Here is a 57,671-nt window from a genome sequence, read left to right as displayed (position 1 = left end):
GCATTTATGGGGTTGACAACAATTATTCACGCAGTTTTTACTACAATTCTTGGGATAACACTTCCTTTTGCTGTTTACACTGGTGCAACTAGTGCTTTATCATTTATACTAGGCCCTGCTGGAGTAGCTTTTGTTGCTGGAACTACAGTGTGGCAATTTACAAAAGGAAACAAAAAGCTTAAAAATGAGATGTTAGCTCAATTAGTATTTGATTCTATAAATGTTTTTGGGGGAAGTTTTGTTCCTAAAAATGAAGATTTGCCTAGCTACGAAACCAATCAGGAACTTTTAGAGGAAATAAGAAAAAGAGATGAAGAATATAAAAAGCTTGTAGAAGACAATAGTAGGTTACAAGGCAAAATCAGCAATTTAGAGTATGAGCACTCTAAGTTGCTTACGGATATACATAGGTATAAAAATATAATAAATAAAGAAGGTAATCGAAGAAGTGAATCAAGGAATAAGATATTAAAATTAAACTCAGAAAAAGAAGAGATAATTAAAAAATTAAAAGCATTAGAGATAGAGGTATTTAGACTAGAGAAGGAAGTTACCCTAGAAAATAAAGAAATAATAAATAACGAAATAGGGGAACTAAAAGTATTAAATGAAAAATATAAAAAAGAATTTATAAATTTAAACAATTCTATAGCATATCAAGAAGAAATTATAAAACAAGCATCAGAGGAAATTGATGATAAAACATTGAAGGTTAAAGAAACTGAATTGAGAAATATAGAGCTGAAAAAAGAAAATGAGGTGCTAAAAAATAGTATTGAGGATAAAGATAAAAAGATACAGAAAACAGAAGAAATAAGAAGAAAGGAAATAGAAGATAAGTGGAAGGTTTATTATCCAGATTTTGACATAACTAATATGGCTATAAGAGATTCTATTAAATTTTCAAAGAAGGAAGTATGGGAAATTGAGAGAGCACTTATGGAGTTACATTCACTTAAAGATTATAAGTCTGTAAGTAGAGGTAAGGTACCGTATAATGGCGGTGAATATGAACATATGGGATTTTCGCTTCCATGTGGATTTCCAACCAGAATATTATATAAAATTCTTTCTAATTCCAATAAGAAAGTAAGGATAGAGAAAATTTATAAGCACAACGAAAAGTTCCTTCAATAAGTATATAAAAAGGGATTGATTAAATGATAGTTGAAGGTATAAGGATAATTAGTGCCACCCACGTGGCAAGTGGCAAGTGATACTTTGATAAAGCATGGGTTTTATAGCCTATGCTTATTTTTTATTAAAATTATATTAATTAAATAAAAAGGATATACTTCAACGACCAAGAATATTCTAATGTATGAAACACTAATTTATGGAAAAAATATTGGTTATAACCAATGATATCAATAAAACAAGATAATTATTAATGTTAATGAAATCTAGGATAACTAGTATGAATTTTAGGAGAATCCCATGGATATTAATACACAACTAGTTTTAATAAAAAGCAGTAAGACAAAAGAATATGAAGACAAAACTGATGAGATAGCTGATTTACATTATGCATCAGATCAAGTAGCGATAACCTATCTTCATTCAAATAAAACCTATAATTATAATTCATTCAATGTACTTGTGTTAAAGAATCCAAAAACCATAAATTTAAATGATAAAATTTTGCTAATGGATGGATTTCCTATAAAAAATTCAGGCACAGTACTTGACTTTGGAGAATATATCAAAGTAATTAACGATAGCGGAAGGTCGGAGACTTATCATAAATCGAGAATAAGCTATGAAGGTTCTTGTCTTACTCAAAAGCAACCAAAGGCTATTTTTGAGTATCTAAAAAATCTATGCCCATACATAAGTGTTATGGACAATGGCAGATCTATATTGTTTGAGCAATATGAAAAACTAACTAAGATTAGTAATAGAAGTGTATTGTCAACATATTTATCAGGAAGCGAAATTAAGAAAAATAAGAATAAGGATATACCTATATTTCCATTTGGATTCAATTTAAGTCAAAAGAAGGCAGTTATAACCTCCTTAGAAAATTCCATTAGTATTATAGAAGGTCCTCCAGGGACAGGTAAGACACAAACTATATTAAATATTATTGCAAATGTTGTAGCTAAAGGAAAGACTATTGGTATTGTATCAAGTAATAATTCTGCAACATCTAATGTTCAAGAGAAGCTGGAGAAAAACGGTTATGGTTTTATTACAGCATTATTAGGTAATGCAGAAAATAAAACTAATTTTTTTGAGCATAAACAAACTGATGTGCCAGATATTAAGGATTGGAGCATAGAAAAGGAAGAAACGAAAATTTTGTATGAAGAACTTTCCCATATTTCTAATAAATTAGATGAGCTTATTGAAAAACAAAATAAAATAGCAAAGTTAAAAGAAGAACTTTCAAAACTGAGGATAGAACAGAGCTATTATGAAGCAAATTTTAAAGATGTATATATTTCCGTTTCTAAATTCTCTGTTTATAGAAGATGGTCAGGTAATTTCATACTAGATTTTATAGCTTATTTAGAAAGTTCAGAGGAAGCTTATAGAAAAAGCAAATTAAAGATAAAAGTTTATTTACTTCTTAAATATGGTATTTGGAAGTTTAAATTTTTTAATGAAAATAATATGGACATTATTTTTTCCTTAAAAAGAGATTATTATAAAATTGCTATTAAAGAAAGAGAACAGCAAATACAGGATTTAGAATTAAAGCTTGAAAGTAAAAACTATAAAGAGCTTATGGAAACATATGTTGACCTATCTGTAAAACTATTTAACAGTGAATTATATAGAAAATATTCAAAAAAGTATAGAAAAAGTTTTACAGCTAAAAGTTATAAGAGTAATTTTAAAAACTTCTTATTTGAATATCCTGTTATTTTAAGCACTACTCATTCCATAATCAGTAGTATTTCTGAAAACTATTTATTTGATTATATAGTTATTGATGAAGCTTCTCAGGTTGATTTAGTTACAGCTTCCCTGGCCCTAGCTTGCTGCAAAAATGTAGTTATAGTTGGGGATGTGAAGCAGCTGCCTCAAATTGTTGATTCTCAGCTTGAAAAGATAAGTAATGAAATGTTTTATTCTGACAATATAGCTGAATTTTATAATTATAGTAAATATAGTATAATATCATCTTTAATGAAGATATATAAGGATGATTTACCTAAGACCTTACTAAGTGAGCACTATAGATGTAATCCTAAAATAATTGGCTTTTGTAATGAAAAGTTTTACAATAATCAGCTTATAATTATGACTAAAGAAAATTCTGAGGAAAAGCCCTTAAAAATTTATAAAACTGCACCAGGCAATCATGCACGTAAAGATAAGTTTGATAGGGAAAAGGGTTGGTATAACATTAGGCAAATAGAGGTCATTAGGGATGAAATTATAAATGAAAATAAGGCAGCATATGGGGATGGCAGTGAAGTTGGGATTATATGCCCTTATAGAAAACAAGTTACTGAAACTGATAAATTCATTGGAGAATCACCAATAGAAGTTGATACAGTACATAAATTTCAAGGAAGAGAAAAGAATACAATAATATTTACTACTGTAGTTAATGATATTAATTCATTTGTAGATGATCCGAATTTAATTAATGTGGCTGTTTCCCGTGCTGTTAAGGAACTTATAGTGGTAACATCAAACAAACTATTCAAGCAGCATGGAACTAATATTGGAGATTTAATTAGATATATAGAATATAATTCATTAGAGGAAGCTATTATCAAAAGTCAGAAGGTATCTGTATTTGATTTACTGTACAGCGAGTACTCAGATAAGCTGCTTAAAGTGATGAATTCAAGTAAACATGTTTCTGAGTATAAGTCAGAAAATTTAATGTATAGTGTCATTGAGGAAGTATTGAATTATCAAGAATTTTCATCTTTTAAATGTGTTCTGCATGTACCACTGAAATCCATTGTAAGGGATTGCTCTAATTTAAATAGTGAAGAAAAGAACTTTGTGCAAAATCCTTGGACTCATGTGGATTTTTTAATTTTTAATAAGTTAGATAAGGAACCTGTTCTTGTTATTGAGGTGGATGGACATGAGTATCATAAAAATAATAAGAAGCAGTTAATAAGAGATTCAATGAAAGATAAGGTATTAGAGCAGATAAATTTGCCTTTGCTTAGAATTTCAACTAATGAAAGTGGTGAGAGGGAAAAATTAATAGAAATGCTTAACAAAGTTGTAAGGTTATCAGGTGAGGTAGTTGAAGGGGAATAATAAGTTGTTTGAAAATGCTAGTGAGACATCCTGCACAAGGTGGGAAGAATGAATTTGTTGAAGGTATAAGGATGATAAAGGAAAAATTAATCTAAATTAGTGCCACCCACGTGGCAAGTGGCAAGTTATACTGTGATAAAGCATGGGTTTTAATAGCCCATGCTTATTTTATGAAAAAGCCCTAAGTATAGATAACTGTCTCTTGTATTCAATCAGGTACCTAACAATTCGCAAAATCCTATTAACTTTATCCTCAAGTGGAATAAATTACACATAAATAGATGTTTATAAAGTCCCTATAAATGTCCTATTTTTTATGATAAAATAATTTATTGGGATGTGATATTTAGGAAATTGGAGGTAAAATTTTTTATAATTTAGGAGTGAGAATACATATACGATGTTACTAATGCATCAATAATAGTACAACAAAGATAAATAATTAATTAGGAGGGTTAAACTTGAACAAAAGACCTAGTTCAATATCCAAAAGTTTTAAGATAGCAATTATTTTATTTATAATTTTTACAGCATTAGTGCTGTTTTATCCACCAATAAGTCCAATAATCAATGGTGGTATTGTTATTGCTGCATTTTTTATAATTACCATCTTACTTGCTTTTTACAATGTATATGATTTATATAGAATGCTAAAGGACACCGATAAAGATATTAATGATGCTATTAGTTTTATAGATAAGGTTAATACCGTAGATATAGACAACAAGTTTCATGAAATCAAAGCTTTTTTTAACAACAATAGTTTAAAGGATACTTGGCAGCAATTTGATAAAACTATTAGAAGAATAGAAGACGATGGGGCATCCGATGGGGAAAAGAGGAAGAAACATTTTGCAACTACCGAAGCAGGATGTTTTTTTAATGAGGACATTATTATGTCTAAATTTAACAATAAGATTCATAATTATATACCTCAACTTCTTACAGCCATAGGTATCTTTGGAACATTCTTAGGACTAGTTCTAGGGCTTCAAACCTTACATATGACTGGAGATGTGCAAAAGACTAAGGATAGTATTCAACTGCTTATAAATGGTATAAAGATATCTTTTAAAACAAGTCTTTATGGTATCTTATATTCAATGATTATAACTTTTTATGAAAAATATTGTTTAGGGGATATGGAAAATAAGATAAATGTTTTAGCTTCTAAATTAGATGGATTATTTCCTAAAAATACTCAAGAGGATGGTATAAAGGAAATATATCTTCAATTGGAGAGACAAACCAGCTCACTTCAAAAACTATCCACTGATTTTGCAGAGCAGGTTGGTAAAAAGTTTGATGTATCACTACAAGAAAATCTAACTCCAACATTAATGAAACTAGGACAAGCAACTGAAAAGTTAGTTATGATGAGCCAAAATACCAATGAAAGTGCTATGCGTACATTATTTGATAGTGCTCATAATTTATTTGCCAATGCTGCAAATGAGGAAATGAATGGATTAAAGAATTCCTTAAAGGAAATTACAGATAAAAATGGAGAGATGTTTGATAAGTTTGCAAACTCCATAAAAATCATAGAAGAGCTAATGCAAAATCAAAAAAATATAATATCTCAAACAAACTTATCTGCAGGCAACGTGGAAAAGACTAATGTTAAGGTTGAAAATTTATCACAAGAATTATCAGATGTACTGTTTAAATTAAGCGATTTTTCTAAGACGCAGAATTATTCAAATGAAGACTCTAGAGTATTACTTAGAGAAATTAAAGAAAATATCAGCTATCAAAATGAAGCAAGCATTATGATATCAAATATATTAAAAGAAAACTTAAATACTATAGAGGTTCAACAGCAAATGTATGGTGATTTAAGGGAAACATCCTCAAACTTAAATAAATTTGGGGAGTATTTTACTCCTGTAATGGAGAACTTAACCCAAAACATGAGTAACTTTAAGGAAACATCTGAGTCAATAAATAATAAGTTCTTAAGTACCATTGATAAATTAGATAACTACTATGACACAATTAATAATTCCATATCAAATACCTTTGAAGTATTTGATAAATCAACTAATCAATTTAAAAATGATATTATGGAAAATTTAACAGATATAAATAAAAAGTATAGTGAAATAGCAACTAAATTAAATAACTTCAGTGAAAATAGTGTAGAGCTTACAGAAGGGCTTAAAAACTTTACAGAAACTCAAAAGATTTCTGAAGAGCTTTGGGCTCAATATAAGGGAAGCTTTGACAGCTTAAATGGAGAAATCAAAGAAGGAGTAAAGGATTATACAGCAGCCATAAGAGGAGGCTTAAATGATATATTTAAGCAGTATGATGACAGCATAAGTAATGTATTTGAAAAAATATACAGCTTAACACAAAATCTTAATGACAGTATAGAAGAACTAGGAGAAATTTATGATAATGCAATAAATAAAGGAGCATAGCAGCTATGTTTGGTAAAGTTATCAGGAGAAGAAAAAGACAAGATGAAGAAATAACTTATTGGTTATCATTTAGTGACCTTATGTCCAGCCTACTTATAGTATTTGTACTCCTATTTATTTATGTAGTTTTGGATTACAATCAAGCACTTGCTACAAAGGAAGCAAAGATTAAGGAACTATCCAGTGTTAGAAGTAAAATAATAACTAAGCTTGTAAAGGAACTGGGAAATGATATAGCAATAAATAAAAATACTGGTGCAATTAAATTAAAAAGTGAAGTCTTATTTGATAAAGATAAAAGTGAATTAAAGCCAGAGGGACAAAAGTTTTTAAGTGAGTTTGTGCCTAAATATTTAAAGGTATTACTTGGAGATCCTGAAATAAAAGGAAGTATATCCACTGTTATAATAGAAGGCCATACAGATGATGATGGAACTTACATTTATAATTTGGAATTAAGTCAAAGCAGGGCTTTAAGCGTAGTAAAATATATATCTCAAGACCCTATAAATATTAAGCACCAAAAGGATATAGAAAAATATTTTTCAGCCATAGGAAGAAGTAAATCAGACTTAATTGAAAAGGATGGAAAGGTACTACAAGCAGATAGTAGAAGAGTTGAATTTAAGTTTAGACTTAAGGATGAAGAAACCTTAAAATCCATCTTAAATGAAATTGATGAGGGAAAATAAAGGAGAAGGGTTTATGGCATACACATACAGCGTTCCGGATTTTTCTATATATAAACCTAAAAAATTAAATAATTTAGCTAAAAAACTAGACTCCATAGAAAATGCTGAAGTAGTTGTTACAGAAGATGGATTTCAAAAGTCTTTAAATAAACTAAAGGAAAATAAACCTTTGATAAGAAGGGATTATAAAGCCTTGCTGTATAGACTAGAAGAACTTGAAAGTAGCGGATTAATGACAGACTTTATTACTAAGACTCAGGAATACTTTCAAAGCCACAGTAGAATTTATTATCATCTAAAGGCACTAATTTTTAGCTATTATAATTTGTATAGATATAGGATTATATTTAACTTATTAAAGCTTGGATTTAGCGTAAATCAGCAATGGAGAGATGAAATTATCCCTTTAAAAAATCTAATAGAACAAAGTAAGGACTCCATGGAATTATTTAATAACATAAATAAGGAGTTTTACAGCTGTGTTACTTTAGAAGAAGTGGCAGAAAAGATAAATTTATATATGATGAAAGAAGATAGCTCCATGGTTAAAGCAATTTTAACTAATAAGGTGTTAACTGAAATAGAAAAGGGAGAATTAAACTTAAGATCAGAAGAACTTCGTAAAATAACAGAGTATTATCTCCCACAAAAAAATCAAAAAACTGTGTTTGAAAAGCTCCTTTTAACTCAAGATGATAAAAACTTAGAAAATATGCCTCCAAATATAGAAGCATGGTTTAGGTACATAGGAGAATGTATAGGAGACCCCTATGGAGCGGGAAGAGCAAAATGGAAAGGTATAGATGAGGAAGCCATTAGAATATTTCAAAGGTGGAGAGCAGCAAAGCAAATAGGAGTGTTCTTTACTGAAATAATAGGAGATCCTAGAAGATTAATATTTTGGAAAAAATATATTAAGCACTTTTATAGAGTTGAATATTTTGAGGAATATGAAAAAGCACTACTGATGGAAACTAAAAATCATATATTTGTTGAATTTGCTGGAATAGGCGCAATGTATATGTATGATAGAGAGGTTTTAAGTATAGATAAGGTTGAACAGGTAGCAGAGGAATATAAGAGAAGATACAGAAGAAGCAGTGCTAAAAGTTACGTAATATCTCAACTACTTAAGGTAGAACAAAAGGCACAGTCAAGAATGATTCATGGAAGTGATTGGGAACATAAATTTCAAAGAGAATTTGAATATTTTAATTACCATATAGGGGATTGATATAAATGGGACTTAAAGATTTATTAAAAAGAATATTAAACTCTAATAGTGCAACCCATAGAAGCTTTAATCCTGATTATTCTCAGGATGATGTTGTGAAAATTTATCTAATGGAAAATGGAAAAAATGTACTAATAGATTATGAAAGTAGTGAAGACATATTTATTTTGGTAAGCTCTACTAACTTAAATATATCAGAGGACAAAAATTATTTATATATATCCTATGATAATTTATATGAACTTTATTATGATGAAAATAATAAATTTTCAAATGACTACACCTATTTGAATTTACCTTCATTATACAGTGGATATATACAGCTTGATAACAAAGGAAACTTTAATGAAAGTGAAATTGTAAAGTACACCTTTGGATTTAAGGATGGAAGAGATTATGATATCCAAAGACTGAAAAATAACATTTTAATAGTAAATGGAGAATATCAAATCCTTCCTAAAGACATGTATGACTTTTTAAAAAAGTTAATTGAATACAATATAAACACAGAAAAAAATAGCAAAATAGAAGAACAATTAAGCTTTTTAGTTCCAATAAAACAATATGCCAGTAAGGCCAATATAATACTAAATAAAAGGCTGGAAGAGGAAGAAGAGCCTATTGTCATAGATAAAATAAAGCTGGATTTTAAAAAGGAAAAGGATTCCCTTGAAATACTGCCAGTTATTGAAGGCAAGGATGAAAAGTTTAACAGCGAGTTTGTGAGAAAGTTTGATGAAAGCAGAGAAGTTAAAAACTTTTACAATGTATCAGATAACGGAAAAGCCAGAAAGGTAGTATTTAAAAATAAAACTGCTGCAGAAAAGGTAAAAAGGGATAGAGTGCTTACAGGAGAAAGATTAAATAAATTTTTAAGGGGAGAAAGTGATTTATTAAATGATGAGGACAGTTTTGACTTATCCTCTTATGGTCCAAGAGTTATTGGTCTTGGGTATTTAACCTATAGAGCAAATACCAGCGCCAGAGCAGAAAGTGATAACAGCTGGTTTGATACAGATGAAGGGGCTCAATTTCCTATACTAAATGCAAATGAAGATACTGTAGTTCTAAAACCTGAGCATAGGGAAGTTTTTCAAAGAAAATTAAATGAACTAGAGGAAAATAACCTGCAGTTAATTGAAGTTGAAATAAAAGGGAATGAGGAAGCTCATAAAATCATAATGAGTAAGGATGAAATTCTAAGTGAAATAGAAAAGATTAATGGAGCTATTGTAGATGTAAATCAACTTAAATCCATTACAAAGCTTCAGGAAATTAAAGAAAAAATGTTTCATAATCCTGATGATAAATACATTGAATATAAGGGAAAGTATATAAAGAATTATGGAGCAGAAAATATAGATAAAATAATTGAAAGAGTTAGAGGAGAAAAGGGCAGTAAGAGTAAGAGTAGTAAGGAAAAAGAACTGCTTGTAAAAGAAAACCTAAATTCATTAGAATATACAGAAGAAATAAAAGAGGAAGTAAGATACAATTTAGAAATTCCTAAAAGTTTAAAGGTAAGTTTATTTCCTCATCAAAAGGAAGGTTTTTATAAGCTGCAAAACCTATATAGAACTTCAAAGATAAATGGATTTTTATTAGCAGATGACATGGGTCTTGGGAAAACTCTTCAAATACTATCACTATTAGCATGGATAAAAGAAAAGGAAGGGGTAAGTCCTTCACTTATAGTAGCTCCAACAATACTTATAGATAATTGGGACAACTCTGATGCTTTAAATAAGGGGGAAATTCAAAAGTTCTTTGGAGATAATAGCTTTACCACCTTTAAAATAAGAGGAGCCATAGGAGATAGGGAATTAGAAAAAGTAAAAAATACAGATATAACATTAATATCCTATGAATCATTGAGAATTAATCATAAGCTTCTTGGAAAAGTTCACTGGAAAGTTATAATATGTGACGAAGCACAAAAGATAAAAAATGCCACCACTAGGGTAAGTGTGGCATTAAAAGCACAAAATGCAGATTTTAAAATTGCCTGTAGTGCAACTCCTATAGAAAATACTACCTTAGATTTGTGGAATATAATGGACTTTGCTATTCCGGGATTATTAGGTTCCAGAAGGGATTTTAGCAGCACTTATGTAAGCAAAATAAACAAGCTTAAAAGTGATGAGCTAGATACTAGAAAAGAACTAAATAATGATTTGGTAAGAAAAATAGAAAATAATTTTATAAGAAGAAGTAAAGAAGATGCATTAGAAGGGCTGCCAAATAAGATTGTAAAGGTTATAAATGTTCCAGCCAATAGGGTGGAAAAGCAGTTTATAGAGCAAATAAATAAAATGCGACATAGTAACAATGAAAGTGTACTTCCTCTTGTTCAAAGAATGTTAGCACTATGCAGTCATATTCATTTAGTTACAAAGGAAGATATAAATAGTTTATTTAAACCTGAGGAAATGGACGACGTTATAAATAGTTCATCTAAACTAAGCAGCTTAAAGGGAATTTTAGATGAAATTAAGGCTAAACAGGAGAAGGTAATAATATTTACCATATTTAAAAAGATGCAGCAAATACTAATTGCAGCAATGAAGCATTGGTATGGAATAAATGCTTCTGTAGTAAATGGTGAAATACAGCAGGATAAAAGAAAAGACATACTTGATAAATTTAGAAAGAGTCAAGGGTTTGATGTGATTGTATTATCTCCAGAGGTAGCGGGGGTTGGAATAACCCTAACTGAGGCAAATCATGTAATACACTACACAAGGCTTTGGAATCCTGCTAAAGAAGCTCAAGCAACGGACAGAGCTTATAGAATAGGACAAAAGAAGGATGTATATGTTTATTATCCTATTTTAACTCTTGGGGAGCATTCAAAATCTACATTTAACTCAGAGCAGGAATACATTAATTATTATGAAACGTTAAGTGCAAAGGGAAAAACTCCAGAGGAGAAGTTAAATAGATTACTGGTTAGAAAAAAGAGCATGCTTAATAACTTTTTCCTAGCAGCTGGGGAAAGTAATGTGGATGTGGTTAATGAATGGGATGAGGAAGAATCAAAGGACAGCCGAGCTATAACCTTATATGATGTGATGAATACACTAAGTCCAGATGAATTTGAAGCATTGTGCAGCCTTATATATAGAAAAAAAGGTTACAGAACATTTTTAACTGTAAAATCTGGAGATAAGGGAGTAGATGTGGTAGTTGAAAAGGATAATAAATACACCCTTATACAATGTAAAATGTTAAGTTCTAAGAATATGCCAAGGGCTGCTTTAGACGAAGTATACAGCGGCTCCAATGTATATGCTGCTCACTTAAATATAGATATAGAGAAGAAAGTTGTAATTTCCACAGCAGAATCCATCTCAAAAGATACAAAAGAATTTGGAACCATAAATGGTGTGGAAATTATATTAAAAAATCAAATAGCACAGTTACTAGAAGAAGTAGATATTTATTATAGTGAAATATACCTTGAAAACGGAAAAAGATATTCATTGGAGAAGTTGAAATTAGAGGTGTAGAATGGGGAAAAATGAGCATGGGCTTTATGGAGGCCATGCTTATTTTTTTATGCAAAATTACTATATAAATTACATAATATTATCATATATTCTTTTGGAATATAAAACGATGTAATTAGAGAGGAAGACATAACACCTTGACTTATGTTATAATTTTTGTAGGTAAATTGTATATAATTTTTAAAGGATGGTCTAGATTAGCATGAGTATAGAAAAGTCTAATGAATACAAGTCGTTAATAAGTGGTATAAAAATTCAGATAAAGAATTCAAGACAAAAAGCATTATTAGCTGTAAATAAGGAATTATTAATATTATATTGGAACATAGGCAGCGTAATATTAAATTATCAAGATAAAGAAGGCTGGGGAGCAAAAGTAATTGATAATATAGCAAAAGAAATAAAAGATGAGTTCCCAGATCAAAAAGGCTTTTCAACTAGAAATTTAAAATATATGAGAAAATTTGCAGAGGAATATAAGGATATTCAATTTGTGCAACAAGTGGTTGCACAAATTCCATGGTCACATAATGTAGTGCTAATGGATAGAGTAAAAGATATAGATAAAAGAATTTGGTACATTAATAAGACAATAGAAAATGGATGGAGTAGAAACACTTTGGTACATCAAATTGAAAGCAATCTATTCCAGAGGCAGAATAGTGAGATAAAAACAACAAATTTTATGGAAAAGTTAGAGGCACCTAATAATAAGCTTGCGGTAGAAACTTTAAAAGACCCATATATATTTGATTTTATTACAATGACAGAAGATATGAATGAAAGAGATATAGAAAATCAATTAGTAAAAAAGGTTACTAAACTACTGTTAGAGTTAGGATCGGGGTTTGCATTTATAGGAAATCAATATAAATTGCAAGTAGGCAATGATGATTATTATTTAGATTTATTATTTTATAATCTAAAATTAAGATGTTATGTTGTAATAGAATTAAAGACTGGTAAATTTAAGCCAGAGTATGCAGGAAAGTTGAATTTCTATCTTTCAGCTGTAGATGATATATTAAAAACTGAAATGGATAATCCATCAATAGGTATAATATTATGCAAGGAAAAAAATAGACTTGTAGCAGAGTATTCACTTAAAGATATAACAAAGCCAATAGGTGTAAGCGAATATAAATTATTAGAAAAAATACCAGAGGAATTAAAAGGAACATTACCAACAATAGAAGAAATAGAAGATACTTTAGAATAAATATATTTTATGAAAAGATAAAAGAATCCCAGTATGGAAAAAGAGTATATTATAAAACAGCTAGTAAAATCAAATGAGATTTGCTAGCTATTTTTTATGTAAAATTACCATATAAACTACATAGCATTAGAATATATATGTGAAATTTGAGGTGAGATGATTCACCAAATAGACAAGTTATATATTACCTTATATGCTAAGAAGAAAGCTAATTATAGTTTTCTTAATGAAGAGTAATTATTATAAATGTACTTAATCTTTTGAAGTAATTTATGCTATAATCATATAAAGATTAAATATAAAATGGAGTTAATATAAATAAAATTTTATTTATAAGCCTGTATGCAAAAGAGGGAGAAATAGTGGAAAATAATAAATTGATTAGAACCTTAGATGCAATAAGCTATGAAACAAAGTTAGGTAAGAATTTAAAAAATACACTTAGAAAAGTAGATAAAGAAGTTTTAATGGAAGAACTTAATGATTATAGGGTATTTTTAAAGAAGAGAAGAAGATTATTAGATGATTATACCTATAGAATTAAATCGTTACAATCTATAAAACTTAAATATGACAGATATTATCCAAGTAAAGAAATAGGTTCATGTTTTAATGATATTTTAGGAATTAGAGTTATAGTTTCAAATTATAATATAGATTTAAATGATGATAATATAAAACATGTAGATATGACAAATGGTAAGAAAAATGATGATGGATATAGAGGATACCATATTTATTACAAGAAAAGTAATTATCATTATCCAATAGAAGTACAGTTTTTTACTGAAAGAGATTATATATTTAATATGTGGCTTCATAAATATGTATATAAATATAAGGATAATACTATAGGAATAAAATTAAAAGAATTATACGATAATGGTGTTATAAATAATGAAGAAGATTTTAAGGAGGCACTAGAAAAATGTATTATATATTAGTTAAAAATTTCAATTCAGTAGGATCATTAGTTTATGGCTCAAATGATTCTAAAGAGGTAGATATGATAGATGATTTGTTAAATTACAAATTACAAGGCAGGGATAAACAGGTTGTATTATTATCTAATTTAGAAATGTGGAAGGAGTATGAACCTTTCAATATAGTAAATAGTGTTGGAGAGTTTATTGATAAAGCTATTTTGAATTAAAATTTATTAGGTGCCACCCACATGGCAAGTGGCAAGATGTATCCATTTTCACAGCTTGACAAAGCTTATATATAATGGAGACGGAACCATGACAGTCTATATATATGAGTAAGAAGTGAGAGCAATCTCGCTTCTTTTTTAGTTGTAAAGATATTATTATCATTTTAATTTTTAAAGGCAATTTAATAATATGATGCCTTGCATTCGGTTCATAACATAAATAGTTATTAACCATGCTAAAGATGATGAATATAGAAACTTTATCCATAATATGGTAAAATGAAAATATAGTTTTGGAATTGATGGGATTAATATGATTAATATTTAACAAGTTAATTTTATATTATACATTATTATATCGATTTTTTATTTGAAAGTCTGTGGAATTTATGTAAGTGCACAACGGGAGGTAATGTGATGCTGCATGAAAGAAGATCTAAGATAATACAAATGATTTCAACGGATAGAATGGTAAAGGTAAGCGAGCTTTGTGAATTGTTCAATGTATCCATAGAGACAATACGCCGTGATTTAGAGTACCTAGAGAAAAACGGGTACTTAAGCAGGGTTTATGGCGGAGCAATTATTAAATCTGCATATGGATTGGAGCCGGAATATTCCTCTAGAGAAGTGAAGCATTTACCTGAAAAAACGGCCATAGGAGAAAGGGCAGCTGAGCTTATTAAAGATGGGGACACCATTGCCATAGATGTTGGGACAACCACCCTGGAATTTGCAAAGGCATTAAGTGAAAAGAAGGGAATAACAGTTTTGACAAATGCAATACCTGTTGCCATAGCTTTATCAGATAACAAGGATATACGAGTTATTATGCTTGGGGGTGATGTCAGAGGAGGGGAATGTTCCACCTCAGGGTTTCTAGCTGAAAAATCCATGGATATGTTTAATGTGGATAAAGCCATAATTGGTATTGGCGGTATTACAGCAGATGAAGGGATTACAGATTATCATATAGAAGAAGCTAATTTGCGCAGGCACATTATTGATAGAGCAGAAAATGTTATAGGTTTAGCGGATTTCAGTAAGTTTGGCGTAATTGCAATGAATAGAATATGCAGCGTTGAAAAGATAACTACAATAGTTACAGATAATAAGGCATCCCAAAAGATAATATCAGATATAAGAAATAAAGGTGTGAATATTATAGTTGCAGATATAAAAGATAATAAGTAATTTAATTTAGAGCAGAGAAATCTGCTCTTTTATAATCAAGTGATTCTTAGATTCAGGTGGGGTTTGCTTATGGGGAATACCTATATCCATCGGATAAATGTGGACTTTTGTGGATTTCAAAGAATTAGTACAAGCTGGCCAATAATCCACAGGAATATACATTGTTAAAAATATGAAAATCTAGCTAAATGAAAATGTTTTCTAACATTAATAATAGAAATTTAAAATAAAAAACATATAAAATTCTAGTAATATTATCAAATCCACATAAATACAATATAGATATAAATACATAATAAGTAATCATAAATACACATTTCAAACAATAATTATTTTAGGAGGGATATTTATGACCTTTGACAAGATGATCATGTGGGTCATGGCTGTTGGACTTCTTCTAGGGGCTTTAGACAAAATTATTGGTAATAAGTTTGGCTTAGGAGAAAAATTCGACGAAGGTTTCAGCGCTATGGGTCCATTGGCTTTAGGGATGGTAGGTATTGTGTGCCTCACTCCTGTTATCTCTAAGGTTTTAGGACCAGTTATCATTCCTATATTTACAGCTATGGGAGCTGACCCTGCAATGTTTGGTGCAATACTAGCAAACGATATGGGAGGATATCCACTTGCTATGGAACTTGCACAAAGTGAACAAGCAGGTCTTTTATCAGGACTTATTGTTGCATCAATGCTTGGATGTACTTTAGTTTTTTCAATTCCTGTTGGCCTTGGACTTATTGAAGAAGAAGACCAACCATTCTTTGCAAAAGGCTTACTAATAGGCTTAATAGCTATTCCTTTCGGCACAATTATAGGCGGATTTATAGCAAAATTTGATACAATGCTTATCTTAAAAAACAGTGTTCCCGTTATTATTTTTTCAGTAATACTAGCACTGGGATTAAAGTTTATTCCAAATAAAATGATTAAAGGATCTATGGTTTTTGGTCAATTCATTACAGTTGTTATTTATATTGGACTAGCAGCTGCAGCCTTTGAATTTATAACAGGGGTTATAATAATTCCTGGTATGGCACCAATTATGGATGGTATGTCAATAATAGCAAGCATTGGTATAGTTCTTCTTGGTACATTCCCTATACTTTCAATTTTAGTTAAGGTTCTTGATAAGCCTCTTAATAATATAGGAAGAAAAATTGGTTTAGATGCAACAAGTGCAGCAGGTCTTGTTTTTACACTAGCCAATTCAATACCAGTATATAAAATGATGAAGGACATGAATCACCGCGGAAAAATAGTAAATACAGCATGGCTTGTACCTGCTACAGCAGCCCTTGGAGATCATTTAGGTTTTGCTGCAGGAGTTAGACCAGATATGATTACACCAATGGTTCTTGGAAAACTTTCAGCAGGTGTTATAGCTGTAGCAATAGCAATTATAATGAGCAAAAACATCTCATCTGAAATAGAACAAAGCGCACAAATTAAAAAACGTAATGAAAGCAAAAATAAAACTGTTGAAGCCTAATTTATGGGGGAGGGTAATTAAATGGGGAAGTATTATTTAGGTCTTGATCAAGGAACAACAGGGACTACGGCATTATTGTTTGATGAAAATTGGGATATTGCTGGGAAGGGATATAAAGAGCATACACAATATTATCCAAATCCCGGATGGGTTGAACACGATCCTATGGAAATTTGGAACAAGATATTAGAATCCATTGAGATGGCAGCAAATAGTGCAAATATATCTGTTTCTGATATTAAATGTATGGGACTTGATAATCAAGGGGAAACAGTGATGCTTTGGGATAAATATTCAGGTCAGCCTGTGTATAATGCAATTGTTTGGCAGGACAGAAGAACAGCTAGAATGGCAGATGATCTTTCTAAAAACTATGGTGGCATGATTAGAGAAAAAACAGGCCTTGTGGTAGATGCTTATTTTAGTGCAACAAAAATTAAATGGATTATAGATAATGTTGAAGGTGTAAAAGATAAAATAGCTGAAGGAAAGGTTATAGCTGGAACTTTAGATACTTGGATGATTTGGAAGCTTACTCATGGAAAGGTTCACGTAACGGATTACTCCACAGCTTCAAGAACAATGCTTTTAAATATACACACAGGAGAGTGGGATGATGAAATATTAAAGGCAATTGGTATTCCAAAGAGTATATTGCCTGAAATTCATGATAGCTCAGAATTATATGGTTATACAGATCCCCTAGATTTCTTTGGCGCAAAGATTCCTATATCCGGCTCCGTTGTGGATCAGCAGGCAGCTTTATTTGGTCAGGCTTGCTTTGAACCTGGAACAGTAAAGACAACCTATGGAACAGGGTGCTTTATGCTTATGAATACAGGAGATAAGCCAGTATACTCTAAAAATGGATTATTAACCACCGTTGGCTGGAGAATAAACGGGAAAAACATTACCTTTGCTCTTGATGGAGGTATCTACATTGCTGGTGCAGCAGTTCAGTGGTTAAGGGACGGAATTAAAATTATTGGAAAGGCCAGCGAAACTGAAGAAATGGCTAAGAGCGTTGAAAATACTGGGGGAGTGTATTTTGTTCCAGCCTTTGCAGGACTTGCAGCACCTCATTGGGATCAGTATGCAAGGGGAACCATTGTAGGAATTACTGGAGGAACCACAAGAGAGCACATTGCTCGTGCAACCCTTGAAAGCATTGCTTATCAAGTAAAGGATAACCTTGATGTTATGGTAAAGGATTCAGGTATTCCAATTGAAGTTATGAGAGTGGATGGGGGAGCAGTTGCTAATGACTTTTTAATGCAGTTCCAGGCAGATATATTAGGTATTCCTGTAGATGTTCCTGTGATTACTGAAACCACAGCCCTTGGAGCAGCGTATCTTGCGGCCTATGGAATTGGTGAATTCCATGATCTTAAGGAGCTTTCTAGCAACTGGAAACTATACAAGAGATATGAGCCTAAGATGAGTGCTGAAAAGAGAGAAGAACTATTGCATCACTGGCACAAAGCCGTTGAGAGAGCAAAGAGCTGGGAAGAAAATTAAAAGATAATATACATTTGGTCAGGATTTACCTGGCCAAATGCCTAAATATAGAAGGGAGATTTGACTATGTTAAAAGCAGATGTGGTTATTATAGGAGCTGGTGCTGTTGGATGTGCCACTGCAAGAGAGCTTTCAAAATATAAACTTGATATTATTGTAGTTGATAAAAATGAAGATATTGGAGGAGATGCTTCAAAATCTAACAGTGCTATCATACATACAGGTTATGATGCGACTCCTGGAACACTTGAGTCGGAGCTGGTGGTTGCAGCTAACCCAATGTATGATGAAATTACTAGGGATTTAGATGTACCATTTAAGCGCATAGGGGCTATTTTACCTGCCATTACCGATGAGCAGCTTGAAAAATTACCAGCTATAAAAGAAAAAGCCTTTAAAAATAGAGTTTATGATGTGGAGTATCTTTCACCAGAGCAGCTTTTAGAAATGGAGCCAAATTTAAATCCTGAGGTTAAGGGAGGACTTTATATTCCCCGTGAAAGCATTATCGACCCATTTATATATGTAACTGCCTTAGCTGAAAATGCCAATGCCAATAGAGTAAGTTTTCTTTTAAATACAAAGGTGACAGGAATTAATACAGAAAACGGTAAAATAAAATCCGTTGAAACCACAGGAGAAACCATTGAAACTACTTATGTAATTAATGCTGCAGCTCTATATTGTGATGAAATTGCAGCTATGGTTGGAAAGGCTGATTATAAAGTAGTAGCTCGCAGAGGACAGTTTTATATTTTGGACAAGAACACATCCTGTAAAGTTAATAAAATTGTACTTCCTATTCCTACAAAAATTACAAAGGGAAAGCTTATGTGTCCAACCATTCATGGAAATATGCTTGTAGGGCCAACAGCAGAGGATTTAGATAATAAGGTTGATAAGTCTGTAACTGTAGAGGGACTTGACAGCATTTTTGAAGATGTAAAGAGACTTGTACCTAATGTAAATATAAAAGACACCATTACTCAATACAGCGGTCTCCGTCCAAATAGAAATCCTGAAGGACTTCATGTTGATATGTATGATGATCTTGAGGGCTATGTAAATCTTTCAGGAGTACGTTCAACAGGATTAACACTATCTATTGCCATAGCAAAATATGTTGCACAAATGATGATTTCTCACGGTATGAATGCTGAGTTTAAGAAGGATTTTATATCTAAGAGAAAGGGAATCAAGCGCTTTCATGAACTTTCCTTAGAAGAGCAGGAAAAGGCAATAGCTGAAAATCCTCTTTATGGAAATATAATATGTAGGTGTGAAACCATAACAGAAGGGGAAATTGTTGATGCAATAAATAGGCCCTTAGGAGCAAAGAGCATGGATGCAGTAAAGCGCCGTGTTCGTGCTGGAATGGGACGCTGTCAGGGAGGATTTTGCGGACCTAAGGCTTTAGAAATCATTGCTCGCGAACTTGGAATTACCCCTGAAGAGGTGAATAAAAATAATGAAGGTTCATACATGGTTGTAGGTAAAACTAGATAGGAAGAGGGGATATAAATGTTTGAGATAAATTGTGATGTGGCAATTATAGGCGGTGGCCCTGCTGGACTTTCTGCTGCGGTTGCTGCTAAAAAAGAAGGAGCAGAAAAGGTAGTTATTATTGAACGTGATTCTAATATAGGCGGTATACTTCAGCAGTGCATTCACCCTGGATTTGGGCTGACTTATTTTAAGGAAGAGCTCACAGGTCCTGAATATGCAGGAAGATTTGGTGAAGAGGCTTTAAGTCTTGGGGTTGAGGTTTTGTTAAATTCAATGGTGCTTGAGGTTTTGCCAGAAGAAAATGCAGTAATATGTGTAAGTTCTAAAAATGGCATGACTAAGATTATTGCAAAAAGCATTGTTTTATCCATGGGATGCCGTGAAAGAACAAGGGCAAATATAATGATACCAGGCACAAGGCCTTCAGGTATTTATACTGCAGGGGCTGCGCAAAGGCTTGTTAACAGACAAAATGAAATGGTGGGAAGAAAAATTGTTATATTAGGCTCTGGAGATATAGGCATGATTATGGCAAGACGTATGACCTTAGAGGGAGCAGAGGTTGCAGCGGTTATAGAAATCATGGATTTCTTAGCAGGACTCACAAGAAATAAGGTTCAATGTCTTGATGATTTTAATATTCCACTTAAACTTTCTCACACAATAACTAGAATTGTTGGCAATGAACGTGTAGAAGGAGTTTATGTTGCAGAAGTTGATAAGGATAAAAAGCCAATTAAGGAAACAGAAGAATTTATTCAGTGTGATACATTACTTTTATCTGTAGGATTAATACCAGAAAATGAATTAACAAGAAAAGCTGAAATACAAATGAACTCTATTACAAATGGACCAGCTGTAAATCAATATATGCAGACCTCGGTAGATTCAATATTTGCTTGCGGAAATGTGGTTCATGTAAATGACCTGGTGGACAATGTAAGTGTTGAAAGTATTAAAGCTGGTACCTATGCAGCAAAGTATGCTCTGGGAACACTTCCTAAGACCACTAAAGTAGTTCAAGCAGTAACAGGAAACAACATTCGTTACTTATGTCCTCAAAGCATTAATGTTTCAGAAGAAGATGAAAAGGTTAAGCTTTACTTCCGAGTACTTGCTCCAGATACAAAGGTGAAAATTAGAGCAACATCAAATGAAAAGGTCATTGCAGAGAAAAAAGCAATAAGAATTAACCCAGGGGAAATGGAAAGTATAGAAGTCAGTACATCAAAGATTTCTGGTGATGAAGTTACTGTAGAAATCATAAAGGAGGTGTAGCAGCATGGTAAAGGAAGTTATTTGTACAATTTGCCCTATAGGCTGTCATATTACCGTTAAGGGAGAAGGAGATAACATTGAATCCATAGAGGGATATAGCTGTAATCGCGGTATAGAATATGCAAAAGCAGAATTTAGCCACCCAGTACGTATTTTAACAACAACTGTAAAACTAGACAGTGAAACCTCTCCACTCCTTGCAGTTCGATCTAATAAGCCAGTCCCTAAAGAATTACTTATTGATTGCATGGAAGAAATCAAAAAGGTTAAGGTTACCCCGCCTGTAAAAAGATATGATGTAATTATTGAAAACATCTGCGGCTGCGGGGTGGATATTGTTGCTACAGGGTGTACTGATTAGGGGTCAGGTACCTGGGTAAAAATGGAATGAGAAATGGAGTCATTCACGTGGCAAGTGGTAAGCGTACTTTAATAAAGCATGGCTTTTAGAGGCTATGCTTATTTTTTATTGCAAATTAGGTCAATTAGTATATGGAACTAAAAACTTTTAAATTTTTATTTGATAGTATATAATCATTACAAATATATTATGATTTTGGAGGAGTTAATATGGAAGTTGAGAAAAATACATTATATGATATGTTTTTAAATTATTCATATAGCGACTTGAAAAACTTATTTAAGAAAGCAAAGACCAAAGAGGAACGAGATTTCTACATGACTTTATCTAACATGGTATTGCAAAGAGAACAAGAAAAAGTAATAGGTAAACAATAATGCTTACTTATACCATATTTGTAGGGGTTAATGGTGCTGGTAAGACATCAATATATAAATCAATATATTATAATGATAATAAACATGAAAAGAGAATAAATACTGATGAGATGGTAGCAATAATAGGATCATGCCCCAGGAAATATAAACTCAGCTAATGGAGAAGATAAGCAAAACAAAAGTAATAGTGATAAAAAAGCAGAAAATCAACCTGTACAAGCAGTAGATAATAAAAATGCTGATATCAAAGAAGTTAAAGAAAAAGTTATTAAACTTACAGATGCAGATCATAAAAAGCTTAATATATTCTTTGGTAATTTTTGTGAAACCTATGTAAAAGCCTTTGGTAAAGGAAAAATTTCAGATAGTAAATTGATACACTTGCTGTGCCTTCATGATATTAGATTGTAGCAACCAGAGAATGTCCGTTGCATTGACATTCTCCGGAATAGGGTCTGACCCCATAGCACGAACTGGAAGTTACTGCTTGCTAAAGAAAAAACGTTATTCGTTGGTGATGCAAATTATGAGGATTTCTATAATAACAATGGCAATTATGATAAAGATAAGTTAGATATATAAAGGGTAGCGTAATAGAAAATAACTGTTAAAATATCAATAGATTGTGGCTTTAAAGCCAGGAAAGGAAAGCTTATGGAGGAAAATATAAAATCAATCTGGAATGATTTTAGAGCTGAATTGTTATATTTTATTAAAACAAAAGTGAAGGATGAATATGCTGCAGAGGATATACTTCAAGAGGTTTTCATAAAGGTTTATAAAAGTATTGAGCAATTAGAAGATCCAACTAAGCTTAAATCATGGCTTTACACAACTACTAATAATACTATAATTGATTATTATAGAAGAAAGCAAAACATACCAGAACTAGATGAAATAGAAGATATACCGATAATTGAAGATAATGCTAAAAATATGAATGAAGAAATTGCAGAGTGTATTAAGTCTATGTTACATGAACTACCTGACAAGTATAAACAATCTTTAAAATTATATGAATATAATAGAATGAAACATAAAGATATATCTGAAAAATTAAATTTATCATTGTCAGGATCAAAAACAAGAGTTCAAAGGGCTAGAAATCAATTAAAGGAAATGTTGATGGAGTGTTGTGAATTTGAACTTGATGCTTATGGAAATATTATAGATTATAAAAGAAAGAAATAATTTAATATAGATAACACCAAAAACTACAACAAAAAAAGTTGTAGTTTTTTTGCGACCAATCTACATTCTGCTCGTCTTTATATATGAGAAAAATAATTTATAAGTTTTGGAGGGATATTTATGTTTAATAATAAAGAAGAAGTAAGAGGTCATATACGTAAAAGGTATGCTGGTGTTGCTAAGAATGCTTCAAAAGGTTGTGGCTGTGGTTCTGGTTGTTGTGGAGGTAATGAAAATACTTTAGATTATAATCCAAATTATATTGAGGAAGTTTCTAATAAAATTGGCTACACAAAAGGTGATGTTAACAGTGTTCCCGAAGAAAGTAATATGGGTTTAGGATGTGGGAATCCTATTGCTATTGCAGGACTTAAGGAAGGAGAAGGAGTTCTTGACCTTGGAAGCGGAGGAGGTTTTGATTGCTTTCTTGCAAGGAGACAGGTAGGAGAAAGTGGATATGTAATTGGAGTAGACATGACACCAGAAATGATTCAGCTATCAAGAAAAAATGCAGAAAAAAGTAAATATACTAATGTAGAGTTTAGGCTAGGTGAAATTGAATATCTACCTGTTAGGGACAAGTCAATTGATGTTATTATATCAAATTGTGTAATCAATTTGTCTTTAGATAAAGAGCAGGTATTTAGAGAAGCTTATAGGGTTCTAAAATCTGGTGGAAGGCTATCGATATCAGATGTTATTGCAACAGCAGAGCTTCCAGAAAGTATGAAACAGGATTTAGCTATGTTATGTGGTTGTATTTCAGGTGCAGAATATAGTGAAAATATAAAAAACATCCTAGAAAAGGTAGGGTTTAAGGATATAAAAATGACACCTAAAGATAATAGCAAGGAAATAATAAAATCCTGGGCGCCAAACACCGATGTTCAAGACTATGTGGCTTCTTTTATAATTGAAGCAAAGAAAGAATAGAAATGAAAACATTGTAGTAAGTGATACTTTGATAAAGCATGGGTTTTATAGCTCATGCTTATTTTTTTATGTAGCAAGTGGGCTGCAAGCATCCCATAATACTTGCAGCAGAGTTTCATCATAAATTTACTTTTATACATCCTTTTATAGACAGAAATGGTAGATGTGGAAGACTTCTTATGAATTTAATTCTTAAAGAAAATTATTAAGCTAATGATATAAAGCTGTGCCTACCATAGTATGAAAAGGAAATAACACAACAATTTAAAGAAAAGCTTAAATAAAATATATTGTGGAATGGTGCCTGACCCCGTGGCAGGAACTGTAAGTTACTGCTTGCTAACAGAACCAAGGTAACGAAAGGATTGGAATTCCTATCCTTTTATAAATAGTAACACTTTCTATATATCCCATATATTATAAAGTGTATCAATTTTATTTATTGGAGTTAGGAGAATGAATAATGAATCATATCAAAAGCAGATGATGAAAAACAGGCAACTAATATACTATACAACACTAGTAGATCCTTATGTTGTAGATGTATTAAAAACAATTATAGGCCAATCAGTAGTTATTGAAACAGTTAGAGGAAATCTGCAAGGTATACTATCAGATGTAAAGCCTGATCATGTTGTTGTAAAATCCTATGATAATGACACAATATTTTTTGTTCGAATTCAGCAAATTGTTCATGTAATGCCAACACATTAGTAGAACAATATAACAAGGGTGAAGTATCAATACTTCACTCTTGTTATATCAAGACAAAGAATCGTATACTATATAAGAGATGAAGTAGAAGATTTTATATCAAGTTACATAGTAAAAGATCAGGGTACATTAAACAGTGACAAGCTAGAAGATTTTATTAAACAATGCAGTATTCATATATGTTTCAACAGATAACACTGAAGATGCTTTTAGACTTTTCACAATACTAAATGATAGAGGCGTACCATTAACAGCTTCAGATATATTAAAATCCATAAATATAGGAGCTTTGAAAGAAGAAAAAGAGATAAAAAAATATTCAAAAACTTGGGAAGAACTAGAGAGTAAATATGGACAGTACTTTGAAAGATTTCTTGAATTTATAAGGGCTATTTTAGTTAAAAGGAAAGCAAGAGCAAATCTTTTAGATGAATATGAAGCTAATATATATAATAGCGGAAAATTGGAGAAGGGAAAGGAAACCCTAGCTCTTATTATGCAGTATGACAGCATATATGACGATATTATAGAGCTGCAGGATGCTAATTTAAGTAATGAATATAAAAATCTTATAACTATAATGAAACTAGGTCTTCCATCAGAAGATTGGATACCTTCACTGCTTTTTTACTATAGTAAATTTAAGGATAAAAATCTTATAGAGTTTTTAAGAAAGCTAGAATATAAATTTGCAGGGGATTGGATATGTAAATATAATTCTACTAAAAGGCTTGAGGCTATGAATAGAATTACAAAAGCTATTGAACAAACAGATGAAGAGCATTTAGATGAATTTTTACAAAATGAGGATTTATTTGCTATAGATACAAACCTTTTTAGATATAACATTGAAGGAGAAGTATACAAAACTAGGTTTGCTAAATACTTATTATTAAAGCTGGAATATTTAATGGGAGATAATACTGTTCACTTATCTGGATACAAAAGAATTAGTGTAGAACATGTGCTTCCTCAAAATCCAAGTGATAACAGCCAGTGGATAAAAGATTTTTCCAAGGAAGAAAGAGAAAAGTGGACTCATAGAATTGCTAATTTAGTTTTAATAAGCCAAATCAAAAACAGTAAGCTTAGCAACTTAGATTTTATAGATAAAAAGACTAAGTATTTAAAACAAAGGGTGGATGTTTTCCATGCCAATAAAATATTTTTACAACAAAATGATGCATGGACACCTGATATTTTAGAAGAAAGACAAAAGGAATTGGTGGATACTTTGATAGAAAATTAGGTGCCACTCACATGACAAGTGGCAAGTGATATTTCAATGAAGCATGGCTTTTAGAGTCCATGCTTCATTCTTTTGTAAGTTCACTGCATAAATTGCATAATATTGACACATTTAACCATAATTTGTGGTAAAATGTAATGGGTGGTATAACTTTAGCTCAAATTTATATTATTAAGAGTAACAGAAAGGTGACATAGAAGAAAACTATGATAGTCATGGAATGCTTAGTATTGACCATTTCATTCTATGGAGCTTTGTGCTGCACGATGAGATGTGGAACCTTGTACCTACTTTTAAGAATATAAATAGTTCTAAAAGTGATAAGTTACTTAAATATGACACATACATCAATGACTTTTGTGACATACAGTATAAAGCAGTAGGATATCTTGCTCAAAAGGGTAAAGAAAGAGATTTAGAATGTTACATTGATGTTTTAAAAATAGGGAATTTTCATGAATATTTGAAGTATAAACCTAAAAAGGATTTTAATGAGAAACTAAAGCAATGTATTTCACCACTATACCAAATTGCAGAAAATCAGGGGTTTGAGGTGGTGGAGAGAGGTTTTTTAGAAGGAAAGGTATAAAGTACTATTCTATATTTATAATGCAGAACTAGAGGAAGTAATTTGAAGAAAACGTAAGATAAAGGGAAAGTTATTAAGAACCAAAGATTTTGGGACTATAAAGGTTGAGAAGCATGGGGAAGAGATATTAAGGATTTTAAGGAGAGAGGTATAAATAGTTAGGAGAAAGCTGGCTCAAGTTTTTTAATATAGTTATAAATGAGGCACCAGCAATATCAAAACGATTGTAATGAGTTTGATATACAAGGAAGTTGTAAGTAGATAGGGGGGAAGATGGTGTATATAATTGGAAATTAATTAGCCAATCGAGCCTGCATTCTTATTAGATTAACAATGAAATAATAATTATGATTGTATTGTAAAAAGTAAGGTGTGAATTTTACACGGTAATGGAGTATATCTATTAGAGGAATGGTTATGGCTGTAAGTTTTTCATTAAAAAATAATATACTAATTACACATGCATAGTAAACACAAGAGGGAGAAGCATTATTATAATGCTCACTTGTAAAATACAAATGATAGAAAGGATGGTTAGCCGGATTGACAAAAATAAAGCAGGAGCAAAAGGGGTCTATAGGGTCTACTAATATACAAATTGCAAATCTTATAATTAAAAATAGTTCAGGTGATAGTCATATAGATGAAATTTGCATAGATATAGATACAAATGAACTTATTAAATTACAAACTGAAGAGCAGAGAAAAACAAGTAAAGATTCTACACATGGTCTTAATCACAGTGTTTATGAAAGTTTAAAAGGAGTTTTACGAAAGTATTATCTTAATAATTATAAAAAGATAGATAGGACGATGGGAGGATCAATTAATACTGAAAATCTTTCTTTTAATTTAATCGATAGAAAGGCTCCTGAAAAAGAAAAATCAACTAAATATGAGATTGTTAACTCTATACTTTTAAAAGATATATTACAATTATCAAAAGGAAAGGCACTTATTCTAGGAGATCCAGGTATAGGAAAAACTACTTTATGCAAATTTATTTTACAACAGTGGAGTGTTGGAGATTTATGGGAAAGTAGTATTGTAATATATTTGCAATTGAAAGAGTGGAATGAAAAAAGTGAAGATTTTAAAACGTTAGGTGACTTTATATTAGAGAAGTATAGTAAATTTAAAGAAAAAGAGCTGGACTATTTGTTAAGTAGTGACAATGTTATATTTATATTTGATGGCTTAAATGAAATTCTTTCTAAGAATAAAAAGAATTTTTTTGACAAATTATCTATGGAAAACTTACATAATTGTATTTTTACATCTCAATCATATGATTATGATGAATTAATTAAAAAAGATTATGAAATTTTTGAGAATATAGGATTAAAAAAGGAGAATATAAAACAGTATTTAGAAGATTATTTTAACTATAAAGAACCTTTTGCTAATAATATTAGTAATGATATTATGAATATTAATGTAGATTTAACCAAAAATCCTATGCTATTGGATATGATTTGTTTTTTGAAAGGGAAAGATGAATATACTAAAACCGAAACAATAACAGAAATATATGAAGGGTTATTAGAAAAGTATATTGAAATCTATATAGAAGATGAAAAAGAATTTGATCTACCTGATTCCGGTAAATTTATAAGTATAATATCAGAATTATCATACAAATCATTAATTAGTTCACGAAGTTATATAACAGGTAGGGAATTTAGCGAATTTTTAAATGAGTCTAAAATGGAGTATTCAAAGAAAAAAAACTTTTTTAACGATAAATTTTTAAATGTAGGATTTTTTCGTGCAAAATATCCTAATAGACAATGGCGGGAAAACAAATATGAGTTTTTTCACTCTACATTTCAAGAGTTTCTTACAGCAAAGCATATAGTTTCAAAATTTGATGAAACTAGTTTGATAAAATTTTTAGATGAGTATAAATATGAAAAGCGGTTCGAACAAGTTTTTAGATTTTTATTTGGGATATTATCAATAAATAGTGAAGATAGAAAATTAAATATTTTGTTTGATAATCTATTAAATAATGGAGTAGATATTATAGGTTTCGAATATTTATTACTGATCTTGAAATGTTTACATGATGTTGAACAGGAAAAAATTAATTGTATTGGGACTATTTCTAGCATCCTTAAGCGATGGATTAATTTTTTATTAAAAGATATGACAATTGATAGTTTAAGATTTGCAAATCATTTCCGAAAAATTGCAAACCTAGTTAAATCATCAAAGCAAGCATCTAAGCTAATTATTAATGCTCTGAATGAATATAGTAATGATGAATCGAAATTGATCCAGTTTATTTCAATTGAAATTTTATATTTATTGGGTGAAAAGGACAATGGTATAAATTTGATTGCAGTAGAGGTGATAGAAGACTATAAGGAAGATATTAATTTCAAATGTTATGTATTAGAAACGATAGGAAGATTGAAAATATTCGATTCTAATATAAAATGTATGTTTGAAAATTTGATTGAAGAAGATTGTTTTGAAGTAATTTTAGTTGATATTCTTGAATCGTTAATAAGATTAGGAGAAGTATACGATGAAGCTAATGAAATTGCAATAGAAATATTGTTTAGCGATATAGATTGGGTTAGAGAAGAAGCAATTAAGGCTTTATTTGAAGAAGAGATACAAAATACTAATTTGAAAAGACTGGTAGTAGATTATATAGATGATAGCGGCGATGAAGATGATTTAGATACCCAAACTGCTATTGAAATATTATTAAAAATAGGCATAAATAATGAAGAAGCTGAAATTTTAAATGAAAAGCTTACAAATCTTATGAATAATACCTCTAGTATAATATTAAAACATAAAGTTTTAAAAGCGATATCAGAATTTAATTTAGAACAGTGCGATGATGAAAAATTTTACAGAGACATTCTTATTTCGATAACAGGAATTTTAGATTTAGTTGCTAGTTATAGTAACAACACTGATATAGAAGAGGATATAGTTGTTGGAGAAGGTATAAGTGCCCTAGAAACCTTTAGAAAAATTAGAAATGAGGATGGTAATTATTCGGATTTCTATAGTTTTTTAATAAAGTACATTCCTTACTATTCTATAAAGAAACAAATTATTTGCGACATGATTGATTTAAATTATATTAACGATGTAATAATTGAAGAAATTAAAAATAGCTTAATTGAAAGTGATTTAGATGCAGAAGAGTTTGGTGCATATAGTGCAGCTAAACTATTTCAATATGGAAACTTTAATAGAGAAATTGCAGATGCAATAGCTAGTTTATGGATAAAATTAGACAAAGATAATAGTAATAAAGATCACTTAAAAGATCAAATTGTTAAATATATATATAAGTGTATATTATCGAATGAAGAATTTTATAATTATATTAAAGAATACGAAAAAATCAATCCAGAGTTATTAATAACTGAGTCTATGGTGGCATTTATTTATACAAATATTGAAATGCTGAGTAGCGATTTTTTTTCAGCATATACAATAAATGTATTACATGAAGCAGGAGTAAATGATTTAGATTTAGTAAAAAAACTTAATCAATATTATTTGAAAAACTACAATAAGAAACAAATTAAATCTGTTGCATCTTATGTTAAAGTTGCAACAGAAGAATTAATTAAAGTTTATTTAAGTAATCCAAGTAATAAATTATTACAACTGATATTTTATAAAGCTTTGGAGAACTCAACAGTTATATATCAAGGTGAAGATAATTTATTACATATCCTTGAATTTGGAGATGAAAGTGTAGTGGAAGTAGGCGAAAATGAAAAAAATACGATAATAGAGATGTTCAATAATTTCAGAGAAATATGATTGAATTTATGAAGTACATAAAATTAGCCACATAATTTCTATATATTAAATTTAATTGTAAACTGAGATATCAATATTATAAGTATGATTCTATGGAAGTTAAAGTACAGGTTTCATATAAAATGGACATGTCAGATTGATGATGTTAAGATATATAAATTTTTTTATAAGTAAAATTATATTTGAGAGGGGTAGCAAGTAATGAATATAGATTGGGTTTTAGAAAATAAAGAATGGATTTTTAGTGGTATAGGAGTATTAATCATCTCAGGAGTAATTAGCATATGTAAATATCTCACTAATAAAAATAAAATTAATCCCAATATAGAAATTAAGCAAAAACAAAAAGGGGGGAAGCATTCACACAATATTCAAATAGGTCAGATAAACAAAGGAAAGGATGAATAGGAATAGTGGCATATATAGAACAAGAACAAAAATGGCCTTTAGGATCTACTTATATACAAATTGAAAATGCTACATTTTCAATTTGATTAGGTATAGCGATGTGAAGGCAAGAAGAAGTGAGCCTTGGAAATAGTAAAATTGAATTTAATAAAATTATAGCAAGAATGATAGTTGGGGCTTGGTATCCAACTTTACAATATAAACTAAGCTTTGGCATGTTTGATAACTTGAAAAAGCCAATAAATTATATTGCTTTAAAATATGCATTTAACCCAAATTGTGATGAGGGTAAACTTCTAGGGCTCTTATGTGAAAATGAGGATAAAGAACTTAAGAAAATGATGAAGGATTTAACTGTTAATGTTCCATATAGATTACTTTCACCGTTTTTTTCAGAGGAGCTTAGAGGAAAAAAAGATGATTTGAAAGAAAAACTAATTACTGAGTTATCCTTAACCAGTGATAGCTGTCTTTATAAAATTGTTAAAGGTGATACAGATAAGATTGTTTTAAATGAAGGATGGGCTGACTATCTTAAGGAAAACTATAGAGTAGTAAAATCATGGATTTATTATAAACTTGTATGTTTTTTACAAAAGAGAAATCCTAATGTTTCTGCTATAGCTTTTAAGTTAGAAGCACCTAAAACTAGAAACCTTACAAAGGCTACAAAGCTTTGGAAAGAAATCATTATTTCAAAGGGAATCAATGATATTTACACCGGCAAAGATTTTATTGAAGAAAACTATAAAAACCATGGAGTACTTAGTATTGATCATTTCATTCCATGGAGTTTTGTGTTGCACGATGAGATGTGGAACCTTGTACCTACTTTTAAGAATGTAAACAGTTCTAAAAGTGATAAGCTGCTTAAATATGATACATATATCAATGACTTTTGTGATATACAGTATAAAGCAGTAACATATCTTGCTCAAAAAGGTAAAGAAAGAGATTTAGAAGGTTACATTGATGTCTTAAAAATAGAAAATTTTCATGAGTATTTAAAGTATAAACCTAAAGAAGATTTTAATGAGAAATTAAAGCAATGTATTTCGCCATTATATCAAATTGCAGAAAATCAGGGGTTTGAGGTGGTGGAGAGGGTTTTTTAGATATTCATTAATACTGTAACATCATAGGAAATATAAAGGTTAAAAAATATGAGCAAAGGTATATGAGGATTTCCAAGGGAGATATGTAAATAGAAAAGAGGAGAATTGTTTATAATGATAGATGTATTGGCACAATAGTGAGATTTGTATGGAGTTTACTTATGTAAAGTTAAGAACATAGAGAAAGATAATGTCTAAAATGGGAAGTTGGTAGAAAGAAAATCTGACTATGATTTCCAATTAATGAGTAGTAATAATAGTAGATATAGTTAGTAAAAATTTGATGGAGAAGGAAAGTGAATTATGATTATTCGCTTGAAGGAGGTAAGATGGAGAATTTTAAACTATTTAGAGTATTGATTAAGAATAGAGAACGAGACATTTACAACGTACATTTTTGTGAAGATGACACGTATTCTAATAATGAGGTACCTTTTACTACAGTACTAATAGGTGCAAACGGTACCGGAAAGAGCTTTTTATTAGCTGAAGTGTCAGAACTATTTCGTCAAATACATCAAAAAATATTTAATAATCGTATTTTAAAATTAAAATATAAATTTTACGAAGTTGAATACAGTATAGGAAAACATAAGGTTATCATAACTATTTCAGATAATAAGATTATTAATATAAAATATAACTTAAAAGATATTAATATAAAAGATATTGATAAAAACGAACTTATTTTACCAATATCCAATTTAGCAGTATCTTACCTGTTAAATGATAAATTCTATTTTGCAAATAAAAAGGATTTAGTTGATACTGATGAAAATTATAAATATTTAGGAATTAGACAGGCCTCAAATGTAGCCTTTACAAGTTCAATAAGCAATCAAGTGCAGAATTGTTTAATAGAGTTAATGTTAAAAGCAAATAATGGAGATCATCTAAAAAAAATTTTTAATTTTTTAACATTTGATTTAAAATTTAACCTACAGATAGTAGCTAAAAGAAAAACATTATTTAACAAGAATAATCTTGAAAAGGCTATTCAAAATGAAATTGATAAATCAAACAATAGGCGTTCTATTAGAAAAGATTTTCGAGATGATGCAATAGCTAAAATCACTACAGATGATATTAAAGAAATAAAAGAAATGATTGTTGGAGCGGAACTGGATAATATTAAGTATAAAAATATAATTAATTATTATTTTGATTTACAAAAAAAATCCGCATATGATGTTCTTGAAAGTCAATATAATTGTATAAAGAAAATGATCGACTTACGTTTGATTAATATCAATTTAGTATTTTATAAAAAAGATATTAAGTTTAATTTTGATGATGCTAGTTCGGGGGAAAAGCAAATACTATTTACATTTTTAAATATGTTAAATAATATTCAGCATGGATCACTGATATTAATAGATGAACCTGAAATAAGTTTACATCCTAATTGGCAAATGACATACATATCGTGTTTAAAAAGTATATTTCAAGAATACAATGATTGTCATTTTCTTATAGCCACACACTCTCATTATATTATATCAGATCTGAAATCAGAATCATCATCTGTTGTAGTTTTAAAAAGAGAATTGGATGGTAATGATATTAATTCTAAATTACTTAAAGAGGATACTTATGCATGGTCAGCCGAAAATATTTTATATAATGTATTTCAATTACGTACTACAAGAAATTACTATTTTGAAGTTGATTTAAGAAATTTAGTTACACTAGTAGAAAATAAATCAAATAATTTAGAGGAAATAAAAAAGTTATATGATAAATTATTAAAATATACATGTGGAAAAGAAGATCCATTAAGCATTATTTTGCATTCTGTGGAGGCATACATTGAGAATATTGAAGATATTAAAAAATAATATAATTTTATCCCAGGATATGATCGAATATATTGATAGCTTAAAACCATATACCGGTGAAAGCTGGAAGATTAATACAAATAATATGAAGGCATTTAAAAAGATATTAAGAGATGAAATGGATAAGGGGCAGGATGGAAGATGTGCTTACTGTGGGTCTAAATATGGCGTGACTAGTGACAATAATATTGAACATATTGCACCAAAAGCAACAAAATTATATCCTCAATTTGGATTTACACCTATGAATTTGGTCTTATCTTGTACCTTATGCAATAACAGAAGCCATAAAGGGGAAATTGATACAATATCTAAATATGATGATGACTATAATAAGTGCACATTTATCATTGTGCACCCATACTTTGATGATCCGAAAGAGCATTTTGATAATACCATTACAAATGATAATGGAATTATTTTTGTTGGTAAAAGTAGACAGGGATTAAAGAGTATTGAAATATTTGGACTTAATGATGAACCTAAATCCACTGAACGTGCAAAGGATATTATTGGTGATTATCAGAGAGCGACAATGACTAACGATAAAATGAAACTTTTAATTGAAGAAGCATTGGTTTATAAGGGCAGCAACACAGCTTGTTAGTAATCTTCTAATTATTTACATTATTCGTATACCCATTAGGCTAATAATTGGAAATAACAAAATAAAAGCGAGGGAAATGATGTAATGAATAGTAATGTTAATGAGATACCTAAAACAATTGGTTATATTAATCATTGTTTTGTTGATATATTAAAAGGTTTTCGCATTATCATCAGTTATTCAGACTATACTGGTCCAAGCTCAGTGTCACATGTGCAAAAATCTTATGCTTTGGGAAAAAAAGATGTAGAATACAAATATCATATAAGCATTAAGAAAGTAAAAGATAAAGATAGTCATTTCTTTTTATATGAATTTAACTATTTCAATTATCAAACATTTCACTCTTATAATAATATGTTTACTATTAAAAATGAAGGAATAACTCACAAAATAGATCATATTTCATTAGAGGCATTAGTGCATGTTAATGGAAAACGAAAAAGTTGGTTAGATCAACATATTTATTAGATTGATGAATATACAATTATGATAGGCACAAGTTGTTAGAAACTACCTATTATTTATAAAATGGACATGTTGTGTATACAATAGGAAGTCAGAAGTATAGCAATAATTTGGAATGCACTAATTTCCATAAGCGAAATTAGCAATTCATAAGCTAAAAATTCTTATGTAATAATATTATAAAATCAAGTTTAATTAAGAATAGGATGAAATGCTTCTACATGTATTAAGATGATATTTTTAAGATTATGAACTATTGAATCCTAAAGTAAGTTACTTTGGAGCAAATTGACCGAATTAAGATTAATAATGTACATTACATGGGTTAACGCTTTTACCTATAATATAAAAATAGAGTTTAACATAAAAAATGTAATAATTGATATATGGAGGAGAGAAGTCTATGAATCAAATTATAGACAAGGTAATAGATTTAGGAATAGGTACTATGAGTAATATTATTGGAGGAATAGTATTGGCGGCAATCGGAGTATCGGTTGTTGCAAAAAATAAACGTAAATCAAACATAAAAATAAGTGGCTCTAAGGTTAAGGGGGATATTGTTCAGGGAGATAAGAAAAAAGGTTATCTTGATGATAAAAGACAATCTGATGATAAAAGAGCTTCAAATATGTCTATCATAGACACAGAAGTTGAAGGAGATATTGTTCAAGGTGACAAGGAGATTTGATAACATGTTGAAAGATTCAATCAAAATAAAGGATTCGGAAGTATCAGGAGATGTAATTAATGGAGATAAAATAACATATGGAATTGATGAAGATAAGATTAGGGAAATTATAGGGAGCCAATTTACTTTGCAGCGAACTTTATCTATGATTCATGAAGATGAACTTATAAGTATAGCAAAGGACTTACTAAATTCATCAATTCCCCCCTCACTTTTATCTTTGTTTCCAGAGGCAAATGAGTACACGGTTAACGCTATAACATTTTTGCAGACGGAGACAAGGCATGTAACTGAATTTGCGAAAGATAAGAATGCCAATACATTGAAATTCAATGAAATTGTCGAGGCGGAGGGTAATGCTCACTTGATAGTAGCATCTGGTGGAACAGGTAAAACGCATGCCCTATGGAATTTTGGTAATGAACTTATAAAAACTTCTAAATTATTTCCAATTTTTATTTCCTTAAGCGACTTTGCAACTACTAATGAAGTAGTCAATTTCATCGAGAAGAAAATATCAACAAATGACCTTAGATCCATTACTAAAAATCCATCAGTTATTTTTTTACTTGATGGTTGGTCCCAATTTCCAAAGAATGTACCAAGTGCAGATGACTCAGAACGACGTAAACTACTAAGTCTTTTAGGTGATAGGAAAATAATTGCAACTGCAAGATACACAAATCAATATGATCATCGTTTTAAAATATGGACTTTAGAGGGATTATCAGAGGTGACTATATCATCCGCCATTTCGGTTGCTTGTCCTGATTCGCCGGAAATCCCTATTGAATTAAAAGATTTATTAAAATTACCATTAGCACTTATTTTATATTTACTTATGGGAGGTAAAGTATCCACAAGAGGAGAGCTTATCAGTGCTTTTCATAATCAGTTGACTGGGTATTTGAAAGATTGTGAGACTTTAAATGATATTCTTAGCATAGCAGTTGCACGATTAACATTATTTACTGATAGTAGAAAATATTCTGATTTCTATGCTGAAATAAAGGATATAGAGAGAAATCGTAATGTGAAGGGGGTTAAGTTGTTCATAGAACAGCTTGGTACATTGGGCAATCGTCAAGATAAGATACAGCCCATACATGATCTCTATTGGGACTGGCTTGTTGGGTGTGGGGTATTTAATGATTGGTCAGAATTATCCATATATGTAGCACAATTTTTAAATTCAAGAGAATTTGTAAAACTTGCACTCGAAAGTGGTAGGCGGCTGTGTGTTGAAGATGTAAAATCTCTTTTAGATATTGACATTATATTTGTTGCAATATTCATTCCGTATCTGAGGTTAAAAACAATGGGAGAAAAACAGACTTTTAATCGTTTTGTGAGCAAAATTGATGAGTTATTAAGTAGCGAGCACTCTATACAGCAATATAGAGGAGTAATTGGCGCTATCACTAGTAAAAACAGAGATTTATTAAAAAAGGCATTGAAAGCAATATCAAATTTAAGTGAGCAAGGTTATTACCTTCATGGTTTAGAAACAATATTTGATGTGGAATTGTTATGGGAGAATAGGGAGATAGTAAGTGCTTGGCTAGAAAATTCTAAAGGAAAGCACTATTTGTTAGATTCAATACAAAATTCGAGGCAAAATAAGTGGGTAGATTGGCTTAGTGATCAATTACAGAAAGGCAAACTGACACGGGGTGAAGCTGTACAGGCAGCTTTAGGGTGTACAGACAATTTACCTATATGGATTGAACGTATTTTGCCAGATCTAATAAAAGTTGACCTAGGTGCTTATTACTTAAGATCTGCTGCCAAACGTGGAGATAATTTTCCTTTAGCAAGCTGGGTTGCCGAGCATTACAGTGAATATGTTAGTACAATTACCAATTCAATTTGGTGTGATCTTAATAGTATTCTTATTAATTGCGGTAACGATGCTCTATTTGATTTGATTAGTGATGAAATACCTTCCTTAGCACCTCATTTGCAGGAGGTGTTATTGTTTGTGCTTATAGAAACAGGAGATGAAAGGATAGGCAGGTTACAATCAATGCTGTTCAGAGGTGATTTAAAACAACGATATCATAAACTTTATGAAAAAGTATATACTGTAGTTTCTGATGCGCAAGCAAGAGAATGGGCTGAATCGAAAAATGATAAGCTTTCAGAATATGGATGGTCTGTGTTAGCAAAAAGGCATCAAAACGCAATACTTACTGAGCTTATATCAAACTTACCAAACAGTTTTTCTAATATGCATATTATTCCTACACTAAAAGCAATGAAGCACTTGAATTCTCCTCCTGAAAGTTTAATAAACGAATTGTGGAAAAGATTAATGGGAAATGTTCAACCTATGGTAATGGATGATATTCTCAATATATTATCAAAAATTATGCCGAATGGGATTCCCAGTGTGATTGGTGAGTTGCGACGTAACCCACGTTTACTTCCTTCATATCATGTAGCACAATTTATCAAGTATTTAAAAGAATGGCAGGAAAAAACTGGACTAAGGATTAGAACTTCATCCAAATATGGAGAAACGGAGTTTTCTGAGTTTCTTGTATTAGAAAATATTGCTCAAAATATAGATGATTATTTTGTTGTAAGAATGTGTAAGTTAGAGAGTAGCAATCTTGTTTTAGATTATATAACCGGTTTTTGGGAAAAAAGTAAATTAAATGTACTTAAGATTATTAGGAACATATCCGAATATAAATGTTATCATGAAGGAATTGTATTGATACTATTTTCTTTACCCGATGGTGAAGGGATAAAGGATATTATTAATCTCTTTCGAAATGCCTTATATACTTTTCCGGAAGCAATGCTGTTTCAAATTCTTAAGGCAATTACAGAACTCAACGACCAGAGTGAATTATTTAGATTACTTATCCATTATATTTCATTAAATCCATCTACGCAGCATATAAATTTTCATACGCAGCTTCTTTCTATGGTAATATCATTGCCAGATAAGGAAGTATATATATATGGTTATCTGTCAAAAATTTTAGCAATATATCCTGATGAAATATTACATAGTAAATTGCAATCTTATCTAGATGAATGCAATTATAATGCAATCTCGATAATTCGTTATATAGAGAGTTATACAAAAAAGCTTTTAATTAATGAACGTGGTCAGTGGATACATAATCAATATTAATAGACTTATCATAAATACAACTTAACATTATCCAGCTACTTATTAGGCTAATAATGGGTAGTCTATGTATATAAAATGTACATTATAATTTTGAAAGTGTCGTCAATGTAGTAGATAAATTATGGAGGCATAGGCGCTTTAAGTATACTATTTATGCCAGATGATTATGTTTTTGATACATAAGTTTTATATTACACTCTTTTGATTATTGTATGTTATTCAAGTTTTTTTGGGAAAAACAACATGGTATAATGGAAGGTAATAAAGGAAATTTGTGACCTATTAACGAACTATTAGAGAAACATCTAGCAAAATAACAAATGTAAAAGGAAAGAAAGATAAAATGAATAAACGATATGTAAGAGAATTTGATCCAATATTTGATGTTCTAGAAGAAAAAGCAAGAAATCATGAGCTTGTAGATAAACAAACTGTTAGAGTGCTTAATTTTGAAGTTATTAAGCGTAGAGAAAAGAGATTTAAAGAAAAAAGAAAATGTATTATTAATGGTTGTAGCAAAGAAAGTATAAAAAAGTCGCATTCTATTCAGAAATCCAAATCTTTAAAATTAATTTCTGAAGAAAATCATCTTCTACAACCATTATTTAAAGAAACGGGCGATAAGGTTGAAATGCATATGGATAGGGTGGGGATTAAAGATGCATCAACCTTTCCGGGCTACTGTTCAGATCATGAAAAACGGTTCGAAGAGTTTGAAATTACTGGAAAAATTTCGACAATATATCATGGTCAACTTCAGTCATATAGAACTATTTGTAGATAAATTGTTTTTAATACAGATGAATTAGATGCAGAAAGGTATAGATTAAGTAGGTATATGTTGATTCGTGATATAGAAGCTTTAGATTTTATTAATAATGAAAGTTCATTTAATAAAAAAATGAAATCTGTTAAGCTCACATACGAGGATAATTTTATTTTTACACAAAACAAGAAAATTAAACAGATCGAAGAAAATTTAAAAGTATTAAAGAAATACCAAAATTGTTTGTTCAGTTTGATTTTTGAAAAAAATCAAACTAATAATATTTATACAAACGGCATATCAATCAATGTACGATTACCTTTAGCTCTATGTGGATATGCCAGTGTAGGTGTTGAAGAAAAAGGAATTAGAAGAGTAGTTTATTGTATATTAAATGTTATTCCATCGGAGAATTCGACATCAATAGTAATTGTAGGATTAAAAGAAGATATAGCAATACTAGAGCCATATTGGAAGTATTATACTCAAAATAATATTAGTATATTGAACATGATAGAATCATTTATGATTCATGGAACTGATCATTGGTTTATAACACCATCTGTTTGGAATAGAGTTTCTTTAGAAAAGCAGAAAATTATACTCAATGATATTCTTGCTACTAATAAGTCATTTTTAGAACAGTTCGATTTATCAATTTTTGATGATATTAGACATGACTTTATTAAGCAACTTGAAATACAGCAAAAATTATGTTTTCAAAAGAGCATTGAAGATTTGATTATACATGAAAAAAAGAAGTTTTCAGTCGAGAATTATAAACCTACTAGAAGTGCAGAGGAAGGATTAATAGAAGTAATCAACAGAAAATAGTTAGTTGTATTTCTACGTGTTGCTAGTTATATCTATTGACTATAGTGTCTGATATTTAGGTAACCATAGTTATTAGTAAAACTATTTTATTTATCAAGATGTGGTATCGGGTACTGGGATCAAGAAAATCTAATATAACTTCTCACTATTAATATTATATAAAGAAAGCTAATTCCATTAATCAAAATATAAAACCAAATAATTATATAATAAGATAAGGTGCAACAGCATAGTATTAACATAATAGTCCGACTAAGGGCGGTTTCTAACTTTCATCACAAACCCACATGAATAGTTGTTAACCGTCCATTGTTAACAATATCCAAAAATGTTAAAATAGTTATAAAAATGACCTTCGGAAAAGGGTGATATATATGGCAATTAAAGAGGATTACATTAAGCTTGGAAGCGCTGCTGAGGATTTATTTATAGAAGTGTTTTGTGAAACCTTTGGGCCTGAAAAGGCAAACAGTATAGTAATTCAGCATCCCTTTGTAGATATATACGGTAAAAACAGATTTATAGATTTTGCACTGCTATGTGATGGAAAAAAGGTAGCAGTTGAAATAGATGGGGAAACCTATCACAATCCAAACAAGGTTTCCAATGAAAAGTACTATGATGATTTACTTAAGCAAAATAGCTTAATATATGAAAATTGGAAGGTTTATAGATGGACATATGGGCAGCTTAAAGATCATAAGGAAAGGGTTAAAGATCAGCTTTTAACTTTCTTAGGAGAGCTTCCTACTTTTAAAGAAATAGAAGACTTTCTTCCTAAACAAAAGGGTAAGATTTTAGAACTTAAAGAACATCAAAAACAAGCTTTAGATAATTTAAAGGCTATGAGAGAAAATGGAGAATCCATAGCCTTACTTTATCATGCAACGGGTACGGGTAAAACTGTTACTGCAGTGGAGGATGCCAAGGGGGTTAATAAAAGAACTTTTTTTATAGCTCACACCGATGAACTTATAAATCAAGCGGAAAATACATTTAAGAGTTTGTGGAATGACAAAAGCTGTGGAGTGTTTAAAGGTGATAGAAAGGAAAAGGATGCCTTTATATTATGTGCAACGATTCAAAGCATGAATGCAAACTTAAAGGATTTTAGTCCTGAGGATTTTAAATACATAATAATTGATGAAGCACATCATGGAGCAGCGGAAACTTATAAAAAGTTACTTAGTTATTTTAAGCCTGAATTTACGTTAGGACTGACTGCAACTCCTGAAAGAGCTGATGGGGAAAGTATATTAGAATTATTTAAAAATGTAGCCCATAAATTGGATTTAAAAACAGCTGTGGAGCTTGGAGAACTTGTGCCTATAAGATGCATTAGAGTTAAAACCAATGTGGATTTGCAGAGTGTTAGGATAAATGGAATTAAGTATAATTCAAGTGATTTAGAAAGCAAGCTTTATGTGCCAGATAGAAATAATTTAATAGTAGATACTTATTTAGAATACGTTAAAAATAAGAAAATCGTGGTATTTTCTACACTGCTAAAACATGCAGAAGAAATAGCGGACATATTTAATCCTAAGTATGTATATGATATTTGGATATACGAGAATAAGTACACAAAAGGAAAAACAAACTACAGACCGTCAAAGAATAACATTGGAGCAATACGCAACAGTTAATAATTTTAAGTTTCATGAATTGATCGAGGAAAGAATATCTGGAAATATTCAAGCAGATCATAGGACACAATATAATAACTTAAAATCTAAACTTAGACAAGATGATATATTAATCATTACTGATATTGATGGACTTGGCAGAAGTGCTGACGACGTAATCATTGAATTTAAGAAGTTAAAGGCTGGCGGTATTAGAGTTATTGCGTTAGATACTCCATATCTAAATGAATGGGAGAAAATCCAAGATAGCAGCATATAAAATATGATAGCTGATATATTTTCACTCTAAAGGCCCACATGGCCCAACAGGAACGTGAAAAGACGATTGAACGTATTTAATCAAGGGGTGGCAGTCGCTAGAGCAAAGGGAAAGCAATTAGGAAGATCAAAAGCTGAATTACCCAAGGACTTTATTAGAGGGTACAAGAAGTTTAAAGAGGGCGCTTATGGCGATATGTCTGCTTCAGCATTCGCTAAGATGTTGGGTATTGTTAGGAATACATTATACAAATATATTAAATTACATGAAGAGGCTTAAATCACCTCTTCTTTTTATTATGTTAAAAGCTCAATATTTATATTAAGTAAAATAATAAAAATAACTTTAATTGTAGAAATATGGTATAATTTCCTTATGATTTATGCAGACAGAAAAATATTATTTATAGGAGGCACAATTGATATTAAAATATTTATATGTTAAGAATTATAAAAAGTTTAAAGATATAGAAATAAAGTTCTATGATTATAATGATAGAAAAAATAATAAATTGATGGATAGAATATATGAAAATATAAATTTAACAGTATTTGTTGGTGAAAATGGTGCTGGAAAAACTACAATTTTAAGTTTTATAACTCATGTGTTTAAAAATTTGCAAAGATTTCATAATAGAATACCAAGTGATTTTAAAATAATATATTCTACTGAAAAAGAACAATGTGAAGATATAATTATTGAGAAAATAGAGCAAGAAATATTTTTCTCTATTAATGGAAGAAAGAAGTTACTGTTAGAGTTCGATGGAAAAACAAAAACTTACATAGGAGAAAAGAGTGAAAGAACTATAACTTATGATGATATTCAAAATAAACTACCTACAAATATTATAGTGTCATATTTTGATGTTGATTATCCCAATGATTATAATTGGAATTATATAGGGCATAAGTTGTTGAAAGTTAAGTCTATTGATAAACTTTATACAAGTACAGGCTTTGGTATGGATATATCTAAAGGTATAATAGAATTTTTTATAAAATATTTTTATAAAAATGATGATTTGAAAAATTTTTTTATTTCTTTAGGATTTAAGTTTTTAGAATATTTGTATGTATATAGAAATTTTGATTTTAATGAAAATGAAAAATATGAAATTTTTGAAGAGTTTTATGAAGAAGAAGGGTTTAATAATTGGGAAGAATTCTTAAGAAATACGAGTTTCCATAATGAATATGATTTTATAGATTATGTTATGAGTGAAAACTTTTGGAGTGATTATTGTGATAATACAATTATAATAGATGATGAAAGTGATATAAGTTTTTCGTATAATGAGAAGCTTAATTTTAAGAAATTCATTGAAGGAAGTTTTTTCAATGTAAGTTTATTGTATAGGCTTGTTTCAAAGAAAAAAATTTTTATTAATGAATTTTTTATTGAAAAAGATAATGAGATACTATCTCTTTATAAAATGAGTACAGGTGAAAAGATATTTCTATGTAGGTTATTTTATTTATTATCAACAATGCAAGATGGTTCATTAATAATATTGGAAGAACCAGAAATCCACCTCAATTACTCATGGGTAAAGCAATTAATTACAGTAATAAATCTTCTATTTAACGAATATAGAGTGCATTTTTTAATAAGCACTCATAACCATGCTTTTATTAATATGCTCTTCCCTGAAAATATCTTAATTTTAGAAGAAGGAGATATAAAGCATCCTAATTTTAATACTTTTCTTGCGAATGAAAGAGAAATAAATAGGAAATTATTTAAAAGTAGCAATACTAAAAATAATATAGAGAAAAAAATATTATCAATGATCGATATGGCAACGAAAGAGGAACTTGAAGAAATAATGAGTAATTTAGGTGAATCTTATTTTAAATATGAGGTATTTAAAAGATTAAATGAGATTGGTGATGAAAATGTGGAAGATAACAAATGAAATTAATAAAACTATTTTAAATGATTTTAGATATAAGTTAATAGAACCATTATTTGAAGAGATAATTTATTACAAAAGTCAGTCTTTAAGTATATCATTCACTGAAAATATAAAAAATGATATAAGTATAAAGCGTGGGAGCTCGAGAATTTTAATTAACTATTTAAATAAGAGAAAAACCAAAAAAGTCAGCCTTGGCAATTTAATAGAACAAATAATAAGTAAAAACTCATTAAAAGAATTGGAAGATAACTATAAAATATTCTTGTTTCAAAATAATGAGATAAATAGAGGAAATTATAATATTAAAGAAGAAAGTATTAGTGATGAATTCAAGTTCTTATTTATAGATTTTTTTTATGAAATGTTTTTTGACTATCATAATATTTGGCTATTAATTGATAGAAAAAAATATGAAAAAAAGTTTTATGATAGAAAAACGTTTCATATAAATTTTAAAAAAGAGAATAATATTGAGATATGTCCATATTGTGATATGGATACAACAATTAGTATATCTAATAATGAAATAGAGCATTTTTTACCTAAAAGAAAATTCCCGTTTTTATCCATGAATGCTTATAATCTTATACCATCTTGTACCGCTTGTAATAAAAAGTCAGAAGGTAAAGGTACGGATGTGTATATGCCTATATACTCGCCATATAATGTACAAATTGGGGACAAGCTTAAATTTGATAATGACATAATAAAACGTAAGATAGAAATAAATACGAATGAAAGTTTAGTAGAAAATTATTTGAAATTGTTGAATTTGAAATCAAAATATCGTCATAGTAGGGTATATGATTATGTTGAAGGAAAGGCAGAGGCAATTTATGATACAATAAGTGATATTGAAGAAATTGGAAAAGTAAATCTAACTGAAAAAGAAATTATAGATTATATAGATAAGAAATGCACTAAGTTTTCCAAGAAGGAACCATTAAGCTTTGCTATAAAATATGCGTTCAATAAATATGAACTTTATTTGAGATATAGAGATAGATAAATTATAAATCAACCTAATAAGTATCTTGTTAATAGTGAATACAGTATTTTATACAGAATTAGTCTTATCCAATTAATAGAATATATGTTTTCTAAATTATGGAGGTAGCATAAATTGAGTATTATAAAGGATCAGCATTATGTCCCTAAATTTTATTTAAGAAACTTTTCTAATAACAAGAAGAATATTGGTATGTTTAGGCATAAAGATAAGAAATTTATTCTAAATGCATCTATAAAAAGTGTAGCATATAGTATATTTTTATATGGTGAAGATGGAAAGTTAGAAAATTTTCTAAGCAAATTTGAAAGTAAGTGTGCAGAGATAATAAGAAAGATATACTGATAAATTTGTTTGCCTTAGTTGCCGCATGAAGGTTAAGTTTTTTATTAACATACGTTAGGTTTTAGAATAAAGTTCCATCCCATTAAAAGTGTTGATATTACTTCATTTGTAGTATATTAGGTTAAAAAGGTTAATATTTTTCCATATTAGTTAGAAATAGAGTAAGATAAATGCACAATATATTAATGAGCAAATTAAAGTTATACTACAACCACGACTACAACCAATACAATGGAATTAGTTAATCAATGGTAATTTAATATATACGCTTAATTAGCTAAATAAGAGGGTTTATGACTATATTAATATATACTAAGATTAGTAGGTGTTGACCCAGTTGGTCGGGGTTTCGGATCCTCCCCGCCGCACCAAAAAACCTAGAAGTTTTAAAGCTTCTAGGTTTTTTGATGTGCTTAAAAAATGTTTTTTTATTAAATAACACAACCTACTAAATGTTGAAGCTCTCATATTAAGTATAATACTAGTTATTATGACCTATTATCAAGTTAAGCTAAAAAGTTTTAATATTATCCTTTGCTAGACTATCATAATATAGCTGTGTTAATTCAGATAATAGGTAGTCATCATTTAAAAGTTTAACAAATAGTTTCTTTGAGCTTTTAGTATCAAGTAGTATTTTATTTGCTTTAGTATTATATTTGAATTTTCCCTTCAAGGCAGGATGAGTATTACTAAAAGTTACTATAGTATTCGATGAAACCTTCCCTAGTACTGGTGATGAAATAGAAACTTTTGTGAGCTTACGGGCAAAAGAAATATCATCAATCATTATATTTAACTCTGCAGGGTTTTCTAGAATTCCAGCGGCTTCAATAAGTTTTAGACATGACTTTGCCTTTTGTTGAATTACTTTGTGAAAACCAAAAAATTTCTCTAGGGTTTCTAATTTCTTTATAAATAAAGTCCCATTAAATTTGAAAAATTCAAAGGAAGGATTTATCTTAATAAAATCATCATTAAGCCTAGTAAACCTTTTACTGTCCCCTAGTCTTCTTAAGTTAAAAGTATTATCTTTCTTATATAGAAAGATAGGATAGTGTTGCTTATAAATAACTAAAGATTGTCCTTTATTTTCAATTAAGATAAGAATACCACGGATATCATCAAGTTTATCACATTTAAAAGAAAATTCAGGTAAATCCTCGTCCTTGAGTATTTCATCCATGGCAGTTAATTCTTGTGGAATTTCTTCAAGGTCATATTCATATAAAACTTTTGTTCTGTCATCAGCGCTAGATATGCTGATGACATCTAATTCATCATCATTAATAATATCTTGACGAATTGTATTTATAAATTGCATTGTTAATTCATTCTGAGATTCTTCATCAATATCAACTAATCTCAAATCAGTATCTCCATTATGTTTTAATATAAAATAAACTTCTGCTAACAAGGTTTCTTCATTTTCTAGAAGAATCTCTAGTTTTTCTTTTAACTCAGTTTTTGTCATTTTTCACCCTCACATAATAAATTTTTTCATCTAGTTTTTTATAACTCACTTTCATACCTAGTGCTAGCTTTTCTGTTGAAATTAGTATAATGTCTTGTCTATCACCAGTTCTAAAAGTACCATCTACCTTATAGATACGAAATCCTAAAAGTGCTAATGATGGGTTTGCATAAAACATATTTGTTTTAACGTAAATAGCTCCAATAATTATGAGTAATAAGAAAAAGGCGATCGTATACCTTAGACTATCAAAGTTAAAGGTTATTAGTGGAATAATGTAGGTAGTAAGAAAAGCAAGATGATCATGATTGAGATTTTCTAGTTTTGTTATTTCAAAAGGTGTTCTTTTACTACCACCTAACTTATATTTAAAACGACTAAAAAAAATTATACCACTAAATAAAAATAAAGATGAAATTAAAGGTAGAACATTTCTTTTTGTTAGTTCTTTTAGCCCTATAAAATATGAGTTAGGGCCTAAGTAGAATGGAATATCTATTTTTATAATAATTATAAATACAAAGAGTAACCATAAAGAAATTATATAAAGCTCTATCTTACCCCAAGTTTCGCTTGCATTAGCTATAATTAACACAACCTTTCTTTTATATAATAGGTATTCCATGTAGTGTTTAATTATCATTGATAAAACAGTGTTAAGTTTGTTAGATGTATGTCAGAATGAATATATCTGTATATTTATAAAGAATAAAGTTACATTTATAATTAAATAATAACATATTTGGGTAAATAATTGAAATATTACATATGCTATACTCTTACCGTAGTTAAATCTTAATAAAATGTATAAAATTTTATATTCTTTAACATATTCTATTCTCGAATAGCAATTTTAATATTTTTTCTCCATAAGATGCTTTATCTCATTAATCTAAGTTAATTATTTTATATTTTTACTATACAATAATACATTTGAACATTCAAATTTAACATTAGTTGAATAAGTAAGTATATTAAATTATTAAATGAAATAAATATAAATATTCTATTAACAAGATAGTTTGTTACTAGAATATATAAATCATGGTTAAGCGAGGGCTAGGGGGTTAAGGGGAAAGGGATAAGGGATAAGCCTGAAAATCCGTAGGATTTTGAAGACGCTTTCTCTCTTTTTTCTTGAAAAATAGAGGCTACGCCTATATTTAATTTTTATATTAAATATTACCTATATGTTAGTACATTTATAAAAATAAATAATGAGTTTTAATTAAAAGTAAAGGTAAAATTATCATAATAAAGATAGCACAACTTAAATAAGTTTTTATACGGTTTCATCAGTTACATCTTATCTCTTATCTATTTCTTATAAAGAATTATGAGAAATTAATATTAAAGAATAAACAGTACATTAGGACTAATTATAAAAAAATATTAAGACAGCAACATTAAGTTACTATATCTTTAATCCATTTTTAAAGAGTATTTATATGGGATTGCGTATTTTATAAAAATCATAGATGAAAATAAAGGAATGAGATATTTGCATAATTTAGATAATATTGAATGGGATTATTAGCAGTTTGTTTATAGTTGAAATATTCATAAAAGTTTATGATAATATAATTTATAGAATGAACATATTGGAGAAATCTAATATGCTTTTTTAATTTAAATTCCTAGAGGATAAACCTATTTTATAAATAGTACCAAATTCAGTAGTACTATTTCATGAGAATTAATAACTTCTGATAAAAAGAGCATAAGTATAATTTTATCTTCTTTATTTGATTTGTATAAAATAGTTAGTGTTTGACACTAAAAAACTAAATTTTATATCCATTTAAAACAAAATATATTTACTTGTAATTTTATAACACTAAAACATATGGGAAGCATATCAGATATACGTTATAATAGAACTATGTTATATTAGGGTGATATTTGTAAGGGGGACGTAAGATGAGTAATTTCACTTTTTTAAAAGAAAAGTGGCCTATACTTGAAAACTTAGGTAGATTAGCGGAGAGAAATCTTTATATAGATTCAAATACTACATTCATTAAATGTGGTATGTTTGGAGAAATTGTAGTTAAATTTATGTTTTCTATGGAAGAGATTAATGAATCTTTCCTAGCCAATGATAACAATCATAGCAATAGAATTAAGTTATTAAAGAGGGAAGATTTAATTCCAGATGATATTGATAATATACTTCATATGTTAAGAATAAAGAGAAATAGTGCAGCTCATAGTGGCTATGAAGATCTTGAAATGGCAAAAATCCAATTGGAATTAACCTTCAAGCTAGCAGTTTGGTTTATGCAAACTTATGGTGATTGGAGCTTTGAACCTGAGGCTTTTGAAATGCCAAAAGAAAGCGATCAGGATGAAAATATTAATGATATAACCAAAGAATATGAAGAAAAGTACAAAGCTTTAGAAGATGAACTTAACGCGTTAAAGGCTCAAGAAAAAAACAAGGAAGAATTAGAAAAGCGTAAAGAGCAGGGTAAAAAAGCTAGTAGAAATATTGAGTTAAGTGAGGCAGAAACGAGAAGGATAATAGATGCCCAGCTTCAAGGAGCAGGATGGGAATCTGATACTATTAATCTTAGATACTCAAAAGGGATAAGACCTCAAAAGGGAAGAAATTTAGCTATTGCTGAATGGCCAACATATTCAGAGGAAAAAGGTAATGGAGCAGTAGATTACGCTTTATTTATTGGAGAAAGGTTAGTAGGCTTTATAGAAGCCAAAAAATACTCTAAAGATGTTGCTGGTACTATGATTGAATCTAAAGTTTATGCCAAAGGGATAAAGGAAGAGCATGAATCTTATGTTGTTTCTAAGTGGAATGATTATAAAGTACCATTCTTATTTGCTTCTAATGGCAGAAAGTATATAAGAGAAATTGAGGACAAAAGTGGTGTGCATTTTTTAGATTCTAGAAATTCAAGGAATAATACAAAGGTACTTCAGGGATGGTATTCACCAGAAAAGCTTGATGCTATGCTTAATGAAAATGTAGAGTATGCAAATAAAAGCTTAGATGAGCTAAGTTTTGAATTTCTACAAGATGAAAACAGCATAGGACTTAGATATTATCAGGTGGATGCTATAAAGGCAGTTGAAAAAGCTATCATAGAAGAAAAAGAAACAGCTTTAATAACTATGGCTACAGGAACAGGAAAAACAAGAACTGTTTTAGGATTGATTTATAGATTAATTAAAACAAAAAGATATAGAAGAATTCTTTTCTTAGTTGATAGAACTTCATTAGGGGATCAAGCCTTGGATACCTTTAAAGAAGTTAAGATAGAAGATTTAAAAACTTTAAACCAAATTTATAACATTAATGGGCTTGATGAAAAACTTATTGATAAGGAAACTAAAATCCATATAGCTACAGTACAAGCTATGGTTAAAAGAATCATGTACAATGAAGATGAAACCAATATACCTTCTGTTGGTGATTATGATTGTATAATAGTTGATGAAGCTCATAGAGGATACACTTTAGATAAGGAAATGAGCGAAGGCGAAGTTGACTGGAGAGATAGTAGAGATTTCTTAAGTAAATATAAGAAAGTAATTGAGTATTTTGATGCTTTCAAAGTTGCACTTACAGCTACGCCAGCACTTCATACCACAATGATATTTGGTGCTCCAGTTTATAATTATAGTTATAGAGATGCGGTTATTGATGGATATCTTGTAGACCATGAACCACCTCATCTTATAGAAACTGAACTCACTCGCGATGGAGTTCACTATAATAAAGGGGATAAAGTAGCAAAATATAATAAGTTTACTGGAGAACTTATTAATGGAGCAGAATTAGATGATGATATTGACTTTGAAATAGATCAATTTAATAAGAAAGTAATTGTTGAGGCACATACAAGAGTTGCATTAGAAGAGGTTGCAAAATTTATTGATCCAGAAAATGATGAAGGAAAGACTTTAATATTTGCAGCAAGTGATGCACATGCTGATATGATAGTTAGGCTATTAAAAGATATTTTTAGAGAAACTATAGGTGGGGTAGATGATGATTCTATTCTTAAGATAACAGGAGCCATCAAAGATGCAGATTTAGCTATAAAGAAATTTAAGAATGAGAAATATCCAAATGTAGCTGTTACAGTTGATTTATTATCCACAGGAATTGATGTGCCTAGAATTGATAAAATAGTTTTTTTAAGAAGAGTAAAATCAAGAATACTTTATGAGCAAATGTTAGGTAGGGCAACAAGACTATGCGATAGTATCAATAAAACTCACTTTGAAATATTCGACTGTGTACGTTTATACGAAGCACTTAAAGATATGACAAATATGAAGCCTGTTGCAGCTAATCAAAATACCAGCTTTAAAATACTAAAGGAAACATTAGAAAGAGTAGATAGCATTGAGGAAAAAGAAGCAACGGTAAAAAAAGTAATAGCAAAACTTCAAAGAAAAAAGAAATTAATAGATGAAAATGAAAGACTAATATTTAAAAGCCTTTGTAATGATAAAACTCCGGAAGAATTCATAAAGACCCTTAAAGAAGTTGATACAGATACTGCTGTCAAGGAGATAATTAGAAGCAATACACTCATAGAATACTTAGATGAAAAGTATACAAATGATGAGGTTATAATTGTTTCAGATAGAGAAGATAAAGTAGTATCACATACAAGAGGATATGGAAAAGGTAAAAAGCCTGAAGATTATATTAATGAGTTTAAAAACTATATTGAGGAAAATAAGAATACTATTCAAGCTTTAGAAGTTGTCTGCACAAGGCCTCAGGATTTAACAAAGGAAAGCTTAAAGCAGCTTAAAGCAATACTTGATAATAATGGATTTAGTGAGGAATATTTAAAAACTGCTTGGAAAGATTTAAAACATGAAGAAATAGTAGCAGATATTATTGCCTTTATAAGACAACAAGCTTTAGGAAGTCTCCTAGAATCCAATGAGGAAAGAGTAAAAAGAGCAGTAACAAAAATAAAGAAGGAATACTATTTAACAAAGCCTCAAGAAAACTGGATTAATAGAATAGAAAAGGTTATGTTAAAAGAAGTAGTAATAGATAAAGAAACATTAAACACTGGAAGCTTTAAATCTCAAGGCGGTGGATTTGACAGACTTAATGAAAAGTTGTTTAATGGTAGCTTAGGAGAAATAATAACAAAGTTAAAAACATATATGTTTGAAGATAGGGAGATTGGCTAAAGATGAATACACAAGAAATAGTGAGTAAACTTTGGAACCTTTGTAATGTATTAAGAGATGATGGGATAACTTATCATCAATATGTAACAGAATTAACCTATATACTTTTTTTAAAGATGGCAAAGGAAACAGGAGCAGAAGATAAACTGCCGCAAGGATATAGATGGGATGATTTAAAATCTAAGAGCGGAATTGAACTTAAAACATTTTATAAAGATTTGCTAAATCATTTAGGAGAAGAAACTTCAGGGATAGTGCAGCAAATATATCAAGGTTCCTCAACTAATATAGAAGAACCAAAGAACTTAGAAAAAATAATTACAACTATAGATGGACTTGATTGGTACTCAGCTAAGGAAGAAGGTCTTGGTAACCTTTATGAAGGATTATTAGAAAAGAATGCATCTGAAAAGAAATCAGGAGCAGGACAATACTTTACTCCAAGAGTATTAATTGATGTTATGGTAAAGCTTATTGATCCAAAGCCTGGTGAAAAGTGTAATGACCCAGCAGCAGGAACCTTTGGATTTATGATAGCAGCAGATCATTACTTAAAAGAAAAAACAGATAATTATTTTGAATTAGATACGGACTTGCAGGAATTTCAAAGAACTAAGGCATTTTCAGGATGTGAATTAGTTCATGAAACACATAGATTAGCACTTATGAACGCTATGCTTCATGATATAGAAGGAAATATAATACTTGGAGATACATTAACTAATGTAGGAAAACAAATGAAAGACCTAGATGTAGTGCTTTCTAACCCTCCTTTTGGAACTAAAAAAGGTGGAGAAAGGGCTACAAGAGATGACTTAACATTTATGACATCAAATAAGCAATTAAACTTCTTACAACACATATACAGAAGCTTAAAACCAGACGGAAAAGCAAGAGCAGCGGTAGTATTACCAGATAATGTTTTATTCCAAGAAGGTGACGGAACAAAGATAAGGGAAGACTTAATGGATAAGTGTAACCTACACACAATATTAAGACTTCCAACAGGTATCTTCTATGCTCAAGGAGTTAAGACTAATGTATTATTCTTCACAAGAGGTACAACAGATAAGGATAATACAAAAGATGTATGGTTCTATGATTTAAGAACTAATATGAAGAACTTTAATAAAGGAAATCAATTAAAAGAAGCTACGTTTGATGAATTTATTAAGGCATACACTGCTGAAAACAGGGAAGCAGTAGAAGATGAAAGATGGAATAAGTTCACTAGAGAACAAATAAAGGACAAAAATGATAACCTAGATTTAGGACTTATAAAAGATGATTCAATTTTAGACTATGAAGATCTACCGGACCCAATAGAAAGTGCAGAAGAAGCAGTAGAAAAGTTAGAAGAGGCAACTGACTTACTTATGAGCGTTATTAAAGAACTAAGAAGCCTAGAGAAGTAAGGAGGTAGCAAAAGAATGGCTAAAAAGAATATGACATTGGAAGAAAAATTAGAAGAAGCTATTGTGAAGGATGCTCCTTATGAAGTACCGGAAAATTGGACGTGGAGCAAGATAAAATTTATAGGAAACGTAAAAGGTGGTAAAAGATTACCTAAAGGAAATCAATTGTTAGACTTTAAAACAGATCATCCATATATAAGAGTAGCTGATTTTGATTCAGGAACAATTGATATAGCAGGACTAAAATATCTAGATCAAGAAAGTTATAATCAAATTAAGAATTATACGATTAGTTCAAAGGATGTATATGTATCAATTGCTGGAAGTATAGGTAAAGTAGGAATAATACCTGAAGGTTTAGATGGAGCAAACTTAACTGAGAATGCAGCTAAAATAACGGATATTGCAATTATAAGTAATAAATACTTATATTATCTATTAGCATCTGATAAGCTTCAAAGAGATATGCAAGATTCTTCAATAGCGACTACCCAAGCTAAGCTTGCCTTGCATAAGATTGCAGATTTAGTAGTGCCTATTTCACCATTAAAAGAGCAACAAAGAATTGTTGATAGAATAGAAAGTCTTTTTGAGAAGTTAGATAAGGCTAAGGAATTAATTGAAGAAGCTAGAGATGGATTTGAAAAGAGAAAGGCTGCTATATTGAAGAAGGCTTTTAGAGGTGAGTTGACAGAGAAGTGGCGGTTAGAACATCCTGAGATAATGTCATCAGAAATATTGATAAAGAAAATTGAGCAAGAGAAAGAAAAACTCATTGAAGAAAAAATAATAAAAAGACAAAAACCTTTGCAAAAGTTAACTAGTGATGAAGCACCTTACGTTGTTGAAGATACATGGAGTTGGGTTAGGATTGATGATATCGCAATAAAAGTTACAGATGGAGAACACTCTACACCAATCAGGAGTGAGAATGGATACTATTTGTTATCAGCTAGGAATATTAGGGATGGGTACATTTGCTTAAAAGATGTTGATTACGTGCAAGAAAACGAATTTAGACGAATTTCTAAAAGATGTGATCCAGCTATCGGAGATATACTAATTTCATGCTCAGGAACTATTGGGAGAGTAGCCTTAGTGGATAAAAATAAAAGTTATGTTATGGTGCGTAGCGCTGCGATGATAAGGCCTGTACAAGGTTTAATTTCTCCAGAGTATGTATCATATGCATTAAGATCTCCAAACTTACAAAAACAGATGATAGACAAGTCGAAATCTACAGCCCAAGCTAATTTATTTTTAGGAGAAATAAAAACTCTAGTAATACCATTACCACCTTTGGATGAGCAAAATGAGATAGTAAATATTTTAAAAAAAATTTTAGAAGATGAATCCAAAATAGAAGAACTTACACAATTAGAGGAACAAATTGAGTTAATAAAGAAATCAATTTTAGCAAAAGCTTTTAGAGGTGAGCTTGGTACTAACTGTGAAGAAGATGAAAGTGCTTTAGAGTTATTAAAGGAAATCTTAAGTAAACAATAGAATATGAAGTAATATGAAAAGTCTTAGTTATTGGTTTAGCTAAGGCTTTTTATTTTCTTTAAATGTTATTTGCTTGATAAGCAAGGTTCGTGATGCTATAATGCACCTTTTATTTATATGTACTATTGTTTATTATTTACATTATATATAAAATAAAACTATAAGCAGTATGAATATTTATATAACAAATGAAATTAATATTATAAAAGCGGGTGAAAGTATGGCGGGAAGTGCTGGAGGATGGATAGAGGTTAATGAGGAAGATATTCTGGGTAAAAAGTTGGTAGATAGATCAATATTTATTAATGGAACAACAATACCTAAAAATTTAGTTGATAATTTTTCAAAACAATTAAAAAAGCATAACTTGGGAAAAGGTGAAGAAGAAGAAGTTGCTATTTTAATTGATGGAAAGAAATTTAGATCAATTTTAAGATATGTTAATACAAAGGATAGAGACGATATTTATCAGATAAATTTCAGAAAAGAAATTAAGGATTATTTAAAAGAAAAATTACATAAAAGCTATAAATATATTTTTGACTACAACGAAGATCCAAAAATCAAGAGACCAGAAGAATATATTGGATTTTATAAAACCAATGAGTCAAATACATTTAGAGTTGAATTAACAAGTGATGATTATTATGAATTTGAAGATGAAAAGTTAAGTATAAGGGAAAGGTTTCTTAACTATATAGGAGATAAAAACTCCCTTGGCTCTAATTATCAAAAATCATATAAATTAGTTTTGCTGATAGAACTTTTAAATAATGTAAATAGTGAGGGAAAGGGCAATTGTAAAAAAATTTATGAAGATATAACAAATTATTATATAGAAAGACATAGGTCAGGATTACCTGCTGAAAGCAGTGATAGTAAAATTGCTCAAAATATTAATAACTTATCTTTAAGTATAGTAAAATCTGTGATAAATGAAAACGCCTATAAGGTTGTTAAAAATCAAGGATATATTTATACGGCACAAATTAATCGTAAAGAGTATTTATGTTTTAATGATGAACTATGGAGGGCTCTAAGTATACAAGATTTAATGAATTTAAATTCAATATTAAATACTAAGTTGGAGCTTTACTATAAAGAGAGGGTAAAGGGAATGGAGGACAACAAGCTTAAAAATCTTTTTCAATATGTTATCGATAATTATGTAAATGCCAGAAGTGGACAGGAATTTAAAGAACATCAATTGGGAGAAACAGTTAGAAAACATATACCAACCTATTTAAAGAACTTAGATTTTATTAATAGTAATACATATGAAATAAAGGGATCCATTGGCCAGGGAAATTGGGCAAAAGTTCCATGGGTTGCCATAATGAATAAATCTATTACAAACACAACTCAAAAGGGAGTATACGTTGTTTATTTATTTTCAGAAGAAATGGATAAGTTATATCTTACTTTAAACCAAGGTGTAACGGAATATGAGAATAAATTTAAAAAATTAGCTAATAAAAAACTACAAGAAAATGCAGAGAGTATAAGAAAAAAATTAAGCTTGAATGAGTATGAATTTAAAAAACCAATATCTTTAGGAGAAGGAGGCTTAGGAAAGTCTTATGAGGCAGGAGCTATTGCAACTATAGAATATAATCCTAAAGATCTACCAAATGATAATGTTTTAAAAGAAGACTTATTAAAAATGTTAGATTACTATGAGAAATACGCAAACACTGATCAAATCAGTGATCAAGAAAACGATAGCGAGGAAGTAGAAAAATTGAATATTAAAGATGCTATTGAACACATACACAACTATATATTATCTCAAGGTTATACTTATGATATTGATTTAATTAAAAATTATTATTTATCTCTTAAGACAAAGCCCTTTGTATTATTATCAGGTATTTCAGGTACAGGTAAAAGTAAATTAGTTCAGCTATTTGCAGAGGCGATAGGTTCAAACTCAGAAAATGAAAGATTTACTATAATTCCAGTTAGACCAGATTGGTCAGATCCTTCTGATCTTTTAGGGTATAAGAATATAGAAGGAAAGTTTCTTCCTGGGCCGTTAACAACTGTTATTAGTAGAGCTGTTAATGATCTAGAGCATCCTTATTTTGTTTGTTTAGATGAAATGAATTTAGCAAGAGTAGAGTATTATTTTAGTGATATCTTATCATTGATGGAGACTAGGCATAAAAAGGATGGAAAGATAGTTACTGAAAAGATTTTTAAAGAAGAAGTTTTTGGAGAAGATGAAAAAGCTATGAAAGATTATGGTGATCTTTACATGCCACAAAATCTTTATTTTGTAGGTACTGTAAATATGGATGAAACTACTTTCCCATTTAGTAAAAAGGTTCTTGATAGAGCTAATACTATTGAGTTTAATGAAGTAGAT

41 protein-coding genes and 3 pseudogenes (2 of these 44 only partly in view) are annotated in these 57,671 nt (G+C 29.8%); 42 read left to right on the top strand and 2 right to left on the bottom strand.

Annotation, left to right across the window (positions count from 1 at the left end; all coding sequences use genetic code 11):
* From BSD9I1_RS06720 to BSD9I1_RS06540, 38 genes and pseudogenes are all read left to right on the top strand, one after another.
* A protein-coding gene (locus BSD9I1_RS06720; RefSeq protein WP_186429691.1) for a hypothetical protein crosses the window boundary here: on the top strand, nucleotides 1–1,137 show its 3' portion. It extends 660 nt beyond the left edge of the window; the window shows 1,137 of its 1,797 coding nt (coding positions 661–1,797); its start codon lies beyond the left edge, outside the window; it ends in the stop codon at nucleotides 1,135–1,137.
* 300 nt (nucleotides 1,138–1,437) lie between these two features.
* Nucleotides 1,438–4,236 (top strand): AAA domain-containing protein, encoded by a 2,799-nt coding sequence (locus BSD9I1_RS06715; RefSeq protein WP_186429690.1) that lies wholly within the window; start codon nucleotides 1,438–1,440, stop codon nucleotides 4,234–4,236.
* 461 nt (nucleotides 4,237–4,697) lie between these two features.
* Entirely contained in the window at nucleotides 4,698–6,662 is a 1,965-nt protein-coding gene (gene zorA, locus BSD9I1_RS06710; protein WP_186429689.1) for an anti-phage ZorAB system protein ZorA, read from the top strand.
* Nucleotides 6,663–6,667: 5 nt separating this feature from the next.
* On the top strand, nucleotides 6,668–7,354 hold the full coding sequence (locus BSD9I1_RS06705) for an OmpA family protein (RefSeq protein WP_186429688.1): 687 nt from the start codon (nucleotides 6,668–6,670) through the stop codon (nucleotides 7,352–7,354).
* Nucleotides 7,355–7,367: 13 nt separating this feature from the next.
* The gene (locus BSD9I1_RS06700) at nucleotides 7,368–8,588 is read left to right on the top strand and encodes an EH signature domain-containing protein (RefSeq protein ID WP_186429687.1); all 1,221 of its coding nucleotides are present in this window, start codon (nucleotides 7,368–7,370) and stop codon (nucleotides 8,586–8,588) included.
* Nucleotides 8,589–8,593: 5 nt separating this feature from the next.
* Nucleotides 8,594–12,097 (top strand): SNF2-related protein, encoded by a 3,504-nt coding sequence (locus tag BSD9I1_RS06695; protein ID WP_186429686.1) that lies wholly within the window; start codon nucleotides 8,594–8,596, stop codon nucleotides 12,095–12,097.
* Between the two features lie 202 nt (nucleotides 12,098–12,299).
* Nucleotides 12,300–13,316: a YhcG family protein gene (locus tag BSD9I1_RS06690; protein ID WP_186429685.1), complete on the top strand. Its 1,017-nt coding sequence runs from the start codon at nucleotides 12,300–12,302 to the stop codon at nucleotides 13,314–13,316.
* Nucleotides 13,317–13,678: 362 nt separating this feature from the next.
* Entirely contained in the window at nucleotides 13,679–14,260 is a 582-nt protein-coding gene (locus BSD9I1_RS06685) for a hypothetical protein (RefSeq protein WP_186429684.1), read from the top strand.
* A complete protein-coding gene (locus BSD9I1_RS06680; protein ID WP_186429683.1) occupies nucleotides 14,245–14,469 on the top strand; it encodes a DUF6718 family protein in 225 nt (74 codons plus the stop codon). The genes BSD9I1_RS06685 and BSD9I1_RS06680 overlap by 16 nt, the downstream gene beginning before the upstream one ends.
* 417 nt (nucleotides 14,470–14,886) lie before the next feature.
* Entirely contained in the window at nucleotides 14,887–15,663 is a 777-nt protein-coding gene (locus tag BSD9I1_RS06675; protein WP_186429682.1) for a DeoR/GlpR family DNA-binding transcription regulator, read from the top strand.
* 349 nt (nucleotides 15,664–16,012) lie between these two features.
* Entirely contained in the window at nucleotides 16,013–17,152 is a 1,140-nt protein-coding gene (locus BSD9I1_RS06670) for an ethanolamine utilization protein EutH (RefSeq protein WP_186429681.1), read from the top strand.
* Between the two features lie 21 nt (nucleotides 17,153–17,173).
* Nucleotides 17,174–18,670 carry a glycerol kinase GlpK gene (gene glpK / locus BSD9I1_RS06665; protein ID WP_186429680.1) on the top strand — a complete coding sequence of 499 codons (1,497 nt, stop codon included), beginning with the start codon at nucleotides 17,174–17,176 and terminating at the stop codon, nucleotides 18,668–18,670.
* A gap of 66 nt (nucleotides 18,671–18,736) precedes the next feature.
* A complete protein-coding gene (locus tag BSD9I1_RS06660) occupies nucleotides 18,737–20,176 on the top strand; it encodes an NAD(P)/FAD-dependent oxidoreductase (protein ID WP_186429679.1) in 1,440 nt (479 codons plus the stop codon).
* 15 nt (nucleotides 20,177–20,191) lie between these two features.
* A complete protein-coding gene (locus BSD9I1_RS06655; protein ID WP_186429678.1) occupies nucleotides 20,192–21,454 on the top strand; it encodes an NAD(P)/FAD-dependent oxidoreductase in 1,263 nt (420 codons plus the stop codon).
* Nucleotides 21,455–21,458: 4 nt separating this feature from the next.
* Nucleotides 21,459–21,815, top strand: a complete 357-nt coding sequence (locus BSD9I1_RS06650; protein ID WP_186429677.1) for a DUF1667 domain-containing protein — start codon at nucleotides 21,459–21,461, stop codon at nucleotides 21,813–21,815.
* Between the two features lie 209 nt (nucleotides 21,816–22,024).
* Nucleotides 22,025–22,192 (top strand): hypothetical protein, encoded by a 168-nt coding sequence (locus BSD9I1_RS06645; RefSeq protein ID WP_186429676.1) that lies wholly within the window; start codon nucleotides 22,025–22,027, stop codon nucleotides 22,190–22,192.
* Nucleotides 22,192–22,323 (top strand): annotated as a pseudogene (locus BSD9I1_RS18865) (ATPase); the annotation flags it as partial. The gene BSD9I1_RS06645 and the pseudogene BSD9I1_RS18865, both read left to right, overlap by 1 nt.
* 523 nt (nucleotides 22,324–22,846) lie before the next feature.
* Nucleotides 22,847–23,383 carry an RNA polymerase sigma factor SigZ gene (gene sigZ / locus BSD9I1_RS06640; protein WP_186429675.1) on the top strand — a complete coding sequence of 179 codons (537 nt, stop codon included), beginning with the start codon at nucleotides 22,847–22,849 and terminating at the stop codon, nucleotides 23,381–23,383.
* 120 nt (nucleotides 23,384–23,503) lie between these two features.
* Nucleotides 23,504–24,316, top strand: a complete 813-nt coding sequence (locus tag BSD9I1_RS06635; protein ID WP_186429674.1) for an arsenite methyltransferase — start codon at nucleotides 23,504–23,506, stop codon at nucleotides 24,314–24,316.
* Nucleotides 24,317–24,393: 77 nt separating this feature from the next.
* Nucleotides 24,394–24,525, top strand: a complete 132-nt coding sequence (locus BSD9I1_RS06630) for a Fic family protein (protein WP_242966433.1) — start codon at nucleotides 24,394–24,396, stop codon at nucleotides 24,523–24,525.
* Nucleotides 24,526–24,772: 247 nt separating this feature from the next.
* A complete protein-coding gene (locus tag BSD9I1_RS06625) occupies nucleotides 24,773–25,030 on the top strand; it encodes a YuzF family protein (RefSeq protein WP_207653888.1) in 258 nt (85 codons plus the stop codon).
* Between the two features lie 289 nt (nucleotides 25,031–25,319).
* Nucleotides 25,320–26,279, top strand: a complete 960-nt coding sequence (locus BSD9I1_RS06620; RefSeq protein ID WP_186429673.1) for an HNH endonuclease family protein — start codon at nucleotides 25,320–25,322, stop codon at nucleotides 26,277–26,279.
* Nucleotides 26,280–26,475: 196 nt separating this feature from the next.
* Nucleotides 26,476–26,868, top strand: a pseudogene (locus BSD9I1_RS06615) (HNH endonuclease domain-containing protein); the annotation flags it as partial.
* Between the two features lie 543 nt (nucleotides 26,869–27,411).
* Nucleotides 27,412–30,669, top strand: a complete 3,258-nt coding sequence (locus BSD9I1_RS06610) for an NACHT domain-containing NTPase (protein ID WP_186429671.1) — start codon at nucleotides 27,412–27,414, stop codon at nucleotides 30,667–30,669.
* Between the two features lie 201 nt (nucleotides 30,670–30,870).
* Nucleotides 30,871–31,077: a hypothetical protein gene (locus BSD9I1_RS06605; RefSeq protein WP_207653887.1), complete on the top strand. Its 207-nt coding sequence runs from the start codon at nucleotides 30,871–30,873 to the stop codon at nucleotides 31,075–31,077.
* 116 nt (nucleotides 31,078–31,193) lie between these two features.
* Nucleotides 31,194–32,192, top strand: coding sequence for an HNH endonuclease domain-containing protein (locus BSD9I1_RS06600; protein ID WP_242966432.1), 999 nt, complete (start codon nucleotides 31,194–31,196; stop codon nucleotides 32,190–32,192).
* A 329-nt stretch (nucleotides 32,193–32,521) separates the two neighbouring features.
* Entirely contained in the window at nucleotides 32,522–34,030 is a 1,509-nt protein-coding gene (locus BSD9I1_RS06595) for an AAA family ATPase (protein ID WP_186429670.1), read from the top strand.
* Nucleotides 34,002–34,637, top strand: a complete 636-nt coding sequence (locus BSD9I1_RS06590) for an HNH endonuclease (protein ID WP_186429669.1) — start codon at nucleotides 34,002–34,004, stop codon at nucleotides 34,635–34,637. Before BSD9I1_RS06595 ends, BSD9I1_RS06590 begins: the two co-directional genes overlap by 29 nt.
* Before the next feature lie 84 nt (nucleotides 34,638–34,721).
* Nucleotides 34,722–35,108: a hypothetical protein gene (locus tag BSD9I1_RS06585; RefSeq protein ID WP_186429668.1), complete on the top strand. Its 387-nt coding sequence runs from the start codon at nucleotides 34,722–34,724 to the stop codon at nucleotides 35,106–35,108.
* Between the two features lie 400 nt (nucleotides 35,109–35,508).
* Nucleotides 35,509–35,796 (top strand): hypothetical protein, encoded by a 288-nt coding sequence (locus BSD9I1_RS06580; protein WP_186429667.1) that lies wholly within the window; start codon nucleotides 35,509–35,511, stop codon nucleotides 35,794–35,796.
* A gap of 4 nt (nucleotides 35,797–35,800) precedes the next feature.
* The gene (locus tag BSD9I1_RS06575; protein ID WP_186429666.1) at nucleotides 35,801–38,944 is read left to right on the top strand and encodes a hypothetical protein; all 3,144 of its coding nucleotides are present in this window, start codon (nucleotides 35,801–35,803) and stop codon (nucleotides 38,942–38,944) included.
* 343 nt (nucleotides 38,945–39,287) lie between these two features.
* Complete coding sequence (locus BSD9I1_RS06570; RefSeq protein WP_186429665.1) at nucleotides 39,288–39,728, top strand: hypothetical protein; 441 nt, start codon at nucleotides 39,288–39,290, stop codon at nucleotides 39,726–39,728.
* 57 nt (nucleotides 39,729–39,785) lie between these two features.
* The gene (locus BSD9I1_RS06565; protein WP_186429664.1) at nucleotides 39,786–40,544 is read left to right on the top strand and encodes a hypothetical protein; all 759 of its coding nucleotides are present in this window, start codon (nucleotides 39,786–39,788) and stop codon (nucleotides 40,542–40,544) included.
* A 374-nt stretch (nucleotides 40,545–40,918) separates the two neighbouring features.
* A complete protein-coding gene (locus BSD9I1_RS06560) occupies nucleotides 40,919–42,190 on the top strand; it encodes a DEAD/DEAH box helicase family protein (protein WP_186429663.1) in 1,272 nt (423 codons plus the stop codon).
* Nucleotides 42,099–42,728 (top strand): annotated as a pseudogene (locus BSD9I1_RS06555) (recombinase family protein). The gene BSD9I1_RS06560 and the pseudogene BSD9I1_RS06555 overlap by 92 nt, the downstream one beginning before the upstream one ends.
* Before the next feature lie 139 nt (nucleotides 42,729–42,867).
* On the top strand, nucleotides 42,868–44,367 hold the full coding sequence (locus BSD9I1_RS06550) for an AAA family ATPase (protein ID WP_186429662.1): 1,500 nt from the start codon (nucleotides 42,868–42,870) through the stop codon (nucleotides 44,365–44,367).
* Nucleotides 44,348–45,379 carry an HNH endonuclease gene (locus tag BSD9I1_RS06545; RefSeq protein ID WP_186429661.1) on the top strand — a complete coding sequence of 344 codons (1,032 nt, stop codon included), beginning with the start codon at nucleotides 44,348–44,350 and terminating at the stop codon, nucleotides 45,377–45,379. The genes BSD9I1_RS06550 and BSD9I1_RS06545 overlap by 20 nt, the downstream gene beginning before the upstream one ends.
* A gap of 114 nt (nucleotides 45,380–45,493) precedes the next feature.
* Complete coding sequence (locus BSD9I1_RS06540) at nucleotides 45,494–45,724, top strand: DUF4238 domain-containing protein (RefSeq protein ID WP_186429660.1); 231 nt, start codon at nucleotides 45,494–45,496, stop codon at nucleotides 45,722–45,724.
* A 511-nt stretch (nucleotides 45,725–46,235) separates the two neighbouring features.
* Here BSD9I1_RS06540 and kwaB read toward each other — a convergent pair.
* Nucleotides 46,236–47,198, bottom strand: a complete 963-nt coding sequence (gene kwaB / locus BSD9I1_RS06535; RefSeq protein ID WP_186429659.1) for an anti-phage protein KwaB — start codon at nucleotides 47,196–47,198, stop codon at nucleotides 46,236–46,238.
* Nucleotides 47,185–47,793 (bottom strand): anti-phage protein KwaA, encoded by a 609-nt coding sequence (gene kwaA / locus BSD9I1_RS06530; RefSeq protein ID WP_207653886.1) that lies wholly within the window; start codon nucleotides 47,791–47,793, stop codon nucleotides 47,185–47,187. The genes kwaB and kwaA overlap by 14 nt, the downstream gene beginning before the upstream one ends.
* A gap of 1,325 nt (nucleotides 47,794–49,118) precedes the next feature.
* Here kwaA and hsdR point away from each other — a divergent pair.
* From hsdR to BSD9I1_RS06510, 4 genes are all read left to right on the top strand, one after another.
* A complete protein-coding gene (hsdR, locus tag BSD9I1_RS06525; protein ID WP_186429657.1) occupies nucleotides 49,119–52,382 on the top strand; it encodes a type I restriction-modification system endonuclease in 3,264 nt (1,087 codons plus the stop codon).
* Between the two features lie 2 nt (nucleotides 52,383–52,384).
* Complete coding sequence (locus BSD9I1_RS06520; protein WP_186429656.1) at nucleotides 52,385–53,797, top strand: N-6 DNA methylase; 1,413 nt, start codon at nucleotides 52,385–52,387, stop codon at nucleotides 53,795–53,797.
* Nucleotides 53,798–53,812: 15 nt separating this feature from the next.
* Entirely contained in the window at nucleotides 53,813–55,303 is a 1,491-nt protein-coding gene (locus BSD9I1_RS06515) for a restriction endonuclease subunit S (RefSeq protein ID WP_186429655.1), read from the top strand.
* A gap of 220 nt (nucleotides 55,304–55,523) precedes the next feature.
* On the top strand, nucleotides 55,524–57,671 hold the 5' portion of the coding sequence (locus BSD9I1_RS06510) for an MrcB family domain-containing protein (protein ID WP_207653885.1). 525 nt of this gene lie beyond the right edge of the window; 2,148 of the gene's 2,673 nt are visible here — the first part of the coding sequence; its start codon is at nucleotides 55,524–55,526; the stop codon falls past the right edge of the window.

The organism is Clostridium sp. BSD9I1 (genome assembly GCF_900185645.1).
Lineage (GTDB): Bacteria > Bacillota > Clostridia > Clostridiales > Clostridiaceae > Clostridium_AK.
This window is presented reverse-complemented; position numbering and strand designations above follow the sequence as displayed.

Bases quoted from the DNA above. Each gene is read 5' to 3' on its own strand.
- BSD9I1_RS06715 (WP_186429690.1), top strand. From the start codon at position 1,438: ATGGATATTAATACACAACTAGTTTTAATAAAAAGCAGTAAGACAAAA.
- BSD9I1_RS06705 (WP_186429688.1), top strand. From the start codon at position 6,668: ATGTTTGGTAAAGTTATCAGGAGAAGAAAAAGACAAGATGAAGAAATA.
- BSD9I1_RS06700 (WP_186429687.1), top strand. From the start codon at position 7,368: ATGGCATACACATACAGCGTTCCGGATTTTTCTATATATAAACCTAAA.
- BSD9I1_RS06695 (WP_186429686.1), top strand. From the start codon at position 8,594: ATGGGACTTAAAGATTTATTAAAAAGAATATTAAACTCTAATAGTGCA.
- BSD9I1_RS06690 (WP_186429685.1), top strand. From the start codon at position 12,300: ATGAGTATAGAAAAGTCTAATGAATACAAGTCGTTAATAAGTGGTATA.
- BSD9I1_RS06680 (WP_186429683.1), top strand. From the start codon at position 14,245: ATGTATTATATATTAGTTAAAAATTTCAATTCAGTAGGATCATTAGTT.
- BSD9I1_RS06675 (WP_186429682.1), top strand. From the start codon at position 14,887: ATGCTGCATGAAAGAAGATCTAAGATAATACAAATGATTTCAACGGAT.
- BSD9I1_RS06670 (WP_186429681.1), top strand. From the start codon at position 16,013: ATGACCTTTGACAAGATGATCATGTGGGTCATGGCTGTTGGACTTCTT.
- glpK (WP_186429680.1), top strand. From the start codon at position 17,174: ATGGGGAAGTATTATTTAGGTCTTGATCAAGGAACAACAGGGACTACG.
- BSD9I1_RS06660 (WP_186429679.1), top strand. From the start codon at position 18,737: ATGTTAAAAGCAGATGTGGTTATTATAGGAGCTGGTGCTGTTGGATGT.
- BSD9I1_RS06655 (WP_186429678.1), top strand. From the start codon at position 20,192: ATGTTTGAGATAAATTGTGATGTGGCAATTATAGGCGGTGGCCCTGCT.
- BSD9I1_RS06650 (WP_186429677.1), top strand. From the start codon at position 21,459: ATGGTAAAGGAAGTTATTTGTACAATTTGCCCTATAGGCTGTCATATT.
- BSD9I1_RS06645 (WP_186429676.1), top strand. From the start codon at position 22,025: ATGGAAGTTGAGAAAAATACATTATATGATATGTTTTTAAATTATTCA.
- sigZ (WP_186429675.1), top strand. From the start codon at position 22,847: ATGGAGGAAAATATAAAATCAATCTGGAATGATTTTAGAGCTGAATTG.
- BSD9I1_RS06635 (WP_186429674.1), top strand. From the start codon at position 23,504: ATGTTTAATAATAAAGAAGAAGTAAGAGGTCATATACGTAAAAGGTAT.
- BSD9I1_RS06625 (WP_207653888.1), top strand. From the start codon at position 24,773: ATGAATAATGAATCATATCAAAAGCAGATGATGAAAAACAGGCAACTA.
- BSD9I1_RS06605 (WP_207653887.1), top strand. From the start codon at position 30,871: ATGAATATAGATTGGGTTTTAGAAAATAAAGAATGGATTTTTAGTGGT.
- BSD9I1_RS06595 (WP_186429670.1), top strand. From the start codon at position 32,522: ATGGAGAATTTTAAACTATTTAGAGTATTGATTAAGAATAGAGAACGA.
- BSD9I1_RS06585 (WP_186429668.1), top strand. From the start codon at position 34,722: ATGAATAGTAATGTTAATGAGATACCTAAAACAATTGGTTATATTAAT.
- BSD9I1_RS06580 (WP_186429667.1), top strand. From the start codon at position 35,509: ATGAATCAAATTATAGACAAGGTAATAGATTTAGGAATAGGTACTATG.
- BSD9I1_RS06575 (WP_186429666.1), top strand. From the start codon at position 35,801: ATGTTGAAAGATTCAATCAAAATAAAGGATTCGGAAGTATCAGGAGAT.
- BSD9I1_RS06570 (WP_186429665.1), top strand. From the start codon at position 39,288: ATGAATAAACGATATGTAAGAGAATTTGATCCAATATTTGATGTTCTA.
- BSD9I1_RS06560 (WP_186429663.1), top strand. From the start codon at position 40,919: ATGGCAATTAAAGAGGATTACATTAAGCTTGGAAGCGCTGCTGAGGAT.
- BSD9I1_RS06545 (WP_186429661.1), top strand. From the start codon at position 44,348: ATGTGGAAGATAACAAATGAAATTAATAAAACTATTTTAAATGATTTT.
- kwaB (WP_186429659.1), bottom strand. From the start codon at position 47,198: ATGACAAAAACTGAGTTAAAAGAAAAACTAGAGATTCTTCTAGAAAAT.
- hsdR (WP_186429657.1), top strand. From the start codon at position 49,119: ATGAGTAATTTCACTTTTTTAAAAGAAAAGTGGCCTATACTTGAAAAC.
- BSD9I1_RS06520 (WP_186429656.1), top strand. From the start codon at position 52,385: ATGAATACACAAGAAATAGTGAGTAAACTTTGGAACCTTTGTAATGTA.
- BSD9I1_RS06515 (WP_186429655.1), top strand. From the start codon at position 53,813: ATGGCTAAAAAGAATATGACATTGGAAGAAAAATTAGAAGAAGCTATT.